Here is a 57,671-nt window from a genome sequence, read left to right on the forward strand (position 1 = left end):
AATTTTCCGATGTCAATGCCAATAAAATTTTGATAAGATGTAACCATAATAAACCTCGATAGTTTTAGTTAATTTAAGATTGTAAACGGGTGCATATATATGTCCCAAGCAACTGTTCAAACGTATCGAGAGATGGGCTAGTGTACCTTTATTTAAACGGTTGTAGTACCAATATTCTTCCGGTCGCACACGCCCATGATAGTCCTATTCCTATAGTGAGTAGGGCTATCTTTCCCTCTTATCCTCTTTTATATCACATTTTCAACTTACAATATTCTTTGCGTTTTTGTGACATCAGCATACTTAACTTCATTAACCTTTAATCTTGATTGTATATTAAATAATATATTAATTTAGTTAGAAAGTCAACTAAATGTGATTAGCTATAAATCATCATTTTGTTTTGTAGCAGGTTTTTAAGATAAGCCTTGTCATTCATAGTGTACTCTGTATTAATATTTAAACATTAATATAAAGAGAGTGATATAGTAGTTATGGTCTGCAGTGAGGTGATGAAGAAAATAGTATTTCTGAAATACAGATCTGGCCTGAGATTTAGCAGCTAAACTTTTCTTTTTATTGAATAAGTTGCAATTGTAGTTTGCTCTGATAAAACCTTAAAGCTACTATATTGTATATCTATATTCTATGCCCATTTTTTATTATCTCCAATTTAGTTATTGAACATTTTATAATTAGCTCTTAGTATCACGCATGTTAGTAATTGAGGAGTTTATATGTTTGATATTTTAAAAGATTCTAATGGCAGATTTAATAAAAAGAATATTTTACCTCTTGTAGGTACCACTGTCGCTATTATTCTAACAGCATTAAGTGCAGTAGTAGCAATTCCCAGATTTTCCTCTCACCCCTCTCTATCTAGTCCTCTCGGTTGGAAAGATCCAAGTTATAGTGAATTTCTTGCTATTCACATACCAGCTACCATAGTTACTTTCTCAATACTTGGTTTATGCATTTACCTTCCGATTGATAGCATTAGAAAAAATAAACAAATAGAGAATCTTAAAGCTACCTCTGAACCTCATTCATGGATTTATAATGATATTTTAGAAAAACAAACGCAGACCATCAATTATAGATCAGGGCTTTAGGCGGTCCTAATCTTTTAGGTGCTTGTGATTAGCAACTATTCGGTCTACAATGCACTAATATAGTTTAAATTTATGCCAAACAAGATAATAGTTAAATCTCTTTCAGTGTTACTAATTTTTTTGCTGTCCTTATATATAATACTGCCAAATTTTATTGATAATAAGTTCTTTACCTCAAAAAAGAGAATAAATTTAGGGCTTGACCTGAAAGGTGGATCATCTCTGCTTCTAAATGTAGACTTAGATTTTTACTTCAAAGAGAAACTAAGCATGCTAACCGATGAAATAAAAGAAGGTCTGTTAACACAAAAGATTGAATTTAGCGCAAAAAATGATAAACAAGTGGTTGTAACTTTAAATAATATTGATGATTACAAAAAAGTTTCAACGTTAATACATAAAATAAACCCAAATTTAGAATTGAGTAGAAAAAATACTGCAATTTTCATTTCATATAAATCTAACTATAAAAATTCTCTAATCAATGAGGTAGTTTCTGAATCGATAATTAATGTTCAAAGGCGCTTGGATAAGCTTGGTACTAAGGAAGTAAGTGTGCAAAAACAAGGACAAAATAAGATATTAGTCCAAGTTCCAGGAGTAGAAGACACTCAGCAGATAAAATCTCTGCTTGGCAAAACAGCCAAGCTGGCCTTCCATTTGGCAAACACCAATGTAGCTAAAATGCAAGATATCGATCATGACACTACGATTATGCTCAAGGATTCTTTGGGTAATTCCTACCCGATATTCCGCAAAACTGAAATAGGCGGTGATTCACTAGTTAATGCATCAGTCAGATTTGGCAATTTAGGTAAACCGACAGTACACTTTAAATTTGATAGCGTAGCAAGCAAAAGATTTGCAAAAATCACTAAAGAAAATGTAGGAAAGCCCTTTGCAATTGTTCTAGATAACACAGTCTTAACTGTGCCAACAATACGTGAACCAATCCTAAATGGAGAAGGAGAAATTAGTGGTAGCTTCACCACTGAAAAACAGGCAAGTGAACTTGCAATACTTTTAAAATCCGGTGCACTACCTGCACCACTTAAAATAATTGAAGAAAAAAACATTGGTCCAAGCCTTGGAGAAGAATCAATAAAAGCAGGAGAAATTGCAGCAATAATATCTATCATAGCCGTTGGTCTATCTATAATCATTATTACTTACGGCAAATTAGGCTTGTTAGCATCTGTTGCACTCGTTTTTAATGTAATCTCTATACTACTCATTCTTACCTTACTTGAAGCAACTCTTACTCTCCCTGGAATTGCTGGCATTGCTCTAACTGTTGGCATGTCGGTAGATGCAAATGTTTTAATATTTGAACGCATTCGCGAAGAAATAAGAGCAGGAAAAAGAACAGCTCGTGCAATTGAAGAAGGATTTAAAAACGCAATAAAAACAATCCTTGATTCAAACCTCACTACACTAATTGCTTCAGGAATAATGTTCATTATTGGTAGCGGAGCAATTAGAGGATTTTCTATCACTTTATCGATAGGAGTTTTATGCTCGATGTTTTCTGCAATTATAGTCACAAAACTTCTGATAGAATTGTGCATCAACCCACAAAAGCTAGTACTTTAGTATCTGTTCAGCAGAGTGACAAAATAAGATAGACGAGAAAAGACAGCTAAATGGTTGTCATGCAAGTAGCTATCCAGTCTTTTCATCGTCAAAAACGTTGTAACATGCTCACCAATTTAGTGAGCATAAAACCAATATATTTGTGGAGGAAAAGGAAAAAAGAAACAGAAACCATATTCAGGCTATCACAAAGGATATTGCCATAAGATTAAAGATATGGATAGATTTGCCAAATTTCTAAATGAGAATTTGGATATTACAATTGAAAAGATAGTAGAAGCATTTGGTAATATGTGTAAAAACACAGTATAAAATTACCTTAGCAAAGTAAACTATACATATAAAAAAACTTTTCTTTATTGGGAAAGAGATAAAGAGAAACGCAAAGAGTTCATAAAAAAAGAAAGAAATAAATAAAGAAAACTTGATATACATAGATGAGTCTGGAATAGAGGACAATGAATTTTATGAATATGGGTGGTCTCAAAGAGGCAAGAGGTTATTTGCCCAGGGTTTAAAAGAAAGAGGGTAAGCATGATTGGAGCACTAAATGAAGGAAAAGTTAAAGCATCCTGAAGGCTACTGCAACAACGAGATTTTTGATGCTTATGTAGTTGTTCCTGTATTTAAACCTGGACAGACTATTGTTCTCGACAATGCGAGCTTTTATAAATCTGCAAGGACGAAAAATTTGATAGAAAATATTGGGTGTAAAATTTTGTTCTTACCTCCATACTTGCCAGATTTAAATCCGATTCTGATCAAGCACGCCATAAGAAAGGCTCTACAAACCCCAGTTATGGATTATCCGAGTCAATAAAGCTTAGAAATAGAGGGCTTTTTCGACTGCATGGAATACGAAACTTCGGTTAGCTATATTACTAAAATCTCGTATTCTACATTTGACTTTAATAGCTCTTTATCTTCCTGAAATCTGAATGTTTTATCAATGCATCTTCTATTCAGCCGTTAGCAATACTTTCACTTATTCCATAGCTTTGCGCTATATGGAAATATGTACGGTATTTACGCAAATATTCTAGTGCTATTAACAAACATGCATTGTTTATTTGGTTTTCCTCCTCTTGCATTTTTCTTGCCTCTTCCTCTATTAAAATTTCTATTATTTTTCCAATGTTTTTCTTTTTACTCCTCTTAGTCTTCGAAGCTTCTCTTCATCAAGTTTACTTACCTGCTCACAATTTATACCTTCCCTAATATTGTTTCTACTACTTGTTTCTTAAGTTATCCAAGAAGTCTAATGGCAAGAAAAGAAGCACTGACCACTTTTGCTTCAGATACCCTTGAACAGATATTATTACTAGAAATTAAAAATCAAACCAACTTCAATATTATGAGTGGATATATCGTCTGCAATAGGTATCGGAATGCTAAAATAACGATAGCCGAGAAAGGTTTTAACTTCTGGGATTATTGAATAGTCAACACCAAGCTTTATTTGATAAGCAAACCAAGGAACATTCAGTGGCATTGAATTTTCTGGTGATCCATTAATCTTTTTTAATCTAAAAACCGTTGGCCCTATACCAAGGCCAATATACGGAGCAAATTGTGTATCTCGAATGCTGGAGTTATAATAGAAGTTTAATAAAAATGCAAACACGCTTGCTGATTTCTCAAATACCGGAGGAGAATTACTATCTTCAATATTGGCTGTAGAATACATAGCTTCAAAATCAACTCGGCCATTTTCCCCAGCATAGTAACCTAAAGATACGCTCCTAAGCCACTGGAAATCAATTTTACCGTTAAATTTCTCTATACTCTGAATTTCATCTACTAATCCCGCTTTGATAAACAATGATCCTAATCTTTCTTGCAAAGAAAGATTAGGATTAGCTGTATTGATTAAACTAATAAACCTTTCTCCTATTGCCTTTATACCCTTTACAAATGTTTCTGAATTATCATGGTATATCTTACCACCGTTAGCACTAACATAGAAATCAAGTTTTTTTGATTTTTCCTTTGTAGGCTCAGCTTGATCTGCAATACTTGGCCACATATTTTTCTGATTAGCTACTTGGAAAACAGAAGGTGAACTACTTTTAAGTTCTTGATATTTTATTGGTATTTCTTTTTCAGCAACCTCTTCAGAACGTATTACACTTTCATTATTGTCTGTTTCTAATTTTAATGGTTGCACTTGCTCAATGTGTGTATTGTTACTGATATAAGTAATAAAAAAATAGACACATGGAACGAAAGTCAAAAATAAAGTAATAGATATTCTATTCATCACCAATGAATTATCATTTATAGTATAACTACTATATCATATATTCCTTTAATGTACAAAAATTAAGAAATAATATTTCCAATTAAACAATTATTTTCTATTCCTTTAACATGAGCTTTCACAATACTTTTAGCTTGAACTCTTGATGTAAGTTTTATTAATGCAAAATTTTTTTCTGCTCTACCAGTATGATTTTGCTCAACCAGAACGTTTTGCTCAGTGCCGAGCAAAGATTGATAAAAATTGCTCATCATTTCTTTATTTATTTCTCTTAGATGCTTTACTCGTTCTTTACGTACATTCTCTGGTATTTGTGGCATCCGTGCAGCAGGTGTGTTTTTCCGCTCTGAATATGGAAAAGCATGCAGGTAAACTATATTTGTTTTTTTCAGTAAATCAACTGTATCCTGAAACATTTCATCAGTTTCTGTTGGAAATCCAGCAATAATATCAGCGCCAAATGCTATATTAGGTCTTAAGCTCTTCATTTTATGATAAAATTCTATCACTTGTTCTCTATTGTGACGACGTTTCATTCTCTTTAGTATTAAATTATTACCAGACTGTAGACTCAAGTGTAAGTGAGGCATAAGTCTTGACTCATTAGCTATTAAATCCATTAGTTCATCATCGACTTCAGCAACATCAATAGAGGAAAGTCTTAGTCTCTTTAACTGTGGTATATCCTTTAAAACTCTTCTAATCATTGAACCAAGTGATTGCTTACCAAACAAATCTGTACCAAAATCAGTAATATCAACACCTGTAAACACCACTTCTTGATACCCATTTTCTATAAAAATCTTAATTTGCTCTATAATATTGTTTACTGGCGCAGATCGATTATTCCCTCTTGCCTCAGTAATTGAGCAAAATGTGCAGCTATGATTACAACCATTTTGAATTTCAATAAATGCCCTTGATTTATCTTCAAATCCATTAATGAGAATAGGTTCTACTTGGTTATCGCTGACTAAGATTTCATCATTATTTAGTAGATAATTTTCAGCTCTTAGCTTGTCTTGATTACCTAGCACTTTACTTACACCAGGAATATCACTATATGATTTAGGATCTAATTGAACAGCGCAGCCAACTACGATAATTTCTTTACTTGGGTCATTCTTATAGATCTTACGTATTTTTTGCTTTACTTGACGTTCTGCTTCATTTGTCACTGCACAGCTATGCACCACAACAACATTTTCTCTCTTCGCTTTTTTTAATGCTTCTTTGATTAACTCACTCTCGTAGAAATTTAGACGACAACCAAATGTTATTACTTCATTCATGCTTTTGCTTTAATAGATCTAAATTATATCAAATATCTAAGCAAAATGACTATTTTTTTGGTAGATATTATAATTTAAACATAACCTCTAGAGTTGAAAATCACAGGAAGAATTTGTAGATATACAGTAAGATCTTATCGCGCATTTTGACTGATATGGGCTATGATAAACCAGAAAATCACAGCTATATTTAGGAATTGAGACAAGGCCTCATTTAGGTAAATATTGCTATGCAGACTTTTCTTGATAGCAAGCATATTGCTTTTTAGAAAAATATTAGTAGCATCAAACATAGAGATTGACATTAGTTTTTCTGTCAGATTAAGTTGCGTCTAGTACATATTATCAAGGTGAAATTTCACGTTTTTTATTAAGAGGATCCACATCTGGATCTTCTATATAGTTTTGAGGTTGTTCTTGAAACACAAGACGTGCTCCCTCAAAGTTATACTCCTCACCTTCATATAAAGAATCTTCTTCTTCAAAATTGTGTTCTATTTCTACTTCAAACTTGAATCCTAACTTCTCGCAGAATTTGTAGAAATATTCTTTAATGGTATCAAATAAACTTCTGCCATCAATTTTGTAATCTCTCAATTTTCTAGGCACAGTAAGTGACAATTTGCCATCTTTATATATCACATCATCTTTCCCATCTTGAGATTCAAGTGTAAATTCTAGTGAGCTGGATAGATCGCATACCTTGTCACCTAATTGAACATCACTCTCTTGGGAGAGTATTGGTAATGTCATATCAGATCTAACACTCACATTATTTTGGTCAACATAATAGATATTTATAACTTTTTTAGGTGAGAGTATTTTCAATGAATGTTGGCTAAGTGCAAATTGAGATTCTATAAATACACCAGCTTCATACCCTGCCTGATTACAATTGGTAACCAATTCCTCTAAGATAGAGTCACTTGGAACCTGAGCGTTGGCATATTCAAATATTTCCTTAAAAACTTCTTTTGCAAATGCACGATAACTCTTGTTTTTATCTCCTTCTTTCGGTAATAGATGCGTGTGTTCTTTACCTAAATCGTAAAATCTTTTAATCTCTTCTTTATATTGATCAGTTTTTTTATCACTAGGGATTTCTGGATCTTCACAATATTCTTCCCAAATCTTATCAAATCCTTCCTTATTTCTGTTTACCAGCGCTTTAATTAAGATTTTGTCTATATTTCTGTCTTTAATAACAAAGTCCATTCTATCAAAATCTTTATATATAGCTTCACCAGAATTTGCTGCTTTATTATCTCTTGAAGCTCTTAACTTACTGAAATCAAACTTTTCTGCCTGAGCTTTTAGTGTAACGACTGGATTTTCATTTTTTTCCTGTGTAGAGTTGTTCATTGTTAATACTTTGATATGAATTGCTGATAGTATAATAATACATAAAAATAGTTAATATGTCAATAATATACTTAACATAGACAGTCATAATAGGGTGACAGGATTTTAGTAAGGCTCTATTATGAATAAACGGTTTTACACAGTATGAATGTTGATGAGCAGTCAAGTGTGCTGACTTTTCTAAATAGTAAAATTGAGAATATACCAAAGTTTCATTCCGCAATATTGCCTAAACTTTGCGGTGGAGACAGAGTAATGGACTTGCTGTTTTATAGGCCGCTCAGTTATGTGGATAGAAGTAAATCACTACCTGATGCTCAAGTAGGAGAATTTACAACTTTTATGGCAAAAGTGTATGAGCACCAGCGCCCCACTGTTAGAGGTAGGCCATATAAAATAATCGTTGAAAGTGAAAGTCAGTATTTATTTATAGTTTTTTTTAATTACTCAGTTAAATATTTGTATAAATTATTTCCAGTTGGAACAGATATAGTAATCAGTGGTAAACTTGAAAAGTTTGCCGAACATTGGCAAATTACTCACCCAGATTATATGTTATCTGATATCAATCAATTTAAAGAAATAGCCTGCATAGAGCCAGTTTACCAATTATGTCGCGGTATTACTAACAAGAGCATTAGAAACATAATAAGTTCTAATCTAAAAGATTTGCCTGATTTGCCAGAGTGGATAGATGAAACATTAATCAAGCAAAAGAAATGGCTGAATTGGAAAGAAAGCATCATAAGATTGCACAGACCGAGCTCACTCGCAGAAGCAGAAGTTTGCAGAGAAAGACTTGCTTATGATGAGCTATTTGCGTACCAGTTGGCACTAAAGCTTGCAAGGGAAAATCATGTAAAAAAAGAGGAAGGGAATTTGTAATATTGAGTAAATACAAAGAGCAGGTCTTAAATGAATTACCGTTCCAATTAACAAATGATCAAATTCGAGCGATAGATGAAATCTCAGAAAGACAAAAATCCAGATACCGTATGGTAAGTCTGCTACAAGGTGACGTTGGGAGTGGCAAAACTGTAGTTGCACTCTTTACGATGCTGAATGTGGTAGAAAATAACATGCAAGCAGCTTTAATGGCACCAACCACTATCTTAGCGGAGCAACATTATAATTGGATCGAAGAAGCTCTATCTTGTACTGATATAAAAGTTGCTTTGCTTACCGGTAAAACTGCGAGCAAGGAAAGAAAGATTATTATGAACGAACTTGCAAGTGGTATTTTAAATATAGTAATTGGTACTCATGCATTATTTCAAGCTAACGTTACATTTAAAAATTTAGGACTCGCAGTCATAGACGAACAACAGCGATTTGGAGTGATACAGAGGAATCGGTTGGTAGGAAAAGGAGAAAATACCGATATACTTTTTGTTACTGCAACTCCCATTCCAAGAACCTTGCAGCAAGCTATGTATGGTGATGTTGAATGTTCTATTTTAAGGGAAAAACCAAAATCTAGATTGCCAATAAAAACCGTTATTATGAACGTTAAAAAAGTATCAGATATTATTCAAAGACTGAAAAATGCTATAAATAGAGGCGAAAAAGCATATTGGATTTGTCCATACATAGAAGAAAACGAAGAACTCAATATTGCCGCAGCAGAAATGCGCTTTCAGGAACTACAAAAGACATTTTTTGATAGAGTCGGAATAATACACGGAAAACTAACTCAAGAGCAGAAAGATCAAGTGATGTTTTCCTTCAAGAGAAATGAATTTTCTCTGCTTGTTGCAACCACTGTGATAGAAGTTGGCATAGATGTACCAGATGCAACTATTATGATTATAGAGAATGCAGAGCAGTTCGGGTTATCGCAATTACATCAGTTAAGAGGTAGAGTAGGACGAGGAAATAAACCGTCTTTTTGTGTACTGTTATATGACAATCTCAGTAAAAGTTCGTATTCAAAGTTAAAGATTATGTGTGAGTCACAAGATGGATTTTATATTGCTGAAAAGGATATGATGCTGAGGGGTAGCGGAGATATTCTAGGCACAAAACAATCAGGGTGCATGGAGTTTAAATTTGCTGATTTATATGAGGACAGAGAATTGCTCAACCTTGCATATAATAGTGCAAAAGGTACAATAGCTAATTTTGAATTACTGCTTGATATATTTGAATATAGAAGTAGACTACATTTTTCAAAATTTCAGTAATCTTCCAAGCCATAACCTTCATGAGTAGAAATTCCTTGACAGACGGGAGTATTTAACAAACCATATGCGTCAAGTTAAGGAAAAATAAGAGTGAAGAAGAAGTTTTTACCATAAGAATAAATTGTGCAGAGTTAATAGCAGGCCCTGTAAACAAAATGTTAGCAGGTCAAATTAATCAAGGGCAGGAAGTATAAAAATGGAAAAAAAGCGGTAACTTAGCCTAATGACAATAAATATATATATACATATAGAGAAGGTACCGTTTTAAAGAGCACAAAAGGAATACACAGTAAAAGCGAGAAGAAGTTGAGAATATGTATGGAAGCAGTGTGGAGAAGTGGCTGCCAATGATCAAAAATTTACCACAATTACAGAAGTATACACAAGAGGTTTAAAAGGTGATGCAAAAAGGGAATTTTGGCAAAATGACTTAAGTATGCACAACAAGATTTGCATAATTGATGATCAGATGTCATTCATGCTCAGCCTATATATAGAAAAAATTCTCAAGCTCAAGAGGGCTTAGGGTGGAACTAAAATTCATGGACTTGTTGACGCACGTAATTAATTTCTTTTTTTTAAGTTAATTAATGTTAACAAGCCACGTCTGCCTGTAATCATGTTAATACCAAAATATAATGTAAGAGAAGAAATGGGCAGTGCTATGCAACAGTTTTTGTTTCTTTCTAACCATGCTTCCATATGAAAAACATATGACATAAAAAGGAAAACAAAAAGCTAAGAACCTTGACGCGCTTTACATCTTGGCTTTACCTTATTTATAATATAAACCTTACCACCCCTTTTCACAACTTTACAATTTTTATCTCTGTTACGATGAGATTTTAGTGACCCTTTAACTTTCATATCTACAGTAAGAATAGAATTACCTTACATTATGATCACTGACAGAGAGTTAGTCAATTGATAAATTTTTCACATTTTATTAAAATACTGTATAATTGTTGCTGATACTTCTTCGATTGACCTTTGCGTGACATCAATAATTGGCCAGTTATTTTGCTTAAAGAACTCCTCTGCTTCTTTAATTTCCTTTTCTACTTTTCTAGGGTCAGCATATATATTATTACCTTCATTATTAATTGAAGTCAGTCTATTTTTGCGTATTTCTATTAGCCTTCTTACGTCTATTGTTACTCCTATAGTCAGTTTATTTTTTAATTTTGCTAAGTCGACGTAAAAGGGTATCTCGCTAACAAAAGGAACATTTGCAACTTTATAGCCTCGGTAAGCTAAATACATACTGGTGGGAGATTTTGATGTGCGTGAAACTCCAACCAAAATTATATCGGCTTTATCAATATCTTGAATATTTTGTCCATCATCATGATTAATGGTATAGTTTATTGCCTCAATGCGCTGAAAATACTCGTTATTTATTTCAGTATACAGGTCAAGTTTTTCATCCTTTTCAATTTCAAGATAGGATGAGATTTCTCTAATAATATGTGATAATATTGCTCGATATGGAATTTTTAACTTGATACAATTATCTTTTAGATATTTTCTTAGCTCATCATTAGTAATAGTGCATATAACAAAATTATGCTCATCACTTTTTCTATTAATTTCCTCTAAAATTTTGTCAATCTGCTCTTCTCCTTTTACGAAAGACCAAACATATTCGATCGTTTCTACAGAACGAAAGTGTTTCAGAGCTGATTTTGCAACTGATATAACAGTTTCACCACTTGAATCTGACACTAAGTGTAGGTTAAGCTTTTTAAGGGTCATCAACGTTATACTAAAAATAATAGCAAGCAATCTGCTACTGAAATTGTGCTAATTTATTATACTACGTAAATATAGAAAAACTATCTTGTTGATAAAACTCAAACTAATTGATAAATTCTTAACACAATTATTCTCAAAACGAATGTTTTTATTAAAGCCTACAAATTTCACTTCTTTTGCTAAAAAAGCTCTACCTTGGCTTGGGGTTATTTGTTTCGCATGTTTTTTAATTGGAATGTTCTTGGCATTATTCTTCTCCCCAGGAGATTATAAACAAGGAGAAATTGTACGAATTATGTATCTTCATGTGCCTTCTGCATGGCTTGCTCTTGGAATATACGGACTCATTGCATCACTCAGTTTCATTTCGTTGGTGTGGAACAATAGCGTTGCTAGTGTTTTGGCACATGCTGCTGCTCCTGCAGGGACAGTCTTTTCGGCAATATGCTTAATCACAGGTAGCATCTGGGGAAAAGGAACATGGGGTACTTGGTGGGTATGGGATGCAAGGCTTACTTCAATGCTGATTTTGTTTTTTCTGTATGTTGGTTATCTTTCATTGTGGAGCGCTTTTGATAATCAAGCAAGAGCAGAGAAATCATCAGCAGTATTTGCCATTTTTAGTGCTATAAATATTCCCATAGTAAAATTTTCTGTGAATTTATGGTCTACTCTTCATCAGCCAGCAAGTATTTTTAGAAAAGGTGGAGTAGCAATAGAAGGTTCTTTAATGCTGCCACTCATTGCAATGTTTATATTTTGTACCACACTTTTTTTAGTAGTGTGGATACTTAATGCCCTTCATTTAATTAATTTGCAGAAGATAAAGAGAGAAATTAGCATGCGATATTAGGTATATAGTTCCAGAGTGTAATGTTGTGAACAGCGACAGAGATTAAAATGTAGAGCAATCATCCATTAGCAAGTTCCAGAACTAATTACGTACAAACCACACTTCAAGATTATAGTGATTAATCACATGCAAGGAGAAGAATCATGATTCTCTAGTGAATAAAGATGTGCTCTATGTAAAGCTGGTGAAGATAAGATAGAAATTGAAAGAAAATCTAATTATTGGTTATTATGCTATATTTATAATGCAAGTTATTAAATTTTTAATTACTTTAGCTTATAATAATTTCTGAGTTAACCTGAGATTTCTTGAACTGTGGTTTCTTTATATTCAGGTAGATACTTATACTTTTATGTAATTCCAGTTTTGACTGTAGAGGAGGTTCCTATGTCAAAAAACACCTATAGTGATCAAGTTAATAGTAGTTATTTATATAACAACAAACTTTTTTATGGTAAAGAGGATATAGATGAGATGACTGAGGATGAAACTACGACTGAGAAGCGATTTACAAATCCAGTTCCGATAGTAAAAGAGGTTTTTGAACTAGTAGAAAAGAAGCTTACGAAATGTGAAGAGGAGGTTAAGCGAGCAAAAGCAGAGACTGAGTGGTATAAAAAAGTAGCTGAAGAATGTAAAAAAGGAAATGGTATAGATAAACCTGTTACTGATGAAGGAGGGAATGAAAATGGAGAAATTACATCTCGAAAAGTAACCTCAGATTGTTCCAAGTATGAAAATTGTGGGCCATATTCTCATTTTTATAAAGTTGATAATAAGATAGGTTGTCAAGGTTTTAGTTCATCTGATTTACTAAAGGAATTATATCCCGAGATGTACAGCAATTCTAAAATTGCAAAATATATAGAAGAGGGAGCAAATGGTAATTATGGTGCAGTAAATTTTAAATTTGCCTTTACAGAGGATCTTAATTCAATATCCTGGCTTGGTAATATAGAATGTGAAAAATGTGTGGATGATCAAAGAGAGTTAGCGTGTCAAGAAGAAGAGATTAAGAGTTTCTGTTACCCGAACGTTTACCGTAGTAATCCAGAATTCAACAAGAGCTTTTTTTCCAGAGGAGCATGTCCTAATCTTTTTAGAGAGTCCAGTGAAACAAGTGTTGTAAAAGCAAAACAAGTTGCACCATTGATACTTGTTAATACCTTAGGACAAATGATAGATAAAGAGGGTAATAACACTAAAGTATACTATGATGCATTGAAGCGTTATCTAAATGATAATGGTAAAATCAAGGATTGTGAAGATAATCAAAAGTGTAAGGATTATATTCCAATTATGGAGAAAGTTGCATGGAATAATGATAAGGAAGTACTATTAAAAACTGCTGTTAATAATACGCAAGAAGCAAATCCTTACTATTATGGAAATGAGGATAATTTTACTTCCGTTGAATTTGGTTCTATATAAGGCTGAATTTGTCTAATTTTTTCTACACTAGACACAATTTAGTCGTATCTGAACAAATACATAATCTATATAAAGAGGACGTAGGTACCATCTGTCCTTTTAAGGCATTTATGTCAATGATATGCGTAATCCATGATTTTAAACATGATGATCCTCCTAAGTAATACAAAAAAACTCAGAAAAATGTATATAGCTATGATAGAAGTTATCTATACATAAGTACAATATACTTTAACTAGAGATTGTAAATTAATGAAGTTGAAAAGTCTGCAGACGAAGATAGATTTCGAGCGCTAGAATATCTTCACTATCAAAATAACAAAGCTGGGGAATGTTAAATAAACTGTGTCAAACTACATTTTAATTCAACTCAATTTTGGACAAATTTAAAATGCTGTAAAATGGTGTCTGTTCAGACGCATGTGAAACCAGTGCTTCTTTTCATCCCACTTCCATGCAGCTAAACCCTTTTCATAATCTCCTATCCATCATTTCTTAAACCACTCCCCTGAACGGATACAATTAAATACATTTTTAACATTTTTATAGAAAACTATTAGTATAGATTTGTATGCTGCCCTCATGGCTATTTTAAAATGTTTAATACTCCTTTTCATTATTTCTTGTACACATCTACCTAAGAAGCAACATTCTGTTAATATAGACAATTATAAGCACGATTATTCGTTGCAACAATATAATACTCCTTTGAAGAATAACGAACCAGCAATACCAGAAATGATACCTTTACCGGTAGAGTTTCCCGATCTTACAACCAGTAATCAGTTTCTTTCGATTAATGTTGATGAAAAAGTACCAGTAAAGGATTTACTGATTGAGATAGGAAAACTTTCTGACATTAACTTAGACATAGACCCCGAAATATCAGGTAATATTACTTTAAAACTAAAAGATAAGAACATAAACGAAGTAATTCAGAATATAGCCAACAGCGCCAAATTGCGTTACTCAATGAATAATGGTGTAATTAGAATTGAACAAGATTTGCCATATGCACAAAATTATTACGTAGACTTCATCAATATTCAACACTCTGCGCAAAGGAGTTTTATCATTGGTAACAATATTATCGACAGTGATGGTGATAGAAACTATATGAAATCTCAATATAGTAGTGATTTATGGAATTCATTAGAAAAAGGCTTAAATGCAATAATGGATGTTAACGGAGTAGATGATGGTGAGTTTCTTTCATCCAACAGAGAAGCTGGTGTCATTATTCTAAATGCTAGAAAAGATATTCACAAAGCTGTTGAAGAATATATTAATAAAGTTAAGAAATTGGCGTCTTCTCAAGTAATGATCGAGGCCAAAATAGTTGAAGTTTTATTAGACGATAAATACCTTTCTGGTATCAACTTAAATGATTTGCATAATGAAACCAAATCTATAACAAATCAAGGTAACTCTATTATTGACCTAGCAATTAACTCTAGTGTGAGTGATTTAGGAAACTTAGTAAAAAATTTAGGCAAATTTGGCACTTCAACCGTAATTTCAAGCCCTAGAGTACATGCTATAAATAATCAGCAAGCAATGATTTCATTTACTAAAAACCATATCTATTTTACTTCCGATATACAGAAAAATACCAAAAATTCCAATCATGCATTAATTACCAAGATGAATAGCACTCCAATAGGTGTGGTGTTAATAATCCATCCAAGCATTAACATTGATACTAATGAAATATTCATGGATATACACCCAACCTTATCAAGAATTAACGATTACACTAAAGACCCAAATATAGAATATGTCGCACAACAGAATAAAATGAAATTAAATAGTGAGATTCCAATTATTGAAACCAGAGAAATGCACTCTACGTTAAAAATTAAGAGCGGCGAAGTTATGGTAATTGGTGGGCTTATAGAGCATAGAAAAGATAACCAAAACTTATTGCATCAAAAGTCAAAAAAACTGGCTAAGACAGTAGAAACCGTCATCTTCCTGAAAGCAACAATCGTACCAACACTTGGTTTATTAGATATAAAAGATAGGAATTTATATATATATTAAACGTATCCGTTCAGGCAATGGCATCAACTTAAGGAAAGATATTGGGGTTGCTATTATGATAAGAAGAGAATATCAGAATGATAATTAAGACAGCTTAATCACAAATCTGTTGGGTAAATTTAAGTTACTTTAGTCATATATTAAAGTTTTTAAACAGGTCTTAGTTTACTTACTTTATTGTTTTCTTTATTATCAAATATTGCTTTAAATAATATGGAGGAGCACATTGTCAGCAATTGCCGTTATTGATTTTGGTTCACAGTTTACACAGCTTATTGCAAGACAAATCAGGGAAATAGGCGTTTACTGTGAAATATTTCCAAGCAATATCGATTTTGAAACAGTATCAAAATTCAATGGATTTATTTTTTCTGGAGGACCGCAATCTGTAAATGACAATTGCTCTGAAGTAAGTGAAGTAGCACATAAAATTATAAAACTTAACGAAACAATAAACACTCCTATACTTGGAATATGTTATGGACAGCAACTCATTTGTCATTATTTCGGGGCGAAGGTAAGAAAAGAATTCAATCAGGAATTTGGCAAAACTAAAATCAAGATACTAAAAGAATCCCCAATTATAAAGGATACTTGGGACGTTAATTCCGAAGTCGATGTTCTAATGAACCATGCAGACAGTGTCGAAACTATACCGCAAGGATTTACTGCTATTGCCTCAGGTATAATAAATCAAACAATCGCAATAATTGCCAACGAACAGCGGAAGATTTACTGTACTCAGTTCCATCCTGAAGTTAAGCCTACGACAAATGGTAGTAAACTTCTCTCTAATTTCTTAGATATTGCAAATTGTGTGAGAGATTGGACAATGAAGTCATTCATTGAAAAACAGAAGGAAAAAATTCAAAACTTAGTAAGGGAGAAAAAAGTAATTGCTGCAGTAAGTGGAGGGGTTGATTCAAGTGTTGCAGCAGTTCTTACACACAAAGCTATAGGAAAACAATTAAACTGTATTTTTATCGATACTGGGTTATTGCGTAAGAGCCAGACCACTGCTATGTTAAAAGAAATTCCAATAAATTACATTGATAAATCAAACTTGTTTTTAAGTAGGTTAAGGGGAATAACTGATCCGGAAGAAAAGCGAAAAATTATCGGCAATACTTTTATCGAAATATTTGAAAAAGAGGCAAAAAAAATAGGTGATGTGGATTTTTTAATGCAAGGCACCATTTACTCTGATGTAGTTGAATCAGGGCACGCTTCAGGAAACACTAGTACAATTAAATCTCATCACAATGTTGGTGGGCTGCCAGAAAAAATGAATCTGAAACTAGTAGAACCTTTACGCTATCTCTTTAAAGATGAAGTAAGGCTACTTGGCAAAGAAATTGGGCTTTCAGATGGGATAATATTTCAACATCCATTTCCTGGACCTGGACTTGCAGTGAGGATCATAGGTGAGGTTGATGAAGAAAAGGTACGAATATTGCAAGAAGTAGATGAAATATATATCAACACAATGAAAAATTATGATCTGTATGATAAAATATGGCAGGCTTTTGCTGTACTGTTACCAGTAAAAACTGTGGGAGTTATGGGAGATAATCGTACATACGGATATGTTTGCGCTTTAAGGGCTGTGACTTCATCTGATGGCATGACAGCTGATGCATTTCCATTTGAAAATAAAGATCAACATTCGTTAGTATTTTGGAGGTTTTTGCAAGACGTCAGTAGTGTAATTGTTAACAAAGTTTCCGGAGTAAATCGAGTTGTGTATGATTTAACTTCCAAGCCACCAGCAACTATTGAGTGGGAGTAGCAATAATTTCATTCCAGTTTCAGCTACTCGAATCACACCAAAGAGGCTGCTTGCATAACTCAAATTTTAAGGAAAACTATTTAATGTCATTCCAGCGCGTGACGCTGGAATCCAGAAAAAAAGAACCAGTGTCAGCTACTCGGATGACATCGAAATGTTCGTACAGATATTCGTCACACACCGGAATAAAAATTAGACTTTTGCTTTGTGCAAAATAATTTCAAGGCCGCATTTTCTTTATTTTGCTTATAACTTCCACAAGCAGTGCAAACATAAATGAAGAATACAAATATGCTTTTGGTAGCTCTATGTGAAGTCCTTCAAGTATTAAATATATACCGATGAGTAAAATAAATAGAATGGCAATTACTTTTAAGCTTGGGCTGGATTTTATTAACTTAGCGGTATAACTTGATGAAAATAGCATTGCTAATATGGAAAATGTAAATGCTATAGCAATGATTATCATATTATGAGTTAATGCTATAGCAGTTAATATTGAATCAACAGAAAAAACTAAATCTATTAATATAATTTGTAGCACAACTAAAAAAAATTGTGATTTAACGTTTGCCTTTGTTTTGTTCTCCTTATGTACAAAAATTTCGCTCCATAACTCCATAGAACTTTTAACAATAAGAAATAACCCTCCTGCAATCATAAGCAAATCTTTTACTGAAATATCTAGTGATACAGAGTGAAATATAGGCTTTTGCATTGATAATATATGCGATGTAAAAAATAGTATTACAAAACGCATCAATAGCGCCAAGCCAAAACCTATCAGGCGGGCTCTTTCTCTCAGCAGATTTGGCACCTTATCTATTGCTAGAGAAATAAAGATTAAATTGTCTATACCAAGTATAGTTTCAAGTAGCGTAATTATCAATAAAGTCCAAGCATCAGCTAGCATTTTCATTCCAAAGTCAGATTTTGTACTTTACAATAGATGTGTAAAAATTAAGTAACTTCGACTAGGTAATTAAAAAATCAGCCTTACCCGGAAAAGAAAGAGGCAAAAGGGCATTTTTATAATAAAAGTACTTTTGTAAGAGAAATAATGAAATTAAAAATCTAACTCTCTTTACGAAAATTTTAAATAGATTGTAAAATAGTTGTACCATGAAAATATATGCCTTCTTTATAGACTAAGATTTTTCTTTAAATTAAGATAGATACACGATAAAAGGAACATATGACAAAAGAATCATTAGCAAAAACTGATATAGTAAAAGTTGAAGATAAGAAAGCAACAAAGGGATTTTTTAAAATATTAGGTGAAGTAGCAGATGCTGTAAGGTCATGGGTTGCAATATTGGCCCTGATTTAAGTAGTAGTCGCGATGTCGATAGTTTAGTCTTGAAGATGAACGAATGCTTAAACCCAAAGGGGGGTGAAGTCTCAGCACGTAAGAACACCGTATCTCTTGGTAATTTGTACTTGAGTTTATCAGAGGCAGGTCAAATAAAATTTTTACAAACCCTGGCAGAAAAGTTCAATCCGGATAAAACGAAAATAGATGAAGAAATGAAAGTATATAAGAAAAATCAAGATTCTGAGTCGAGCTATAAGTTTGAACAAGACTTAATAAAAGTCCTTGAATCACCACGCTCTAAAATATTGAAGCAGTTTATCTCCTTACCGGAGGGCCTTAAGTTTATTGTTGATATGCGTTCTGATGTACTCAAGCTGAAGAATCAATATAAAAGTCTAAGTCCACTAGAAAACGAATTAAAAAGTATACTTTGTACTTTGGTTGATGTTGATCTACTTGATCTTCATCAAATCACCTGGGATTCACCTGCATCATTGTTGGAAAAACTTATAAAATATGAAGCTGTACATAAAATTTCCTCTTGGGGTGACTTAAAAAACAGACTAGATTCTGATCATCTCTGTTTTGCTTTCTTTCATTACAAAATACCAAATGAACCTTTAATTTTTGTAGAGGTTGCACTGATGAATGAGATTGCAGATAGTATTCAACACGTTTTGGACGAGTCAGTTCCTTCAAGTGACCCAAGCAGTGCAAGTACTGCTATATTCTATTCAATATCAAACACTCAAACTGGTTTATCTGGAATTAGCCTCGGTAACTTTTTAATAAAGAGAGTCGTAGAAAAACTATCGCAAGAATTTAAAAGCGTAAAAGTGTATGCAACTCTTTCTCCAGTTCCTGGATTTACAAAATGGCTAAAAAATCAAGACGTAGCTTTATTAGGTAAGCTTAATATAAAACAATCAGGTACAGAAATTTTAGAAAGCATAAAAACTAACATTGAATGCGAAAAACAGTCCCTACTGAAACTTTGTGCACATTATTTGCTAAAGGTTAAAAGCAGTGGTGGAGGTGCTTATGATCCAGTAGCACACTTTCATTTAAGCAATGGTGCATCAATCAAACAAATCAACTGGATGGCTGATACTTCTGAAAAAGGCATTAGTCAGTCAACCGGAATAATGGTGAATTATCTGTATGAGCTGCCTAAAATAGATAACAATCATGAGAATTATATGATTAATAAAGCGATTTCTCATTCAAAAAAAGTGTCAGCTATGTTAAAGGAATAATAGGAAGTGCGCAAGCATATAGAAAGTGCTAATATTCCCTAATGTTTATGTATATAATATTAAATAGTTTTATGAGGTAAAATGTATGAATAGTGATAAATTAGAAGAATTAAAGAAACTAGAACAAAAGATACAAGATGCAGTAGCACATAAAAAATTGTATGGTGTATTATTTGCAGATTCTAAAGAGATAGAGTTATTCAATAATTGTATTAGCAGTATTAAAAGTAATGGAATAGGCAAAGAGGAATCAAATGAATTGATAACCATTTATGAAGGACTTAATTCAATATTTGATAACATTAGTTCTGACTGGGATGGCAATAAGGGTAGCCTAAATGCTCAAAAAATTATTGTACATTATCAAAACTTAGAGTCTATCTTAAAGATAGTAAACATAATTAAAGAATTGAAGACAAGATTGGGCCAAGCATTCGTGATCTTCGACTTTGATGAATCCGGGTTAATCCAGGATATCGAATCACTCCAAAAAAAAATGAAAGAAGTGCTAGAAAACATGCAACAACAAGAACAAAGTGCAGCAAGGAAAAAAGAGTTAGAAGAGAAAGCTAAAGCAGAGTTTAGCAAGTATATAGAAAACGGCACTATTGATGCGATGTCAATCAAAAGGGATAGTAATTCAGATCTTCTTTATACAATAATTAAGCTAAAAGAAGACAATAAAAGCACAGATATTAAAGTAAGCGAATTTTTAAATAGTGATTTTTGTAAAGAAAACAATATTGCCGGTTTTCTTCTTTCAAGTGGAGATCAAAAAGAATTTATCAGTGGTAAAATACATGAGGGGATTAGATATTATCATATAGGTACCACAGTTCAATATGGAATAAAGTTTAACTGGTATGTAGACGGAAAGGAATGTAGCATTACATTAGGTGCTAACAGTGATGATAGTATTAGAATAATAAGTGATAGACCAACTGATGCGGATTTAGAAAAAAATAAAGATGTAAAAATTAAAGTTCCTGTCCTTGGTTACCTAAGACTTGCTGGTGCAGTAAAAACGTGTAGACAGCAAGAAGATCCAAGTAGCACAGTGAAGCAAGCATCAGCTAATGAGCATTGCCGCCCATTGGCAAGGACTTCAGATAAATGTTTTCAGCAATAAAGAGATATAAGTAATTGCTCTTGTAATACTTAAAATGTAAAATAGATCTACTTAAATAAGTAGATCTATGAACAATATAAGAAATTTTGCAATAATAGCACATATAGATCATGGGAAGTCAACTCTTGCTGATCGTTTGATAGAAGAATGTAACGGTCTTGAGACAAGGGAAATGACCAATCAGGTACTTGACTCAATGGATATAGAGCGTGAACGTGGAATTACAATCAAAGCACAAACGGTAAAACTCAATTACACTGCAAATAATGGTAATAAATATTGCCTCAACCTCATGGACACACCAGGTCATGTTGATGACTTTTCATATGAAGTTAGCAGAAGCTTGGCCGCATGTGAAGGTTCACTTTTGGTAGTAGATAGTAGTCAGGGAGTTGAAGCTCAGACTCTGGCAAATGTGTACAAGGCAATTGACAATAATCATGAGATAATAGTTGTACTCAATAAAGTCGATCTTCCTGCTGCAGATCCAGAAAGGATAAAGCTTCAGATTGAAGAGGTAATCGGAATTGATGCAACTGAGTCAATTTTGATATCGGCAAAAACTGGTCTTGGGATAAAGGATGTACTTGAAGCTATAGTGACAAAACTTCCCGCTCCTCAAGGTGATACAAATGCTCCACTGCAAGCAATTTTAGTTGATAGTTGGTATGATCCTTACCTAGGAGTAGTAATTTTAGTGCGAGTTAAAAATGGAGTACTAAAAAAAGGCATGAGAATCGTTATGATGTCTAATAATGCTACATATCAGGTCGATAATATCGGTATTTTCACTCCTAAAAAAGTTATGACTGGTGAACTTTCAGCAGGTGAAGTTGGTTTTATAACTGCTTCAATGAAAGAAGTAGCAGACTGCAAAGTAGGAGACACTATTACTGAAGAGAAAAGGCCGTGCAGCAAGGCATTACCTGGCTTTAAAGAAGTACATCCTGTAGTATTTTGCAGTATTTTTCCCAATAACACAGATGATTTTAAATATTTAAGGGAAGCACTAGAAAAATTACATTTAAATGATGCTAGTTTTACATTTGATGCTGAAACGTCAAATGCGCTAGGTTATGGATTTCGTTGTGGTTTTTTAGGAATGCTACATCTTGAAGTCATTCAAGAAAGACTCGAAAGAGAATTTGATTTAGATCTAACAGCAACTGCACCGAGTGTTATATATAAAGTTGCAACACAAAATGGTAAAGTTTTAAATATCCATAACCCAAGCGATATGCCAGACCCTACAAAAATTGAAATAGTGGAAGAACCATGGATCACTGCAACTATAATGGTACCTGATCAATATTTAGGAGAGATTCTATCTCTGTGTGAAGAGAGGAGAGGAGAACAGCAGGATTTATCTTATGTTGGTAATACGACAACAGCACTACTGAAGTATAAATTACCGCTGTCTGAGGTTGTTTTTGATTTTTACGATAGACTAAAATCAATTTCCAAGGGATATGCAAGTTTAGATTGGGAAATATCCGATTATCAGGAAAGTCAGATAGATAAATTAAGTTTTTTAGTTAATGGAGAACCTGTGGATGCGTTAGCCTGCATTGTTCATAAAAGCAGGGCAGAAAAAAGAGGCCGTGAAATATGTGCACGTTTGAAAGACTTGATACCACGCCAGCAATATAAAATCGCGATTCAAGCGGCAGTAGGCGGAAAAATTATTGCTAGAGAAACGATTAACCCGTATAGAAAAGATGTAACAGCCAAGCTCTATGGTGGAGACGTTACACGAAGGATGAAGCTGCTTGAAAAGCAGAAGAAAGGTAAGAAAAGATTGCATTCTGTGGGAAACATAAACATCCCACAAAATGCTTTTATTGAGGCTTTGAAAATAAATGATTAATGTATGTCCAAAAACATAAATTTAAAGAACTAAGTAATATTTTCTCAATAAGTTCACTGATATTGATATGGATAAATTTGAAATAGCTATTTGAATTTGTAAAACACTATACAAGATACCATACAACGAAATCATCCCAGTGTTAAACGCTGGGATGACAGAGAGCAGCTCAATTGCTCCACTCAATCAGTAAAAATCAGATATATGTAGACATTGGCTAAAACCATTCCAACAACATTTTAGTGAAGCTTAACAAGCTTGTCTATAGTTTTAGTGATGATTCTTGGAGTATTTGGAGAGACTTCTGAGCCTAGTCTATTTAACCGCTCTATAGCAAACCCGCTGTTCTCATTTATTATGAAATCACATAAAATATTTTCTATATCTTTAATAACACTTTCATGCTTTCTCAGAGGATGGTTATTCGGATATCTATGAATGGTTTTGATGCTAGAATACTCAACGAAAGCTTGATCTTTAAAAGCAAGTTGTCTCAATTTCTCTTTGAATTTTTCTTCTTCATCTCTTGCTAAAAGGCAAGACTTTATCAGTGATTTTATAATCGAGTTTATAGCCTGATGTATTTCAGAATGCACTATAACTTTGATGATATTTTCTTCCACTATGCAATCATAAGTGCTTTTTTCGCTCTTTAATGACTCTATAAGCATTTTGCTATTTTGCGAATTCAATTCCAGATTCTCTTCACTTATAGGAGTCATTATAAAGGTATTCTTATTTACCCTGATGTAAAATTGTGGCAACCCTTTAGAACAGGCAAATGCTACATCCTTAGACTCAAGTGCGTGATTGTATGAAGAAGAAAGGGTGCTTGCTATAACGCTACTTGGTACTTTCATTCCATGATTACTTAGGTGATTTAACACATTCTCAACATCATGATATGTAAAACCTGTATCTTTTATCAATTCAACAACTTCTATGCAATTGTGTTGTTTATACTCTATTGTCACTTCTTCTGTAAAAAGAGTTTTAGCTGCTATATGCTTATCAAGCACTGTGAAAATCTTGATGAAACTCTCTAAATCTTGTTTGTTAATTAATTCAATACTAATTAAGTTTTTGCTAACAATTATAATATTTTTTATCATTTTTTCCCACTAAAAAAACTCACTAGATGAATTGTATTTTTAATTCATTAAAAATTGTTTAAAGTGGGTATGCCAGCAACAGTAAGAAAAAAAAATCACATAAAATCTTCATTATGTATTATATTACATCCCTCGTGTTCATCACTGCCGCTTGTGTAAGCTGTTGCATTAATGATATCTTCATTGTTATTTAACATACTATCCAACTTTCCTTCTTTTTCAAGATCCATCAATTTGTCACATCCAGCAATATGATGTACATAATCACCATTTTCATCAGTAATAAAAATTTGTGGAACTGTACTGACGTTATATTTTGATTTTATACCGTCAAACAAATCCGAGTTTCTAAGTACATCAATTTCTTCGTATTTCACACCTTTTTCATCCAATAACTCTTTTGCTTTCTTGCAGAATGGGCAGTACTTCTTCACATATATTACAACTTTTCCTTTAGTGTTTTTCACGATTTATCTCCATAGTTTATAAAATACAACTATTATATATAAAAAATATATATAAAATATCAAATTGTATGAAAATTATTTACAACTGTGAGCAAGGGATAAAAGATAATGTGGCACTAACTTTCGGAAATTTCGATGGCGTTCATTTAGGACATAAGTTTGCAATTTCCAATCTAAAGAAGGTAGCACAAGAAAGAGGATTACCCTCTGCAGTTTTAACTTTTGAGCCTCACCCATCAACTGTTTTATTTAGTAGGAACAATTTTAGGTTAATAGACCAAGAACAAAAAAAGGAACTAATCAGCAGCTATGGTATAGATTACTTGTATATTATTAATTTTAGTAGAGGTTTTTCTGAGGTTAGCTGCGATGACTTTATTGGTAAGATTTTGGTAAAGAAGTATGGTGCTAAACATATAACTGTTGGAGAAAGTTGTACTTTTGGTCACAAACGATTGGGTAACATATTAACTCTAGAAAAATATTCTCAGATGTATGAATATTCTTTAACTAAATTAGAGCCATTGATAATCGATAGAAAAATTTGCTCTTCTTCCTCAATCAGGGAGTGTTTACAAAAAGGCGAAATAGAAATTGCTAATAAATTGCTTGGTAGGTCTTATCAAGTTTCTGGTATTGTAACAAAAGGTGCATGTAGAGGTAGAGAAATAGGGTTTCCAACCATAAACATTCCGATAGAAGATTACATGATAAAACCTAAGCTTGGTACATATTACGCCAAAGTTGCATTTTCTGAAAATAGTTCAAGTTGGCTATATGGAGTAGTCAACATTGGTATGAGACCTACATTTAAGGACTTAAAAAAACCTATAGTAGAAATGCATATATTTGACTTCAACGAAAATGTATACAATTTTAAGGTTGATATACAACTTTTAAAATTTATTAGGGCAGAAAAAAAATTCCATAGTATTAACGAGTTAACAAAACAGATAGATCGTGATATAATGAAGGCTTACCAGTTAAAGATAAATTTATGAAAAGGATATGTTTAGTTATTATATTGATTATAGTATCATTCGATCAAACAAGTAAATTGTATATAAACTCTTTGATTGATGAGGGGGAGTCAATCGAGATTACTAGTTTTATGAAATTAGTTGAAGTTTGGAATTCAGGAATTAGCTTTGGAATGTGTAGTACTCTGCCGCATGGCAGCTTCTTTTTTTCAGCATGTTCAATATTAATAATTGGTATACTTGCATACTTGATATATAAATCTAATGATAAGTCAATTTACCTTAGTTTTTCTCTGATGATTGGTGGAGCGATCGGAAATGTAATTGACAGAATCTATTGGGGAGCTGTATATGACTTCATATATTTTCATATCAATGATTGGTATTGGCCAGCCTTTAATTTAGCAGATCTATCTATAGTTTGTGGAATGTGTACATTGTTATATAAGTGGTATATATATGATAGGTCTATCTCTAAGCAAAATGAGGAATGAAATAATGCTTCGCAAATTCTTTAGTTTTTTTATACTATCTGTGTTTTTTTTCATTTGTCCGATTTCTTTGGAAGCTGAAATCATAAAGCATGCTAAGCTCAGTAACGGATTGGATGTTTATGTAGTACCTAATCACCGAATTCCAGCTGTTTTTCATGCAATAATATATAAAGTTGGGGGAATGGATGACCCAATTGGCAAAGCAGGATTGGCTCACTACTTTGAACACTTAATGTTTGAAACTACAGGAAAATTTAAACGCATAGAATCTACTTTGGGCAGCATTGGGGCCCAATTTAATGCTTTTACCACTAAAGAATACACCTGCTACTACGAATTAGTTCTCAAAAAAGATTTACCACTAGCAATGGAAATTGAAGCAGATAGAATGGGCAATTTTGATGTTACTCAAGACAAAATAGATAGAGAAAAAAATATCGTATTAGAAGAAAGAAAGATGAGATTTGATAATAATCCTGAAGCTTTACTATGGGAGGAAATGAACAGTGCATTTTATCGTAATGGTTATGGTAGGTCTGTTATTGGTTGGGAGAGCGATATTAAAACTTACAATCAAGATGACATAACAAGGTTTCATGATAACTATTATCATCCAGGTAATGCTATACTGCTCGTTGTTGGTGATGTAGAATTTGAAGAAGTAGTAGGATTAGCAAAGGAAAAATATGGTGCAATTAAAGCTGAGCCTTTAGTGAAGCATTATCCGAACCAAGATTCAATACATAATGCAGATATATCGGTCATTTTAGAAAGCACTGAAGTAAAAGAGCCAGTTTTATACTTTCGCTATAGTGTTCCTTTATTTGAGCAAATAAGTGAAACTTTTCCTGTTAATTTGGCAGTTGATGTTTTGGGGAATGGCAAGTCTAGTAAGCTATATAAAGATTTAGTTTTAGATAAGAATTTAGCAGTAGAAGTGTTTGCTTATTATAATAGCTTAGCTTTTAGTAATGGTTACATTGAGATTCGGGTAACTCCAAAAAGCGGGGTAAATTTGGATGCTATTGCAAGAGAGTTAGAAAATTCTATTAACCACTTTACCTCTGAAGGAATAACAAGTGAAGAATTGCAAAGCACAAAGTCTAAATACAAAGCAGCACAGTTTGATAATCTATCTGATTTAATTAGTGTAGCAATATTTTATATACCACGTTTAGCACTAGGTATTCCACTTGATGAAATAGACATTTCATATAGCAAAATTAATGATGTCAATCTGAAAGATGTAAATCACAAAATTCGTACTATTTTTTCTACTAGTAAATTAGTCGGCCGTTTGCTACCAAAAGGAGGTAATAATGATGAGAGTAAGTAAACTTTTATTTCTACTTTTTTTCTGTCTGGGCTTTAATTTGCAAGCGAGCAGTCACCTAAATATAGAGGAGGTTACTACTAATAAAGGGCTTAAGTTTCTGTTTGTTGAAAACCGTGATTTACCAAAAGTTTCACTCAATATATCATTCAAAGATGCAGGTTGTGTGTATGAAAATATAAAAAAGCAGGGGCTTGCTTGGTTTACTTCTCTTGTAATTCAAGAAGGAGCAGGAAAAAATGATGCCAAAGATTTTGTAAAAAAGCTTCAGGATAAAGGAATTAATTTAAATTTTATTGCTGGTTTAGAAGCATTTAGGATTTCATTAAATACTTTATCTGAGAATCTAGAGGATGCAATTTCACTATTGAGTGATGCTATAATGCGTCCTAAAGTTGATCCTGAAGGATTGAATAGAGTTTTTGAAAAAGCCAAAGTAAACTTTAATAATTTTGAAAAAGATCCTTATTTTATTGCTGCAAAAGAGTTGGATACGTTGTTGTTCAAAAAACATCCTTACTCAAGAAATCCATATGGAACTCTAGACACTATAATGAGCATTACTAGAGACGATGTTTTAACATACATAAAGCGTAGTTTTACTAAGGATAATATCGTTATTAGTTTTGTTGGTTGTGCAACAAAAGAAGAAGTTAGTACGCTGCTTGATAAATATTTATCTAAGTTACCATCAAAAAGATCGAAAGTTAGGAAGATATCTGTAAAAAATGAATTTGGGCCTGCAGAAAGTAAGAGCGTTTTTATGGATATACCACAGAGTGTAATACTCTTTGCTCAAAAAGGCATAGCATATGAAGACCCTAATTACTATAATGCTAGTGTTTTGATTAATGCGCTTGGTGGTATGGGGCTGAATTCAATATTAATGAAGGAATTGAGACAAAATCTAGGTATTACTTATGGTATTAGTGCAAGTAATATTACAAATAAACATGGGAATGTTATATCTGGATTTATAAGTACTGACAGTTCCACTGCTGATAAAGCTATATTAGCATTAAAAGATACCTTTAGCAGAATAAAAAATGAAGGAATGGACGAGCAATTGTTCAAGGATACAAAAATCAGTTTAGTAAATAACTTTACCTTCTCTTTTCTATCCAATAATGTAAGTATAGCAATGCTATTGGATAATATGCAGATAAATGATCGTGATGTTAACAATATAAATAATTATAGGAATATCATTAATGATGTTCAATTGGAGGAAGTAAATAAGCTGGCAAATTCTTTGCTTGATCCCGAAAATTTATTTTTTGTTGAAGTTGGAAGAAAGTAAATCATTACTACAGCATAGTTGAAATTTTAATCATATTTCTTTATAATTTAGATATATGATTGACTTTTATGTTCAGGTGAAAAACGATACTGCAAGAGAAAGCAAAAAAACTCCAATTGCTTTGTTAAATCCTTTAATAACGATATTTTCTGTTATCAACACAGGTGTGTTGATAATCATCAAGTTGATACATATTACAAGTCAACAGATAGGTATGGCGGGCATAACGCTTGGTAATATTGGCACAGGTGTTTTTTTTAGCTCAGTATCCTTAATTTCAAGCATGTACTCTTTTTTTGACTGTTTTAGAGAAAAAAGCTTATATAAAAAATGTAATTACAAGAGAACATTAGAACAAAAAAGAAGGGATAAATATAGAATTCAAGGTATTTGTTGGGATATTCTGTGCGATATATTATTTTTAACAGGCGCTGCAGTTTCTATTGCTTTATTTAGTAGTCCTATAGTTCTTTTTGTTACTGCACCTCTTGTTACATTGGGCTGTATAGTAATGACTGGTAACATAACTAACTCTATTTATCATCAAGTTAAAAACTTTAAAATTCATCTTTCACAATTTTCAAAAGAGGAGCAGAAAGAGCTGTATATAGAGATGAAAAAAGAAATAAATTTATCACGCCTTCATAGAATTATAGCAAAAGTACTACCTGATGTATTAGTATTAGCAAAATTGCACGCTAATCATGAGAATAAAGAAAGGCGAAAAGAGGTTCAGCATCTAAAAGAAATGCTGAAAGAAGGCAATCGAAAACCAATCGACGATGATACATCTGGTAAGGTTATTGAAATGAAAAAAGAAAAACATATCGAGCAAAAAAGCTCCAACCTTAAAGTTCCAACACACCTTTCTCTGGATCAAGATGTAACAAAAAGAAAAAGCAGTATCACACGATCTTTCTAATTTAATATCACTTAGCGTTACTTTCTGCTATTGATCTTACTGCTTTTACATAACACTTATGCTCTTCAGCTAGAATGCGCTCTGAGAGACTGTGAACATCATCATTTGGTAACACTGGAACAGTAGCTTGAGCGATTATGGCTCCAGCATCAATTTCATGAGTAACATAATGCACAGTACATCCTGTAATTTTTACACCCGCTTTCAGAGCTTGCTCCTGAGCATTTAGGCCCTTAAATGACGGAAGTAAAGAGGGATGAATATTTATAACTTTGTTATGCCATTTATTCAGGAAATTGGCCTTTATAATTCTCATAAACCCTGCAAGGCAAATTAAATCAACCTTATGTTGAACAAGTATTTCATGAATTTTATCAGTATCAAGTGGCTTATCTTCAACAACAAACGCTGAAACTCCTGCTTGCTTTGCTATTTTAAGGCCTCCAGCTTCACTATTATTTGCGATAACACACACAGTTTCAGCAGGGAAATTCTGATCTTGACATGCTTCTATTAAAGCCTGCATGTTTGATCCTCTACCTGAAATTAGTATTCCGAGTTTTATCTTTTTCATTTTAGTGCAGCCGTAAGAATGGATATTAATAAAATAGCTCAAAAGGCAAGTTTATTTTAGAATAAATACTATTGTGTAGCAATATTTTACACTGCTGGATAACATGGAATTAAAGAAATCATTCAGTTTGAAGTAACTTTAACATTTAATTTTAGGAATATTATACAATTTATGGTAAATAAATGCATATTTTTATGGCTGCGTTATTATTTATTTAACAAAGTATTAGTATAATTTACTACACTGAATTAAATGGAGAAAATTCAATGAATAAATTACCAAGCAATGCAAAAACAAGCAAGTCTCAGGTTACTCAGTGGGAGGTAATAAAAAATTGTGAATATTCTGATAACTGTTTATCAAAAGTAGTAACTTTATACGTCATTAAAATGGCAGAATTATCAGATATTTATACGAGTAATGAACCTGAAATTAATACTATACTTACAAGAATAAGCATAACAAGTGAAAATGCATTTTTAAATAAGGTTGTTGATATTGAAATTATGGAGGGCATTTTTCCGTACAAATTCAACAGCAAGAAGAAAAATAACATATCAAGGCTAGAAGATTTGTACAATTATTTATGTTCTACTGTTATTGATAGCCTTCCAAAAGAAATGCTTGAAAGCCTAAGAAGAGAATACAGAGACGCTGTTAACTTATTTAAAGCAATTACTTAACTAGGTGTAGCATTTTTAAGACTTTACCTTCTATTTCAGAAATGCCACTTTCAAGATCTTTATCTATCAAACATATGATAGATAAATATGTTTTCTGCTTCTTTTCAACATTGATAGTTAAAGTTCCAGGAGTAATCGTAACCGAGTTAGCAAATAATGCAATGGTCTTATCATTATGTCCTATGCATTCCCTTACAATAACAATTGGCTCAACTGTAGATTTGAATCGTAGCACCTTTTTTGTTACATAAATACTTGAAAAAATAATTTGGTAAATTAGCCAAGGTATATAACTTATAAGCTGATAAAGTGACAGCCTACCACTATCATTTAGAATTTGACTAAGGGCACTTTCAGCATCAATTAACCTTTTAAAGATAATCAATGTGAACACAGAAGAAAATACTCCACAGAGAATAAAAAAAGGCTCGAAATAACCAGACAATGTAATCCATAGAGAAGACAAAATCACAAATGATAGAGAAAAAAACTTAATATTTTGCCTGACTTTCATGATTTGGAGTATAACTTAAATGATTTTTTAGGAAAATGAAAAGTTCTTGATTTTTGTGTCAAAGAACATAATAACCAAGTTATTTTAATAAGTAATAGAGATTATGACGCTTGATGATTTTCTAAAAATGCTTGAAGAAATAAATGATACTTCAGGTTTAAGCAAGAACAACATAGTTGAACGAATAAAAATAAAATTAGAAAGAATTGATTTACGGAGGTGGGAAGATAGTGGATTTAATATCAATCATATATTCACTACACATAGTGATCTAGATCCTGTAGAAACTACATTGTTGCATTTTGCTGCTAAGAGTGGCTATGAAAACATAGTAATAGCTCTAATTGAATATGGAGCATATGTTGATGCAATAACCAAGTTATTTTAATAAGTAATAGAGATTATGACGCTTGATGATTTTCTAAAAATGCTTGAAGAAATAAATGATACTTCAGGTTTAAGCAAGAACAACATAGTTGAACGAATAAAAATAAAATTAGAAAGAATTGATTTACGGAGGTGGGAAGATAGTGGATTTAATATCAATCATATATTCACTACACATAGTGATCTAGATCCTGTAGAAACTACATTGTTGCATTTTGCTGCTAAGAGTGGCTATGAAAACATAGTAATAGCTCTAATTGAACACGGAGCATATGTCGATGCGTGGGATAATTATAGAAGCACTCCCTTGCATTTTGCTGCTGAAAGTGATAATGAAAACATAGTAAGAACTCTGATTGAACATGGAGCATGTGTTAATGTGTGGGATAATTGTGGACGCACTCCTTTGCATTTTGCTAGCGATCATGAAAGTATAAGAGATATTTTAATTGAAAGTGGGGCATATGTTAGTAAACAGAACAATAATAGATATGCTCCTTTACACTCTGCTATTGAATGGGGCTGCAAAGATGTAATAAGTTCTTTGTCAGGTAATGCTAGTCTTAGGACTGAAATGGCAGTAGGAAGAGTGGAACAAATTACACTTGCAGGAAGATTGGAGCTTTTTTAACCAAACTTGCATTTACTGAGATAATTGTTTTGTTATGAATTAAACCAAAAGTTCTTTAATATATTGAAGCTTAAAGATATCTTTAGATATGGAAATTATTGCAGAAAATAGAAAAGCAAGGTTTGAATACTTTATCTTAGAAGAATTTGAAGCAGGTATGATACTCTTAAGTAGTGAAGTGAAATCACTAAGGGAAAGAAAAGCAAACATTTCTGATGCTTACGTTACTGAAAAAAAAGGTGAAATATGGCTAAACAATATGCATATCGCAGAGTATAAAGCTGCAAACCAAAAAAATCACAAGCCAAAAAGAGAACGTAAATTGCTTTTGCATAAAAAAGAGATAAATAAGCTAATTGGTCAAATCAAAACCTCTGGAATAACTGTTGTGCCACTTTCTATCTATTTTAATGATAAAGGGTTGGCAAAAACTAAAATTGCCATTGTGAAAGGAAAAAAACTCTATGATAAGAGAGCAACCATAAAGCAGAGAGAGTGGGAACGTGAGAAAAGTAGATTATCTAAGAATAATTTGTAGTAAAATATGTCTTTAAGTCCAGTTATTTTTAGCATCGGTCCTGTTTCTATATATTGGTACTCTTTAGCATATGTTTTGGGTATAGTTTTTGCATATTGGTATTTACATAAGATAGACAATCAAAAAATATTTACTAAGAATTTTTACGATTCGTTATTAACAGCCGTTATTATAGGCATTATCCTTGGAGGTAGGATTGGGTACGTATTGATATATGATCCAGTTCTCTATATAAGCAATCCTATCGAAATACTAAAGACCTGGGAAGGAGGTATGTCATTTCATGGCGGTGCTATAGGAGTTTTGCTTGGAGTAATAATCTCCTGTAGAAGACATAACATTCCTATATTTTACACACTGGATCTAATTTCTTGTGGAGTTCCGATAGGTTTACTTCTAGGCCGCATAGGTAATTTTATAAATGGAGAGTTATTTGGCAGGGTTACAACTATGCCGTGGGGTATGGTATTTCCAGAAAGTGGTGATAATTTATTGCGCCATCCAAGCCAACTTTATGAAGCATTTTTAGAAGGAGCGCTACTTTTCGTAGTTGTAAATTCACTATTTTTCTTGAACAAAATGAGATTGTATTACGGTGCAACAACTGGTATTGCAGTTATGTGGTATGGAATAGCACGTTTTGTGGTTGAATTTTTCCGCGAGCCAGACTATCAAATTGGCTATTTATGGTTCAATTTAACTATGGGACAGTTGCTTTCTATACCTATGATTTTGTTGGGAATGCTTATATATTTAGGTGCGTTGATGAACTTAAGATTTAATACGAAATCTGTTCAATAGAGAAAAGGTAAGTTTAATCGAAAAATATAGTGGAAGTTTATTTATTCCATACTATGTACAATTATGTGAATTTTTTGTCTTGCAGAGAATAAATGCAAGACCAGCAAACCTTCGTTGTATAGCTATAAGAAAAACTTAGTAGCTACTGACCAAATTCATTACTAAGTAGATATTCATTTTCCACCAGAATATTCCTGATTGAGAAGCTACTTTATTAAAACATATTTTTAAATTTTTGCCAAAACCCTGGTTGATTATCATTAACCTTTGTGAAGGCTATGTTTAAACTGTATCTCAGATCATTTGGCACATCATATCTAATATTCAGTATTGAAACTTCGTTTTTATTATGAACAGAAACATCGTCATATGATAACTTTGTCGTGTAGCACTTTATATGCTTTTGCTTATCATATACTATATCACCTGATTCCCCTTCTAGTTTTACAAATTTAGTTTTTTTCTGACATTCTTTTATTTTTATTAGATCCTTGTCTAGTGATATTGAAACCGGTAGTGTATTACCAGCATACTCTTTAGCTAAAAGCTCACTTTGAGGATACATTTTTATTTCCCTTCCAAAATGTGAGTCTATAAAATTATTGATCCAAAATTTGTCTCCAAAATTTGTCTCCAGAATGTACATATTCGTCAGTAGCATACGGTACACCACCATAATTGCATTGAACTTTGTAATCTCCAACACCATTATTTTGAAAAAAATCATGAATGGCAGCGTAACTATCAGCAGCATCATTTATGTAATCCATTACCTACCCCTTAAAACCTCTTAATTTATTATATCACAAGAAATTAAATCTATCAATAAAAAGACTTTTTTTGATATCAAGTATCTAGGGAGCATATTGATAGGATTGTGACATTCGTATTTCCCAGTTCTTCACATACTGCTGGACTAATTCAGGATAATTTTCAATAATTAATAAATTTTCAGCGTTTCCCTTTTCAGCTGTCTTACTGAGGTTAAACGATCCTGTGATGACTTTTTGATTATCAACAATTATTACCTTATTATGAGCAATTTTTGGCTTATTATCGATCCAAATCGGTATTCCATTTGAAAACAATTCGCTTATGACACTATATTTTGAATGGAGTTGTGATTTATCTAAGACGACTTTAACATCAACACCACGCTCTTTGGCGTTAATCAAAGATTTTGCAACTGTTCCAAGAGTAAATGTATATTCTTGAACTAAGATAGATTCTTTAGATTGGTCTATCTCGCTGATTATCGGTACAGCACAGTCTTCTTCAGGTGAGAAGCAAACTGTTGCTTTTGGGCAAGGCGAGAATGTAGGACCCACATAGTAATACAGAGAAAAACATGCCGATAAAAATAAAAGATATAAAAGCCTCACAAACCACACCTAAATACACGGCGGTAGTCTACATCATAGTTTAATCATCTGTCAACCCATATTCCTTCCACTTCTCTGTAACTTTCTTTATTATTTCCTCGCTCATTTCAATTTTTCTTCCCCATTCTCGTTTGGTTTCAGGTGGAAGTTTGTTTGTTGCATCAAACCCTATTTTACCTCCGAGACCACTTTCAGGAGAAGCGAAGTCTAAATAATCAATTGGAGCATTCTCTATCATGATTGTATCACGTACAGGGTCCATTCTTGTTGAAACTGCCCACATTACTTCCTTCCAATCACGTATATTTATATCATAATCAACAACTATAATAAATTTGGTGTATAAGAACTGTTTGAGAAAAGAGAGTATGCCCATAATAATTCTTTTTGCATGCCCTGGATAAGCCTTTTTTATCGATACTACCGCTATTCTATATGAGCAACCTTCTGGAGGCAGATAAAAATCTACTATCTCCGGAAACTGATTGATGAGAATCGGCACAAAAATTTCGTTGAGTGCTTCACCAAGAATTGATGGTTCATCTGGTGGCTTGCTAGTGAAAGTGCTGAGATAAATTGGATCTTTGCGCATTGTAATTGCAGTAATGTTAAACTCAGGAAACTGTTCAACAGCATTATAGTAACCGGTATGGTCTCCGTATGGCCCTTCATCTCTATACTTATCCAAACTTACATATCCTTCCAGAACGATCTCAGCATGAGCTGGAACCTGAAGAGGAATAGTTTTACAATTTACAAGCTCAAGTGGTTTTTTTCGCAGCAGACCGGCAAATTGGTATTCTGATAAAGTCTCCGGCACCGGAGTCACTGCAGCAATAATCGTTGCAGGATCGCTACCAATCACAGCAGCCGCAGGAAACTTCATATTTTGCCTCCTCTCCTTCCACCGTTTATGGTGACCTGCACCACCACGATGTGCAAGCCAGCGCATGAGAGTCGTTTTTTTATTCACAACCTGCATACGATATATTCCAAGATTAAAATTATCTTGCTTGTCTGCTGTTGGTCCTTTTGTTACCACAAGTGGCCAAGTGATAATCGGTGCAGGCTCGTTTGGCCAGCATGTCTGAATAGGTAGCAAACTAAGATCCACCTTATTCCCAGTTAGCACCACCTCTTGACATGGAGCTTTGCTTACAACTTTGCTCCGCATCGATAATACAACTTTTAGTAGAGGAAACATTTTCACAGCATCTTTGAAGGTTTTTGGCGGCTCAGGTGATCGCAAAAATGCTAGAAGTTTACCCAGATCCCTTAATTCATCAGAATTTATACCAAGTCCGAATGCAATTCTCTCAATAGTACCAAATAAATTCACTAAAACGGGAATTGAATTTTTGCCATTTTCTGTGACAACATTTTCAAAGATGATAGCTGGTCCCTTGTTTGACAAAACCCTACGATGAATTTCTGTCATTTCAAGAATAGTTGAAACTTCTTTTTTAATTCTAATTAGATCTTTTTTTTCTTCTAATGCTCTGATGAAGTCGCGTAAGTTATTGTACATATTTTAAAAATTTTAAGCCTTTTAAGAAGTGCTTTTTCCAGCACAACTCATTCACTTATTATTATAGAGGCTCTAGAAAAATTATTCTCCAATTCGCTTTTTAAGTTTTTATATTCAGCAGTCTTTAATTCTTCATTGGTAATAAAGCTTTTCTTTATGGTTATTAAATTGCTAAATTCGGTTTCATCATTTTTATATTTACAGAACCTATTTACATATAACCAAGGAGAATCTATTTCAAAATTCAAATTTTCACAGTTTTTAATTTTGATATCTTTTATTATCATATGGCTTTCCTTAGTTTTAGGAACACCAATAAAGAGGTCTGACACTTGGTCAGAAGCTGTATTGATAACATCATTAAGCCAATTATCTCCTAAATTCAAAGCTGGTCCTAAATTTGTCTTAAAAATCTTATTTTTTTGCTGAAACTCATATTTGATCTTAAGATCCTCTACATTACGCAAGGTAAGGTCAGGCAATTCTAAGAACTTCTTTTCTTCTTCATCAAGATATACTCCACTAATCATACGAAAAACAGAATCTCTTAACTGCTCATCTGAATAATATAATCCAACACCTGTTAAGCCTAAGGCTGCTTCCCCTTGCACGTTAAGCTGGCCATATTCATTTACAACGTTATCTTCTATAGTTAATTCACTATGGGATATCACTTTTGAATTTTCACCTTGTACAGCAGGAATCTTTATGTAATCTGCTTCCTCAGAATTGAGTACTAGAGCGTTCCTATCAGCAATGTCTGGGAAAATACCCTGTGCCATACTGACGGTATTAGTTGGATCAATCCAATATATTTTTCCATCTTTATTTGTTACTCTGAGCATCACATGATTAAAATTACCCATATTAGGTAATGCTTTAGGATTAGAAGTGCTAGTAGTTCCTCTCATAACTAAAATAGGTTGAACTTTATAACCAAGTTCTTGTAAAATAGCAGCCGTGCTAGCAGAAAAGTCTTTGCAATCCCCAACTTGAGAATCAGCAATTTTCTCCAAATCTCTCGGAAAAAATTTTCCTGACACTGTACGCCAGTCTCCCATGTACTGAACTTTTTCATTCAATAAAGAAGTAACTGCATTAATTTTCTCCTCATCGGTACTCTCATTGTCAGCAAATTCTGCTATAGCTTCAAAAGTTGCAGGAAGCGGCTGATTGATAACGCTATGATATCCAGGAGCTAATTTTTTAGCTAAATCCTCCCATTCAGATAAGCTTGAAAGTGATACCCAAGTGTTGTGTTTTATGTTCAATATTCCATTATGTGGTTCATTTGTTGTGTTTTCATAAACTGCTTTCTTTAAAGCAATGCTTATAGAGTGTATATCATCATTTTTTTCCTCAGCGATTTCTAATACTTCTCTTGGATCATTAACTTTAATCTCCAGGGGTAATTCAGAATTGATTTTAGTATTTTCTGCTTGTAAATAATCTCCATAATAAGAAAAGCTCAAGCCATAAAAATTATCAACAGGAACCTTTTTGTTAACTTGTTTATACCTTAAATATACTTCTGTACCAATTTCTATTTTAGGAAACGATATAGTTACTTGCCTTAGCTGATCGAAGCCTTTACTAGGACTAGCTAGCGGTTTATCCTCTATCATGTCTTCAGTGACTATATATTCCTCTCCGTTATAAGCTGTTTTAGCTTCTAAAACAGTCAAATCTGCACTATCATCATTGTAGATTAAACTATACAGAGAAAATCTATCACGCCCAGACTCCTTGAGTATTTTTGCTTGAAGCTCTACTTCCGTTTCGTAGGTACCATCTCTATTAACATTAATGTTAACATTAGAAAACTTAACCTCGACAGAAGCGTCTTCGTACTTACTCCACCTTGCTTCAGCTGTCGAAGCTACAAAAAATGCTAACATTGCTAAGTTAAAGACAGCTTTTAAAAACCTCATTTTTTACTTACATTTATTGAAAAATCATTCTATTATATCCGAACAACACTATCGGAAATGTAAGACTTAGTGTGTTCATATTACTTAGCGACGCGCTTACCGATATTATATGCAGCGATTACAAGATAATCAACTTTTTTGCTTACAATTTGCTAGAAATAGCGGTAAAGACTATCTAAATCTTTATAAATGCCTTACTCTGCAAAATTTTTCATCACCAAATCTTATGATGAACTTTACAAAAATATCTTAAATTTCATTTTATAAAGTTTGCATTTCTTGATAAAAATGTTTTAACATTAAGCATTTCTTTAATATTTGTATTCTTTAAGTAAGTATATGTCTAAGATACCATTTTTATTGATTTTTATACTTGCAGTAGCAAGTTTACCAGTAATAAACAATTGGCTTTCACACCGCAGTCAGAACTTAAATGATGATTATATAGGTGAGAGATTGGATAATTACATCAGTAAAAATTTTGATAGAGTTCTAAAAACTCTCCAGGAAGAGTCAGCTAAAAATAGTTATGCTCATACAACTAAAAATAAAATTTCTCAGCATAAAAATGAAATATTCGACTCTACTTATCCTTACTCAGGAAATGAAAATAGCAATATCATAGCTGTAGGTTTTTTTGACTATTCTTGTGGATATTGCAAAGCTATAAAGAACGATGTAAAACAATTGATCAATGATGGCAAAGTTAAGTATATCTTTAGGGATGCTCCAATACTTGGTAACAATTCTTTAAAGGCAGCAAAAGGTGCTTTAGCAACTTATTTTATCGATAAAGAAAAGTACTTAGATTTTCACTACGCTGCACTAGATCACAGAGGAGAATTTTCAGATGAAACTATATTAGGTATAGTGAAAAATATAGGGGTTAACGAGAACGATTTTAACAACTCTATGAAAAATAATGCAGACAAAATTGAGCAAATGATAAACAACAGCAAACTTTTAGTAAGGGATTTGGGAGTAGGCGGTACACCTTTTTTGATAATAGGAGATAGTCTTTTTGTAGGAAAAACTGATTTGAATATATTACGTAAAAAAGTGAATGAGTTAAAAGATTAATAAATTTCCTGCTTGACAGCACAAGAGAGTTTAAGTATAGTTAAGATATAGTAAGTAACAATATGTATAGGCTACATATTATTTCAAGAAAAGTAGGTGATGTTTGCTTTCAACACAGCACGACCTTAAGTAATTAGCCTTCCTAGGCTGGTTAATCTATTAAAATACAATTATTATTTTGGAGTTATAACATGAGAGATTCTAACTATGTAAGAGAGCCAATTGCTCTTTTTCAAAAAATCAAAGAAAATAAAAAATCAAGTGATTTATTGCATAATCTAAAGAGCGCTTATCCTGAAAAGCTAAAAATCGGGGCTGCTATAAAGACAGGGGATTGCTTTTTTGACTCCGTTGCTCAAGAATTGAATGAGTTAAATATAAAACCAGATCATTATTTTACTGCAAAATCATTAAGAAAAGACTGCGCAGATTATGTTGAGCAACATGGTAAACAAGATAGTTGGGCCTATAAAGCAGTAATAAAAGACGCTGCTATTGGTGGCTACTTTGTTGAGCTAGAAGGTCCGTATGGTCCTATACAAGATCCAAAAACTAAAATAAATATGATAGATGAGAAAAAGACTTTTCATCAATACTTAAAAAATATTAAGAATATGGCCACAGGAGCTGGTTCTACACCTATATGGGGTCGTCCAAACATTGAAGGTAGAATGATATGCGACAAGTACAAAGTGGAGCTTTATATTTATTCAATAGAGGAAGACAGTCAAAAAGTTACGGTAACTAAAATTACAGCACATGATGATGATCCAGCAGTTTTTATACAAGATATAGATCTCAATCAACTAGAGATAGATAGTAGCAAAAAAACTGTAGGAGTATTACATGAGGCATTTTGTGCCACTTCTTAGCAAAATCCCTTCTGATATAACAGAAAATCAATCAGTTTCTAATGAAGAAATCTTTGGTGAGGTTACAGAAGCTTCTGCTTCTGAGCAATCAGTACGACAAAAAAGCAGCACTAGTGAGACGATTTTTTCGAATAAAAGCACTCCTATTTCTAATCAATCAGAGCAGAAACCACTAAAAGAAAGAGCTGCTGATAGAAGTATTGATGAAAGGAATTCACAAAATCATGAAGCAATGTTAGAAAAAACACACAATAAAACTTGTGAAAATACAGCAAAGATCTTGAGTGAAACTTCTAAGGATGTGAAAAAAAATTCCAGTGAAGAAATTCTTGAAATAGGTAAACAAAAGCTGCTTTAGCAACTTATTTTATCGATAAAGAAAAGTACTTAGATTTTCACTACGCTGCACTAGATCACAGAGGAGAATTTTCAGATGAAACTATATTAGGTATAGTGAAAAATATAGGGGTTAACGAGAACGATTTTAACAACTCTATGAAAAATAATGCAGACAAAATTGAGCAAATGATAAACAACAGCAAACTTTTAGTAAGGGATTTGGGAGTAGGCGGTACACCTTTTTTGATAATAGGAGATAGTCTTTTTGTAGGAAAAACTGATTTGAATATATTACGCAAAAAAGTAGATGGGTTAAAAGATTAATAAATTCCCTGCTTGACAGCATAAGAGAGTTTAAGTATAGTTAAGATATAGTAAGTAACAATATGTATAGGCTACATATTATTTCAAGAAAAGTAGGTGATGTTTGCTTTCAACACAGCACGACCTTAAGTAATTAGCCTTCCTAGGCTGGTTAATCTATTAAAATACAATCATTATTTTGGAGTTATAACATGAGAGATTCTAACTATGTAAGAGAGCCAATTGCTCTTTTTCAAAAAATCAAAGAAAATAAAAAATCAAGTGATTTATTGCATAATCTAAAGAGCGCTTATCCTGAAAAGCTAAAAATCGGGGCTGCTATAAAGACAGGGGATTGCTTTTTTGACTCTGTAGCTCAAGAATTGAATGAGTTAAATATAAAACCAGATCATTATTTTACTGCAAAATCATTAAGAAAAGACTGCGCAGATTATGTTGAGCAACATGGTAAACAAGATAGTTGGGCCTATAAAGCAGTAATAAAAGACGCTGCTATTGGTGGCTACTTTGTTGAGCTAGAAGGTCCGTATGGTCCTATACAAGATCCAAAAACTAAAATAAATATGATAGATGAGAAAAAGACTTTTCATCAATACTTAAAAAATATTAAGAATATGGCCACAGGAGCTGGTTATCCACCTATATGGGGTCGTCCAAACATTGAAGGTAGAATGATATGCGACAAGTACAAAGTGGAGCTTTATATTTATTCAATAGAGGAAGACAGTCAAAAAGTTACGGTAACTAAAATTACAGCACATGATGATGATCCAGCAGTTTTTATACAAGATATAGATCTCAATCAACTAGAGATAGATAGTAGCAAAAAAACTGTAGTAGTATTACATGAGGCATTTTGTGCCACTTCTTAGCAAAATCCATTCTGATATAACAGAAAATCAATCAGTTTCTAATGAAGAAATCTTTGGTGAGGTTACAGAAGCTTCTGCTTCTGAGCAATCAGTACGACAAAAAAGCAGCACTAGTGAGACGATTTTTTCGAATAAAAGCACTCCTATTTCTAATCAATCAGAGCAGAAACCACTAAAAGAAAGAGCTGCTGATAGAAGTATTGATGAAAGGAATTCACAAAATCATGAAGCAATGTTAGAAAAAACACACAATAAAACTTGTGAAAATACAGCAAAGATCTTGAGTGAAACTTCTAAGGATGTGAAAAAAAATTCCAGTGAAGAAATTCTTGAAATAGGTAAAAGAGTTCCTGCTTCTGATCAATCAGAGCAAGAAGAACAATATAATATCAGAACTAGCAAAGCAGCAATTGCGCAAGATCATAAAGAACAAAAAACACAAAAAGAGAGAATTGATACCAGCGCTAGTGAGCCAATTCATACAGATACAGCAATTACTATTTCTCATCAACAAGGGCAAGAAACACAACAAGAGGCAATAGAAAAGAAATTAATCAATAGTTACAGAAGAGAAGCTATTTATAGCATATCTGCTGTAATAACAGCTATAGCATTCACAGCATCTGCTATAGCTACTGTTTTTACTCAACCAATTCCTTTAGCATCTCTTGCTGGAGTTGCTTTAGTTGTTTCGTGTGTTTGTGTATATCAGTTAATGCAAAGTCATCAAGACATTAACGAACTGAAAGGTAAGGTAGGAGAAAACAACACCTTTACTTTTCTAGAAGAAACGGGATTTAAAATTTATAGCCTGATTGATAAAGCAGCTTCAAAAATTTAAGATCTTTCCTACTTCATCTATATCAACTCAATTTTATTTTTACAGGAGGGCATATGTCATTCACAGAAATTAGATTTCCAGAAAATATATCTTATGGTTCCACTGGAGGACCAGAATTTTCCACTGACATTGTAACAACTCATAATGGTTGTGAGCAGCGCAATATTAATTGGTCTCGTGCACGTGCCAGGTATAACATAGCTTATGGAGTTAGGTCAAACGAGCAGCTAACAGAACTCATAACATTTTTTCAGGCACGAAAAGGTAAAGCAATAGGGTTTCGCTTTAAGGATTGGTCAGACTTTACAGTTATCAATCAAGAAATTGTTGGCATAGGAGACGATAAAAAAACAACTTTTCAACTGATGAAAACTTACATAAGTGGAAAAGACAAACATACACGTATGATTAAAAAGCCAGTGCATGATACAATAAAAATTTACCTAGATGGTGAAAAGACAGAAAAATATTCAGTGAATTATTCAACTGGAGAAATAGCATTTATGAAACCACCAGCAAAAGGCACAATAATCACCGCAAGCTTCGAATTTGATGTACCAGTACGATTTGATACAGATTACCTAAACGCTTCTATTGATAACTATGGCAGCAATAGCTGGAACAATATTCCCTTGGTGGAAGTGAAATAAAGTTAAAGTATGCTCCATAAAAGTTAAGCGATACTGAGGCTCATATTTAAATGAAACTCAGCATATTTTAAAGCCTATCGCCCATTAAAATGTTGGTGAGTCTTCACACTTGAAATTTCAGGAGATTCTAATTTAGTGCTTTCTTTTTCCTGTAAAACAGAAAGTTTTAATAACTCCTTTAGAGCTAATTTTTCAAGCGTTGTATAATCTTGATTTAAGATTTTATCTAGCATGTTTTTTTCCTGTAAGCGATTAACATAATTTCTAGCTTCCTCATTCAGACCCCCTATTGTGTTGACACAAGATAATACTAAATCTGAATTCTTCATTGCTAAAATTCCATTTAGGAAAATATCTAATTTTGCTTTATCCTTAGTTAAATCTTTAACTAATTTCTTTCTGATATTATCATTACTCATAACAAGTGTGGGATAAGAACGAGATTGATTAGTAAGTATAGAATCCTCCAAAGGTACTCCCTTCATGCCAGGTTGAGAATAGTGAATTATATTACACACAATAACTTCTGAAAAATTATCTATAGTATGATAACCAAAACCCTTGTAACAGCTTGCTAGCAAAGAAAAAAGACGTATTATACTTGTACCTCTATCTTTCATTTCCTCAAAAAGCTTCCCATCTTTTATTAGTTTATGCAAAATGTAATACATAGCTTGACAACCTGAATCGTAAAGACAAAACATACTACTTTTTTCAAAAATAGCCTTAGCTAATTCAATAGATTTTTTATCCTCATCTATAAAAGCTTTTTTATTTCTATTTAACTGTATGATTTCCTCTCTTCTCTCGCTATCTAACTTTATTATTTTCTTTATTAACATTTCAAATGTTTCTGTGTTCATATATATCTTGTATCAATTAATATTAATACTTAATATATCAACTATTTTAAGAAAAAAATGAAAATCTTAATAAAGATTATATTTTTTTAATACTGAAGCTCTATACTTAAATGAGCCTCAGTATATTTTAAAGCCTATCGTCCATTACAATGTTCCACACTCGAAATTTGAGGAAATTCTAAAGTAGTGCTTTCTTTTTCCTGTAAAATAGAAAGTTTTAACAACTCCTTTATAGCTATTTTTGCAAGTGTTTTATCATCTTTATTTAAGATTTTATCTAGCATGTTTTTTTTCTGTAAGCGACTAACATAATTTCTAGCTTCCTCATTCAGACCTTGTATTTTTTTAATACAAGACAATACTAAATCCGAATTCTTCATTACTAAAATCCCATCGAGGAAAATATCTAATTTTGTTTTATCTTTAGTTAAGTCTTTAACTAATTTATTTATGATATCATCATTGTCAAACAAAATGTACTCTAGATACGAGGCAGACTCAATAAGTATAAAGTCTTCTAAAGGTAATGATTCTAAACATTCGTCAACATCAGTAAGTATTCCAAACTCAGTAATGCACCCTTCTTTTCTCACAACATAGCACACGATACATTGATAACAAAGAAAAAAGACGTATTATACTTGTACCTCTATCTTTCATTTCCTCGAGAAGCTTTCTATCATTTATTAATTTGTGCAAAATGTAATCCGTAGCAGCACCTGGTTTGCGAAAACGAAACATATTATTTTCTGCAAAAATAGCCTCAGCTAATTCTATAGACTTTTTATCCTCATCTATAAAAGCCTTTTTGTCTCTATTTAACCGTATGATTTTAGCCTTGCTATTGCTGCGTAGTCTAGTTTGCCCTATTAGCCTCTCAAATATTTCTGTCTTCATATATATCTGATATTAATTAATATTAATATTAATATTAACTATATTAACTACTTTGAGAAAAATAAATGAAAATCTTAATAAATATTATACTTTTATAAAAAAATAAAAGTCTTTTTATATTTGTATGAGTATATAAGAGGTTTGATTGTTGTAAGTTATCTAGGTACCAGCGTCTAATTAATGAGCCTACTTGAAGCCGTTCGGTGTTTGCACTTTTACGATTTCTGCTTGATGCATCACTACTTCTGAAATAGCTGCAAGAAATTCCAAAATTGGAACTTACCATACCGAAGTAAAAAAAAATCAATCACATGTTTTCATAAAACGCTAAGAGTGAGAGTTTTAATAGAATCATAGGAATATAAGATTTCGTTTTTCCCATTTACTCGCCTGATCTCAATTCCACTGAACGCTATTGGTTTCAGATTAAGCACAATATTCGAAAATATATTCGCTGATTTTTCTGACTCCATTTATTTTATTCTTAAAAGTGCCTCTCTACCTTTACGTCTTAAGATTCAAGCCAGATGACCTCCATTATAGCAGCATTCATTGCATCCATACAAGCTTGGCATTCACTATCATTACATTCTCCTTTAAGCCTATCGTATTGGTTAAGTGTAATATTATCTTTATTATTTAGCATAACTGGGGTTTATGGTACCAGCAACAGAAGCACCTACAAGAGGTAAAATATTCTTTTTATTAAACTTGCCGTTACAATCTTTTAAAATATCAAACATAAACACTTCTCAATATGTATGATACTATATGCTTATTGCAGAATGTTCAATAACTAAATTGGAGATAATAAAAAATGGGCATAGAATATAACATGAAGTAAAATATATATATGTATGCTATAGTTTTGCTCGCCACAATCTTTTTTGTAATATGGGAAATTTTTTATTGCTATGAGTTATCTAGGTGCCAGCATCTAATTATATGAGCCTGCTTGAAGCTGTTTAGTATTTGCACAATTGTGCTAGATCTCATGCGCAACTTGCTTCAAAATTTCTGCTTGTTGTTGAGCATGGACATTAGCATAACCACATGCAGGAGATGCAGCAGCGGGTCTTGCAACACATTTAGGCCTTTTTGCTTGAGTGTCTAGATTAGATAGAACCTCTTCTATTAACGGATTAACAAAAAACCATCCTCCCATATTTTTTGGTTCCTCTTGACACCATATAATTTCAGCGTTCTTATATTTTTCGAGTTCTTTGTTTAGTTTATCGGCCGGGAATGGATAAAATTGTTCTAAACGCACTACTGCCATATCGTTTATTTTTTGTGCTTCAAGCATTTCAATTATGTCGTAATAAACTTTACCACTACATATTACAACTTTACGTATTTTATCACTTGCAACTAAACCTGTTCTACACTCTGGAATTACCGTAAGAAATTTTCCTTCAAAGTCAGAAAGGTTAGAAACTGCGCTTTTATGACGCAATAGTGATTTAGGTGTAAACACCACTAAAGGCTTACGAAAATCTCGATTAATTTGTCGGCGTAAAGCATGAAAATAATTCGCAGGAGTAGAGCAATTAACCACCTGCATATTATCCTCTGCACAGAGCTGCAAAAACCTCTCTATACGAGCAGAACTATGCTCAGGCCCCTGCCCTTCATAACCATGAGGCAAAAGTAGAACTAGACCACTTGACCGCAACCACTTTGTTTCTGCAGATGAGATAAATTGGTCGATCATAATTTGCGCGCCATTTGCAAAATCACCGAACTGCCCTTCCCAGAGCACAAGTGAATAAGGAGAATCAAGGCTATATCCATATTCAAAACCCATCACAGCATACTCAGATAGTGCGCTATCTATAACTTCAAAGTGAGCTTGCTTCTCACTTATGTTGTTTAGTGGAATAAACTCTTCCTCCGTTGCTTGATTGATAAGTCTTGAATGACGGTGCGAGAAGGTGCCGCGACCAGAATCTTGTCCTGACAAGCGCACTCCTATTCCTTCTGTAAGCAATGATGCGAATGCAAGACTTTCAGCAGTTGCCCAGTCTATGTTGCTACCGGAATTTATACTGTCTATTCTGCCATCAAGTATCCTTCTGACTTTATTATTGAGATTAAAACTACTTGGAATATTGCTATTTATGTGTACACCTAATTTTTTTAGCTCATCTGGTGAAACACCAGAGTCCGTATAATATTCACTCAAATCGTTCAACTTTGCTCTCCTGAGTTTTAACCACACTCCATCAAACCAGTCAGCTTTCTTCGGAGTATAAGTCGTTGACTCAGTAAGGCTTTTATCCAATCTTGTTCTAAATTCGCTGCGTAATTTACTTACTTCATCGCTACCTAGCACTTTCTCTGCAGTCAGCTTCTCTTCGTACAGCGTGCCTGGAGTTTTATGCCTTGATATTTCTTTATACATAAGTGGCTGAGTAAAATTTGGTTCATCACCTTCATTATGGCCATATTTGCGGTAGCATATTATGTCAATCACCATATCCTTTTTAAATTTCTGAACATACTCCATTGCCAAACTCGCGGCAAAACTCACGGCTTCTGGATTATCTCCATTAACATGAAATATTGGAGCTTCTATTGATTTTGCTACATCAGTACAATAAAAAGAAGAACGTGCACAACGAGGATTCGCAGTAAAACCAACTTGGTTATTGATGACAATATGCATGATACCACCAACTTTATAACCTTCAATGTTGCTCAAAGTCAGGGTTTCAGCAACCACTCCCTGCCCGATAAAAGCTGCATCACCATGAATTGATATTCCAAGCACAGATCTCGTATTTTGTTTTGCCCTTACTCTTCCAGCTAGAACAGGATTTATCGCCTCAAGGTGAGATGGGTTAGGACATAAACTTAAGTGTATTTTTTTACCACCAGCAAGTGCTCGATCAGAAGAGTAACCAAGGTGATATTTGACATCACCAGATACCTCAAGACCACTTGGGTATGCAAGATTGCCTTGAAATTCAGACAGCATTGCCGCATATTCTTTCCCCATAACTTTGGTTAGAACATTAAGCCGTCCTCGATGGGCCATACCAAGAACTATTTCTTCAATACCAAAAGCTGCAGAATCACTAATAACTCTTTCAATTGCAACAATAGCTGAATCCCCACCTTCGATAGAAAAACGCTTATATCCAGGAAATTTCATATGGAGAAATTGCTCGAACATCTCAGATTCAATCAAGTGCCTTAGTATTTCTTTTTTATCCTGAGGGCTTAGCGTATAGACCTGATTTTCAATTTTCTCCTGCAGCCACACTCTTTCCTCATAAGAGGAAATATGCATAAATTCAAACCCGATGTTCTTGCAGTAAATATCTCTATATATTTCAGCATCATGCGCTGGAGAGATATTCAAATATTTCTGATAATCTATTTCTTTATTTATATGCGGTGATAATGGATTTAAGTCCGCAAAAAAATGACCGTAAGATCTGAAGAAATTTGCTAAGCTAGAAATTGAATCATCCGACTTGACTGCGTGCTGTGCATTGCAGGCTTCCATTTTATTCATTTCTAAATTGCTTGAAAAAATCCTATTCCAACCCTCCCCGATTGATTTATCGCCCTGCAGATAACGGCTATACATTTCTTCTACAAATTCTGCATTATCACCATAAAGGCAGCTTAGACTTAGCATAATCACTACAAAAGATATCAAATACTTATAAGTATAACTTAAGTTTTTTAAAAAAGAACTTTTTTGATCTTTGTAGATTAAGCTAATGCATTACCGCTTTTTCAAGAATTGCCTTCAGCATTTAGCTCAACATTAGTTACTACTTTTTCAGTACTAACTTCATCAAAATTAGGAGAGGGCCATTTTGTTTGTGTATAGAACACATCATGTATAGACTTTGCAACAAGAAGAACTCCAATAAGCGCAACTGCTGCCACTCCTGCATAACATAAGAAAGAGGCATCACATGAAGAGTGAATCGCAAAAGCAATATAACCTGCTAGAACTGCAAGTGCGAACTGACCAAGTACACTGGATTTATCAATTCTTCCATACTCAACTAATAATTTTTCAATCTTACTCTTCGGTAAGAAGGTTGTTTCAATTTTAGCATGATGTTTATCAGGGTGATATTTGAGGGCTAATTTTCTATATTCTATTGTTATTTGCCTTTTATTAGGATTAGCACTATCACTAAAACCTAATATTTTTAAAGCTTCATTTTTATTCATATAACTACTCTCCCACTAAAATATTTTAAATTAAGTGTAATCAAAATTTTAAAAAAGTAAAGTTTTTATGCTGGACTGGACCTGTTGCACAACAAATAGGGCCGTTTAAAAGTCTGATTCGCACATTAAGGAACGCAAGCGTTTATGAGTCAGAGGATAAGTCATATAACATTTACTCGGTCTTAATACTTTGAATTTATATTTGAGTAAACGATAAACAGTAATTGGTATGAGTGATCTATTTAAAAGTGACAATTATGATAAAAATCTCAATTCTTTGATAAGAGTCATAAAGCTGAAGGATACAAAAAAAATTAATGAACAATATGATGAAACACTGAAAGATTTATCTCAAGCTCTGAAGAATTTTACAAACAATGCAAAAGATGTAGCCAAATTTGTTATATATAGCGACTTGAATAATTATGTAGAACCTTTGAGCACAAAGCCACTCGGTTTTATTGGAACATTAAAAGGGATATTAGATAGAGTCTTGGGAAAAGATATTCCAGCTAATGATAATGACATAAAAAATTTTGTTGGTGATGAATTATCAGGTTTCACTATAGAAAAAGCAGCCGAATACACAAATATTTTAAGTACAATTAATCTATTCAAGAAAGGACTTAAAGAAATTTTAGATTCGAAGCAGAGTGGAAAAGACAATAAAGAACATAAATCATACGAAGTAAGCACGGAAAATAAAACGACATCAAAGCAGAAGGAAGATACTCCTAAGCTGCAAGAAGGAAAACAGCCGGTAGGAAAATTAGTTATGAAGAGAATAAAACGGCCAACAACAGCACCTCCGCCACCTCCTATTGTTCCGAATGAGCTTAAACCTGAGCCTCAAGAAAAGGTTTCTACTACTGAGAAGAAGAAGGTACGCTTTAAATCAGAACCAGAAATTATATCTTTTGATGATTCAGGATATGAAAGTTCATTAAGTGAAGAGTCTGGACATGAGGAAATATCAAATTATCAAGAGAAAAAGAGTAAAGCGTCAACGAAAGATTCGCGGCACTCAAAGTTGCCTAAAGAGGAGCCAATTCACAAAACGAAACCTAAGAAAAATTCAGGAACAAGAAGAGGATACAAAAAGAGACAGGCTCCAGAGCCACCAGCGCTAAACGCTACCAATCAAGAAATTAGGCAAGAAACTAAAGAAGATAAATCTGAAATACTGTCAAATCCTAAAAGGCTAGATATTGTTGATCAACAAGTGAGTACGAAACCAATAATAGTAGAAGTGACTTTGCAAAAATCAGCTGAAAGTAAACCAATCCTGAAAAAATCTGCTGATAAAGCAGCATCAGAAGTAAAAGTGGTTATTATAAAAGAAAAAGTAAATAGCAAGAAGGACGGTAGAGTAAAGTCAATAGTAGGAAAATTTGAGCAAAATCAAGTTGCTAAGAGCAAAGCCACCCCTGCAACACAAGCAGATATCGGTATGAAGAAAGATCCTGCACCATCGCAAAAAACTGCCTCCCAATCTCACTCATTTCCGGTAGGAAATAAAAGATCTAAAATGAACCCCATAACAGCAAAGTCCGATTCTAAACTTCCGGTTAGTAAAAAACCTCTTCTCACTCATGTTAGTGTAAAGAAAATAGCTGCACGATTTGAAAGCCATGGGAAGAAATAGCTGTAACCTATTGAACAAACCCTATAATATCCTTGATCTTTTTTATATTGTTATTTGCAATCTCTGCTGCTTTTTCTGTACCTTGTTTTAATATTTTATGTAAATGATGGAGCTGGTCCTTTAAAAGATCGTTCATCCTCTCACGTATAGGTGATACAACACTGATGATTAAATCAGCCAACTCTTTTTTAAAGTGTTTCATATCATGTTTATTCACTTCTTCACACACTTTTTCCACATTTAAATCACTAAGCACTGAATAAATGTTTACCAAATTGTTTACTTCTGGACGGCACTTTAAAGTAGCAAAATCAAAACCTAGCATTGAGTCTGTTTTTGCTTTCCCTATTTTTTTAACGATTAAATCATCTGTGTCGTCAAGGTTAATGCACGAATATTCTGAAGGGTCAGATTTACTCATTTTGCTTGTACCATCTCTTAAGCTCATTATTCTTGATGTGCAATCCAAAGTTAAGATTTCAGGTATGATGAAATGACTACATTTATAATGATTGTTAAAAGCTGATGCAATATCACGTGCAAGTTCTAAATGCTGTTTTTGATCATCGCCGACAGGAACATATTTAGTTTGATACAGTAATATATCCGCAGCCATAAGTACTGGGTAGCTATATAACCCAAGAGAAGCTTTTTGTTTATCGCTTCCAGCCTTATCTTTAAATTGAGTCATACGATTAAGCCAACCAATTGGTGTATAGCACCCTAGAAGGCAGCCCAATTCTGCATGACCACTAACTGCGGATTGATTGAAAATAATCGACTTTTCCGGATCTATTCCACATGCAATATAAGTTGCTGCTGCTTTAAAAATATTATTTTTTAATTCATTTGCGGGAAGCTTATTTGCTGTGATTGCATGCAGATCAACAACACAAAAAAGAGATTTATATTTATCCTGCAAGCCTATCCACTGCTTAATTGCACCAAGATAATTGCCCAAGTGTAATACTCCGCTTGGCTGAATACCTGAGAAGACAACTTCTTCCATACCTTGAGTGTTTTATTAGTTACTTTCGCAATCAGCAGATTTTTTAGAAAGAATAACCATTGCAGGACGAAGCAACCTATTTTTAATTGTATAACCAGTTTGTAGTACTTCTACAATAGTGCCAGGCTCTTTTTCATTATCTTCTCTTTCCACAACAGCTTGATGTAAATTGCTGTCAAAAGAGTTACCTATTGGATCTATTTCTTCTATTCCATGTTTTTTTAGATCACTCACAATCTTTTGGTGCGCCACTTTTATTCCTTCATGAATAGGATCATCATCTTTCAAGTTTTCCATTGCTTTTTTTAAATTGTCACAAGAGTCGATCATATCACGTGCAAATTTTGTGACTGCATAATCACTTGCATCGCTAATTTGCTTTTGCATTATACGTTTAACGTTTTCATTATCCGCAACAGCACGACGTAAATGATCTTTAAGCTGAACTGCACGTTCTTTTAATATATTAAGCTCTTCACTTAAATCACCTGTTTGCTGATCTTCTTGATCATCCCCTTTTCGTTTACTGACCATATCTGCAAATTTCTTTTTTTTCCCTTTATTACTATCTGACATATCATTCACCCTTACAAACTTAATAAATATATAACAATCAATCTAAAAATATCAAGTGTTAGCTATCCTTGTCTTTCTATGCTTGCATTTAAAAAGTCAATCAAAGCAGTTTTATAAAGAGAATCAGAAAAAGTATCAATATTACTTTGCGCCATATTAATATAGTGTTTAGCTTCTTCCATAGAAACATGAATGGCATTATGATGATTAATATATTGTAATGCTTGGTCAAAATTGTGTCTAGCTGAAGAGAAAGATTTCTCCCAGAATTTTTGTTCTGATGGGCTGCCTTTTTCATATGCTATAATAGAAGGTAAAGTAACTTTACCTTCAAAGAAATCTTTTCCAAGTTGCTTTCCTAAAGTGCCTTGATTAGCAGTATAATCTAGCACGTCATCAATTATTTGGAATGCCATACCAAAATTAAACCCGAAATTCCTTAGCCTCTCTGTTTCTTCACTTGTGGCTCCAGATACTACTGATGCAGCCTCGCAGCATGCAGAAAATAAAGATGCTGTCTTTTCTCCAATGATATTAAAATAATTTTTCCTAATTGTGTTAGGGTCAAAACGCGTTGTCATCTGCTTTATCTCACCCTTGACAAGCAAATTAGATGCCTTAGATAAAATAGAGAGAACACTTAAATTCCCACAGTCTATAAGCCATCTAAATGCTAAGGTCAATAATAGATCACCAACTAAAATACTTGATTTATTCCCCCAAATTTTATTTGCTGTTGCAACTCCATGGCGTGCCTTACTTTCATCAAGCACATCATCATGAAGTAAAGTAGCGTTGTGTATAAATTCTACCGATGCAGCAATGTTGACCTTACTCTCTCCAGAGTAATTCAGCATTTTACAAATAATAAAAATGAGCTTAGGCCTTATCTTTTTTCCTCCTGAATTAATAAGATGAGATGTAATATCGGTAGCAAGCTTAGTACCTTCATCATTGACATTTTTGAAGATAAAGCCATTCATAGCCAATAAATCAGAAGATACAATATCATCTAATTTACTACTTTTTGTTAAATCAATGTTTAGCATTTAAGAGGACTTATGCTTCTTGCCCTTGTACTTTCTCAACTTTTTTCTTTTCTATTTTTTTCGATTCTGTTTCTAAATCTACTATGCTTTTAATGAACCACAGTACCCTTTCAGTTGCCTGCGCCCCCACACTTAGCCAATGTTTTAACCTATCAGCTTTTACCACAACACGATTTTTATTGTCTTTTGGCAACATTGGATCATATTGTCCTATTCTCTCAATAAAGCGCCCATCTCTTGGTGCTCGTGAGTCGGCTATAACTATCCTATAAAAAGGACGCTTCTTTGCCCCAAACCTTGCTAACCTTATTTTAACTGCCATGTCAACCTTTATTCATATATTAATTACAATTTAAATACAATAAACAGCTCAAGTCAAACTAATTGTACCTCTTTTACCTAAAAATACAATATAGCCCCCTCCAATCACTCATAAAAGGAAGATAATAAACTTTTTTATATATCATCAATCATAGCATGATTAACTTCTACTCTATACTTTGATTTTAGATAGCTAATTAACTGTTCCTTTAGCGATATCATCACACGTTTTCCGGTGTCAAGCATGTTTAATTTACCATTTGATGAATGCATTTGTTTTAGAACGCCTATTATAATTTCATTATTGTATTGAATAGGATCTGTTACCGAATTAGTTGTTTTCATATTGAAAATCTCTTCTATGAAAGAAAAAGGGTAGTTTTGTTCATTGCGTTGTATTTGCTGGCCTTTAACCAATTTTATACCTTGCATTTCTTCCAAATCTGTCTTTTCTCTTAGTTGAACTGCTACTTCTTGTCCCATTTTAAACATTCTTTCTTTTATAAATTCACTACGCCAAAGCTTTATGGCTGATTCCCTACTTTCTTCAAAATTTTGTAATTTAAGAGGAACGATATCACTGATTTTTACACCAACAATAGTATCTCCAACACCCTTAAAATAATTCTTCTGATCTTTCTCGCGTGAAAAAATGAAAGAAATGAAATCACTGGAATTTCCTACTTCATTACCACTTTGGTCTTTTCCACTAGCATCTACTGGACCAATGGTTTGTATAGGTAAATTGTAATTATTGGAGATTTCTTCAATCGTTGCACCATTGTATATCTTATAATTCACTTGATTTATGAAATCATTGACTTTTTCAAAAGACTTTTGATTGGTTAAAACTGACCTTATGTCTTTTTTTAAATCAACCAAGTCTTCATCAGAGATTTGATGTATGCTTTCTACCTTTATTACGTGCCATCCAAAATTGCTTGTTAAAACTTCACTTACTTCACCTGTTTTGAGAGCAAATACCTTTTCTCTCATATTTTCAGGTAAGAAATCCTTAGTTATATTATTTACTCTGGTTTCATCGAGTTTCACTTTATTAAACTCTTCTATTATTTGTTCAAAGCTTGCTTTACTTTCTTCAAGTTCTCTTCTTGCTATTTCAGCTTTTTCTTTGGTAGGAAATATCACATTGAATATGTCTCTTTGATTTTTAAGTTCCTGATGTTCTATTATACTATCAACCTCTTCATCTGAAATTCTGATTTGATCTTCAAAATATTTTTGATCCAGAGAAATGTATTGCGCAGTTCGATACTCAGGGTAATAAAAATTGGACTTATTTCTTTCATACAAATCAAGTAAGGCTTGATCATCTGGTTCAGGAACGTCTGTAATTGCATCCTCAGTTATTTTAACAATATCAATCACTCTAGTTTGGTAGCGATTTTTGTATATCTGCTCATCAACACTCTCACCAAAAGTTACCGGATAATTATCTTTAAATAACGAAGTCATGAACATCATTGCAGGCAGGATTTTCTCTAGCTTTTCTATATATTCCTTTTCTGTTATATACAGGCTATTTAGAGTTTGATGAAACTTATTATGGTCAAATTCTCCTTTATCGTCCTGAAAGTACTTGGTATTTTTTATATGGCTTTTGATAGATTCTTCTCCAACTTTTAATCCAAGTTCGCTAATTAGGTTAAACAATAGTTTTTGCTCTATAAGTGCGTTAAGTAAATCATATTTCAGCTTTTTTACTTGTTCTTTACTTACATCAGATCCAGAAATTTGCTTTTCATAATTTTGATATAGTAATTTATATTCATCTGATGTTATAACTTCCTTTCCTACTTTAGCTAATTCTTTCCTTTCATCACCATTTGATAAAAGATTGCCAATCCCCATAAAGATTAATAAGCAAACTAAAAGGAGAACGATTGCCTTGGTAAAAAAATTTCTAATACTCATTGTAAACTCAGTTAACTAACACTTAAATTTAGAATAGCAATAATTTAATCTTTGTAAATCTATTAACAAATTAGCTAATATATGTAATATTGTAATGTATTAAATTGAATGGAAGCTTATATTAACCTAAGAGCCTGTAAGTGATCTCTGAATATGGTAAGATGAGGTATAGTTGACATGAGGTAAAGTATGAGGAATACATATCCAAGTGACATAAGTTGTGAAAAATTCGAAAAGATTAGACTAATTTTAGAAAGCGTGCGAAAGAAAACAAAGCCAAGAAGATTAGGTTTGTATGAGTTATTTTGTGATGTGCTTTATGTACTAAAAAGTGGCTGTCAATGGCGAATGCTTCCAAAAGAGTTTCCAAGATGGCGAAATTGTTACGATTACTTTAAGAAATGGAGTAAAAAAACGAATGAAGATAGGGAAAGTGTTCTAGAAATTGTCTTAAAAAAATTGGTTGGAGAGAACAGTGGTCGGAATACCAAAACAAGCTTCTGCATCATTGATGCCCAAAGTGTAAAAAATACCGATACTGCTGAAGAAAAAGGTTATGATGCTGGCAAGAAAATTTCAGTAATAAAGTGTCATATCGCAGTTGATACACAAGGTTTGACACACGCAATTCATATAACAACGGCAGAAATAACTGATCGTAGCAGTGCTTTGACAATGGTTAAAAATGCTAAAGAAAGTCTCTCTGAAGTTAAAAACATACTGGTTGATGCAGGCTACACTGGAGAAAATTTTGCAACACAGATGAAAGTAACTATTGGTGCAACTGTTTAGGTGAAGCGAATTACACACCTTTGCTGTATTGCCAAAAAGATGGGTTGTTGAGAGATCTTTTGCCTAGTTGGAAAAATGTAGGCAACTTTGGAAAAATTGCGAGCGTAAACTTAATACTAGCCTACAAATGGTTGTTCTTGCTTTTACTTCTTTTCTTCTCAAAAGATTATGAACAGGTTCTAAGAGATAAGAAATATAAACCAAAAAGCCATTGGATGACAAAGTTAATGCTTTTTTAGTTTTAATGGTTTATATTTTATTTCTATAACAGTAAAGGAATATTAAAATGGGAGATGGTTTTTCAATGTTAATGGAATCTTCTAAAGACAATAAAGATAGAAATGAACAATTTCTCATGCAAGTAGCTGCTTGGTTGGTTGATAACACTAGCTTAACTTTTGATCAAATAGCACAATGTTGCAAGTTATCCCTTGAAAAAGTACAAGACATAGCTGATGAGGAAATAGAAGTTGAAAAGTATGACCCTATTATTTCTGAAATAATTACTGAAAAAGAAATCGATAATTGCAAAAGAAATCCAAATCGTGTACCAAATTTGATTATAAAAAATATAAAAAAAAGGGCAAAG

53 protein-coding genes and 5 pseudogenes (1 of these 58 running past the window's edge) are annotated in these 57,671 nt (G+C 33.0%); 31 read left to right on the forward strand and 27 right to left on the reverse strand.

The window, feature by feature from the left end; translation table 11 throughout:
• The first annotated feature begins 737 nt into the window (after positions 1-737).
• The 3 genes from BBB02_RS00735 to BBB02_RS00750 all read left to right on the forward strand — a co-directional run bounded on the left by BBB02_RS00735 (position 738) and on the right by BBB02_RS00750 (position 3,525).
• Positions 738-1,112 carry a hypothetical protein gene (locus BBB02_RS00735; RefSeq protein ID WP_127463638.1) on the forward strand — a complete coding sequence of 125 codons (375 nt, stop codon included), beginning with the start codon at positions 738-740 and terminating at the stop codon, positions 1,110-1,112.
• Between the two features lie 72 nt (positions 1,113-1,184).
• The gene (gene secD / locus BBB02_RS00740) at positions 1,185-2,705 is read left to right on the forward strand and encodes a protein translocase subunit SecD (protein WP_127463639.1); all 1,521 of its coding nucleotides are present in this window, start codon (positions 1,185-1,187) and stop codon (positions 2,703-2,705) included.
• A 550-nt stretch (positions 2,706-3,255) separates the two neighbouring features.
• Entirely contained in the window at positions 3,256-3,525 is a 270-nt protein-coding gene (locus BBB02_RS00750; protein WP_127463640.1) for a transposase, read from the forward strand.
• 151 nt (positions 3,526-3,676) lie between these two features.
• Here BBB02_RS00750 and BBB02_RS06760 read toward each other — a convergent pair.
• From BBB02_RS06760 to BBB02_RS00770, 4 genes and pseudogenes are all read right to left on the reverse strand, one after another.
• Positions 3,677-3,912: pseudogene (locus BBB02_RS06760) on the reverse strand (transposase family protein); the annotation flags it as partial.
• A gap of 114 nt (positions 3,913-4,026) precedes the next feature.
• Positions 4,027-4,968 (reverse strand): outer membrane protein, encoded by a 942-nt coding sequence (locus BBB02_RS00760; RefSeq protein ID WP_127463641.1) that lies wholly within the window; start codon positions 4,966-4,968, stop codon positions 4,027-4,029.
• 59 nt (positions 4,969-5,027) lie between these two features.
• Positions 5,028-6,257, reverse strand: coding sequence for a tRNA (N(6)-L-threonylcarbamoyladenosine(37)-C(2))-methylthiotransferase MtaB (gene mtaB, locus BBB02_RS00765; protein ID WP_127463642.1), 1,230 nt, complete (start codon positions 6,255-6,257; stop codon positions 5,028-5,030).
• A gap of 345 nt (positions 6,258-6,602) precedes the next feature.
• On the reverse strand, positions 6,603-7,619 hold the full coding sequence (locus BBB02_RS00770) for a hypothetical protein (RefSeq protein WP_245970139.1): 1,017 nt from the start codon (positions 7,617-7,619) through the stop codon (positions 6,603-6,605).
• Between the two features lie 144 nt (positions 7,620-7,763).
• Here BBB02_RS00770 and recG point away from each other — a divergent pair.
• Positions 7,764-9,802, forward strand: a pseudogene (recG, locus tag BBB02_RS06695) (ATP-dependent DNA helicase RecG).
• A gap of 738 nt (positions 9,803-10,540) precedes the next feature.
• On the opposite strand, the gene ykgO reads toward recG, so the two are convergent.
• Both ykgO and BBB02_RS00790 read right to left on the reverse strand, forming a co-directional pair.
• Positions 10,541-10,669: a type B 50S ribosomal protein L36 gene (gene ykgO, locus BBB02_RS00785; protein ID WP_006015378.1), complete on the reverse strand. Its 129-nt coding sequence runs from the start codon at positions 10,667-10,669 to the stop codon at positions 10,541-10,543.
• A gap of 69 nt (positions 10,670-10,738) precedes the next feature.
• Positions 10,739-11,557, reverse strand: coding sequence for a pyruvate, water dikinase regulatory protein (locus BBB02_RS00790; protein ID WP_127463643.1), 819 nt, complete (start codon positions 11,555-11,557; stop codon positions 10,739-10,741).
• Between the two features lie 142 nt (positions 11,558-11,699).
• Here BBB02_RS00790 and ccmC point away from each other — a divergent pair, with 142 nt between their 5' ends.
• The 4 genes from ccmC (at position 11,700) to guaA (ending at position 17,673) form a co-directional block, all read left to right on the forward strand.
• Positions 11,700-12,410: a heme ABC transporter permease CcmC gene (gene ccmC / locus BBB02_RS00795; protein ID WP_127463644.1), complete on the forward strand. Its 711-nt coding sequence runs from the start codon at positions 11,700-11,702 to the stop codon at positions 12,408-12,410.
• A 387-nt stretch (positions 12,411-12,797) separates the two neighbouring features.
• Positions 12,798-13,841, forward strand: coding sequence for a hypothetical protein (locus BBB02_RS00800; protein WP_127463645.1), 1,044 nt, complete (start codon positions 12,798-12,800; stop codon positions 13,839-13,841).
• A gap of 582 nt (positions 13,842-14,423) precedes the next feature.
• Positions 14,424-15,884 carry a type II secretion system protein GspD gene (locus BBB02_RS00805; RefSeq protein ID WP_127463646.1) on the forward strand — a complete coding sequence of 487 codons (1,461 nt, stop codon included), beginning with the start codon at positions 14,424-14,426 and terminating at the stop codon, positions 15,882-15,884.
• A 226-nt stretch (positions 15,885-16,110) separates the two neighbouring features.
• On the forward strand, positions 16,111-17,673 hold the full coding sequence (gene guaA / locus BBB02_RS00810) for a glutamine-hydrolyzing GMP synthase (RefSeq protein WP_127463647.1): 1,563 nt from the start codon (positions 16,111-16,113) through the stop codon (positions 17,671-17,673).
• 220 nt (positions 17,674-17,893) lie between these two features.
• Here guaA and BBB02_RS00815 read toward each other — a convergent pair whose 3' ends face one another.
• A complete protein-coding gene (locus tag BBB02_RS00815; RefSeq protein WP_127463648.1) occupies positions 17,894-18,586 on the reverse strand; it encodes a TerC family protein in 693 nt (230 codons plus the stop codon).
• A 282-nt stretch (positions 18,587-18,868) separates the two neighbouring features.
• Between BBB02_RS00815 and BBB02_RS00820 the strand changes: the two are divergent.
• From BBB02_RS00820 to lepA, 3 genes and pseudogenes are all read left to right on the forward strand, one after another.
• Positions 18,869-20,244: pseudogene (locus tag BBB02_RS00820) on the forward strand (malonyl-CoA decarboxylase).
• 85 nt (positions 20,245-20,329) lie between these two features.
• The gene (locus BBB02_RS00825) at positions 20,330-21,373 is read left to right on the forward strand and encodes a hypothetical protein (RefSeq protein ID WP_127463649.1); all 1,044 of its coding nucleotides are present in this window, start codon (positions 20,330-20,332) and stop codon (positions 21,371-21,373) included.
• Between the two features lie 67 nt (positions 21,374-21,440).
• Positions 21,441-23,240, forward strand: a complete 1,800-nt coding sequence (lepA, locus tag BBB02_RS00830) for a translation elongation factor 4 (RefSeq protein WP_127463650.1) — start codon at positions 21,441-21,443, stop codon at positions 23,238-23,240.
• Between the two features lie 239 nt (positions 23,241-23,479).
• Here lepA and BBB02_RS00835 read toward each other — a convergent pair whose 3' ends face one another.
• Positions 23,480-24,352, reverse strand: a complete 873-nt coding sequence (locus BBB02_RS00835; protein ID WP_006015439.1) for a hypothetical protein — start codon at positions 24,350-24,352, stop codon at positions 23,480-23,482.
• A 95-nt stretch (positions 24,353-24,447) separates the two neighbouring features.
• On the reverse strand, positions 24,448-24,819 hold the full coding sequence (locus BBB02_RS00840) for a glutaredoxin domain-containing protein (RefSeq protein ID WP_127463651.1): 372 nt from the start codon (positions 24,817-24,819) through the stop codon (positions 24,448-24,450).
• Positions 24,820-24,887: 68 nt separating this feature from the next.
• On the opposite strand from BBB02_RS00840, the gene ribF reads away from it, so the two are divergent.
• Genes ribF through BBB02_RS00865 form a run of 5 tightly spaced genes read left to right on the forward strand, consistent with a single transcriptional unit; the run spans position 24,888 to position 29,848 of the window.
• Positions 24,888-25,820, forward strand: coding sequence for a riboflavin biosynthesis protein RibF (ribF, locus tag BBB02_RS00845; protein ID WP_063630547.1), 933 nt, complete (start codon positions 24,888-24,890; stop codon positions 25,818-25,820).
• Positions 25,817-26,293, forward strand: coding sequence for a signal peptidase II (gene lspA / locus BBB02_RS00850; protein WP_007301940.1), 477 nt, complete (start codon positions 25,817-25,819; stop codon positions 26,291-26,293). Before ribF ends, lspA begins: the two co-directional genes overlap by 4 nt.
• A gap of 4 nt (positions 26,294-26,297) precedes the next feature.
• Positions 26,298-27,629: a M16 family metallopeptidase gene (locus tag BBB02_RS00855; RefSeq protein WP_127464284.1), complete on the forward strand. Its 1,332-nt coding sequence runs from the start codon at positions 26,298-26,300 to the stop codon at positions 27,627-27,629.
• Positions 27,616-28,926: a M16 family metallopeptidase gene (locus BBB02_RS00860; RefSeq protein WP_127464285.1), complete on the forward strand. Its 1,311-nt coding sequence runs from the start codon at positions 27,616-27,618 to the stop codon at positions 28,924-28,926. The genes BBB02_RS00855 and BBB02_RS00860 overlap by 14 nt, the downstream gene beginning before the upstream one ends.
• A gap of 55 nt (positions 28,927-28,981) precedes the next feature.
• Positions 28,982-29,848 (forward strand): DUF2207 domain-containing protein, encoded by an 867-nt coding sequence (locus BBB02_RS00865; protein ID WP_127463652.1) that lies wholly within the window; start codon positions 28,982-28,984, stop codon positions 29,846-29,848.
• A gap of 7 nt (positions 29,849-29,855) precedes the next feature.
• Here BBB02_RS00865 and purN read toward each other — a convergent pair whose 3' ends face one another.
• On the reverse strand, positions 29,856-30,422 hold the full coding sequence (purN, locus tag BBB02_RS00870) for a phosphoribosylglycinamide formyltransferase (RefSeq protein WP_127463653.1): 567 nt from the start codon (positions 30,420-30,422) through the stop codon (positions 29,856-29,858).
• Positions 30,423-30,688: 266 nt separating this feature from the next.
• Between purN and BBB02_RS00875 the strand changes: the two genes are divergently transcribed.
• Positions 30,689-31,105 (forward strand): hypothetical protein, encoded by a 417-nt coding sequence (locus BBB02_RS00875; RefSeq protein ID WP_007301944.1) that lies wholly within the window; start codon positions 30,689-30,691, stop codon positions 31,103-31,105.
• Here the strand turns inward: BBB02_RS00875 and BBB02_RS00880 are convergent.
• Positions 31,098-31,619, reverse strand: coding sequence for a Na+/H+ antiporter subunit E (locus tag BBB02_RS00880; protein ID WP_127463654.1), 522 nt, complete (start codon positions 31,617-31,619; stop codon positions 31,098-31,100). The genes BBB02_RS00875 and BBB02_RS00880 overlap by 8 nt on opposite strands.
• Before the next feature lie 103 nt (positions 31,620-31,722).
• Here BBB02_RS00880 and BBB02_RS06290 point away from each other — a divergent pair, with 103 nt between their 5' ends.
• From BBB02_RS06290 to lgt, 4 genes are all read left to right on the forward strand, one after another.
• Positions 31,723-32,007, forward strand: coding sequence for an ankyrin repeat domain-containing protein (locus BBB02_RS06290; protein ID WP_245970142.1), 285 nt, complete (start codon positions 31,723-31,725; stop codon positions 32,005-32,007).
• Positions 32,008-32,022: 15 nt separating this feature from the next.
• Positions 32,023-32,637: an ankyrin repeat domain-containing protein gene (locus BBB02_RS00885; RefSeq protein ID WP_245970143.1), complete on the forward strand. Its 615-nt coding sequence runs from the start codon at positions 32,023-32,025 to the stop codon at positions 32,635-32,637.
• Positions 32,638-32,725: 88 nt separating this feature from the next.
• Positions 32,726-33,175, forward strand: coding sequence for an SsrA-binding protein SmpB (smpB, locus tag BBB02_RS00890; RefSeq protein ID WP_127463655.1), 450 nt, complete (start codon positions 32,726-32,728; stop codon positions 33,173-33,175).
• Between the two features lie 6 nt (positions 33,176-33,181).
• A complete protein-coding gene (gene lgt, locus BBB02_RS00895) occupies positions 33,182-33,976 on the forward strand; it encodes a prolipoprotein diacylglyceryl transferase (RefSeq protein WP_127463656.1) in 795 nt (264 codons plus the stop codon).
• Between the two features lie 214 nt (positions 33,977-34,190).
• On the opposite strand, the gene BBB02_RS06295 is transcribed toward lgt, so the two are convergent.
• The 5 genes from BBB02_RS06295 to BBB02_RS00915 form a co-directional block, all read right to left on the reverse strand.
• Complete coding sequence (locus BBB02_RS06295; protein WP_245970144.1) at positions 34,191-34,541, reverse strand: hypothetical protein; 351 nt, start codon at positions 34,539-34,541, stop codon at positions 34,191-34,193.
• A 34-nt stretch (positions 34,542-34,575) separates the two neighbouring features.
• Positions 34,576-34,746, reverse strand: a complete 171-nt coding sequence (locus BBB02_RS06300) for a hypothetical protein (protein WP_245970145.1) — start codon at positions 34,744-34,746, stop codon at positions 34,576-34,578.
• 84 nt (positions 34,747-34,830) lie between these two features.
• Entirely contained in the window at positions 34,831-35,358 is a 528-nt protein-coding gene (locus tag BBB02_RS00905) for a phospholipase D family nuclease (protein ID WP_007301949.1), read from the reverse strand.
• Positions 35,359-35,398: 40 nt separating this feature from the next.
• Entirely contained in the window at positions 35,399-36,886 is a 1,488-nt protein-coding gene (locus tag BBB02_RS00910) for a UbiD family decarboxylase (RefSeq protein WP_127463657.1), read from the reverse strand.
• A 47-nt stretch (positions 36,887-36,933) separates the two neighbouring features.
• Positions 36,934-38,817 carry a DUF3857 domain-containing protein gene (locus BBB02_RS00915; RefSeq protein ID WP_127463658.1) on the reverse strand — a complete coding sequence of 628 codons (1,884 nt, stop codon included), beginning with the start codon at positions 38,815-38,817 and terminating at the stop codon, positions 36,934-36,936.
• Positions 38,818-39,156: 339 nt separating this feature from the next.
• Here BBB02_RS00915 and BBB02_RS00920 point away from each other — a divergent pair, with 339 nt between their 5' ends.
• From BBB02_RS00920 to BBB02_RS00945, 7 genes and pseudogenes are all read left to right on the forward strand, one after another.
• Positions 39,157-39,897, forward strand: coding sequence for a DsbA family protein (locus tag BBB02_RS00920; protein WP_127463659.1), 741 nt, complete (start codon positions 39,157-39,159; stop codon positions 39,895-39,897).
• Positions 39,898-40,088: 191 nt separating this feature from the next.
• Positions 40,089-40,769, forward strand: coding sequence for an OTU domain-containing protein (locus BBB02_RS00925; RefSeq protein WP_245970146.1), 681 nt, complete (start codon positions 40,089-40,091; stop codon positions 40,767-40,769).
• On the forward strand, positions 40,756-41,127 hold the full coding sequence (locus BBB02_RS06305; protein WP_245970147.1) for a hypothetical protein: 372 nt from the start codon (positions 40,756-40,758) through the stop codon (positions 41,125-41,127). Before BBB02_RS00925 ends, BBB02_RS06305 begins: the two co-directional genes overlap by 14 nt.
• A pseudogene (locus BBB02_RS00930) lies at positions 41,115-41,432 on the forward strand (DsbA family protein); the annotation flags it as partial. The gene BBB02_RS06305 and the pseudogene BBB02_RS00930, both read left to right, overlap by 13 nt.
• Before the next feature lie 191 nt (positions 41,433-41,623).
• Positions 41,624-42,304 carry an OTU domain-containing protein gene (locus tag BBB02_RS00935; protein ID WP_127463660.1) on the forward strand — a complete coding sequence of 227 codons (681 nt, stop codon included), beginning with the start codon at positions 41,624-41,626 and terminating at the stop codon, positions 42,302-42,304.
• On the forward strand, positions 42,291-43,145 hold the full coding sequence (locus BBB02_RS00940) for a hypothetical protein (RefSeq protein WP_245970148.1): 855 nt from the start codon (positions 42,291-42,293) through the stop codon (positions 43,143-43,145). The genes BBB02_RS00935 and BBB02_RS00940 overlap by 14 nt, the downstream gene beginning before the upstream one ends.
• 53 nt (positions 43,146-43,198) lie before the next feature.
• Positions 43,199-43,795: a TIGR02217 family protein gene (locus BBB02_RS00945; RefSeq protein WP_127463661.1), complete on the forward strand. Its 597-nt coding sequence runs from the start codon at positions 43,199-43,201 to the stop codon at positions 43,793-43,795.
• A 74-nt stretch (positions 43,796-43,869) separates the two neighbouring features.
• Here BBB02_RS00945 and BBB02_RS00950 read toward each other — a convergent pair whose 3' ends face one another.
• The 6 genes from BBB02_RS00950 to BBB02_RS00965 all read right to left on the reverse strand — a co-directional run bounded on the left by BBB02_RS00950 (position 43,870) and on the right by BBB02_RS00965 (position 49,755).
• A complete protein-coding gene (locus tag BBB02_RS00950; protein WP_127463662.1) occupies positions 43,870-44,658 on the reverse strand; it encodes a hypothetical protein in 789 nt (262 codons plus the stop codon).
• A gap of 134 nt (positions 44,659-44,792) precedes the next feature.
• On the reverse strand, positions 44,793-45,251 hold the full coding sequence (locus BBB02_RS06310) for a hypothetical protein (protein ID WP_245970149.1): 459 nt from the start codon (positions 45,249-45,251) through the stop codon (positions 44,793-44,795).
• A complete protein-coding gene (locus BBB02_RS06315; protein ID WP_245970150.1) occupies positions 45,226-45,555 on the reverse strand; it encodes a hypothetical protein in 330 nt (109 codons plus the stop codon). The genes BBB02_RS06310 and BBB02_RS06315 overlap by 26 nt, the downstream gene beginning before the upstream one ends.
• Positions 45,556-46,066: 511 nt before the next feature.
• Positions 46,067-46,201: a hypothetical protein gene (locus BBB02_RS06630; protein ID WP_256359535.1), complete on the reverse strand. Its 135-nt coding sequence runs from the start codon at positions 46,199-46,201 to the stop codon at positions 46,067-46,069.
• A 339-nt stretch (positions 46,202-46,540) separates the two neighbouring features.
• Complete coding sequence (locus tag BBB02_RS00960) at positions 46,541-49,204, reverse strand: 2-oxoglutarate dehydrogenase E1 component (RefSeq protein WP_127463663.1); 2,664 nt, start codon at positions 49,202-49,204, stop codon at positions 46,541-46,543.
• Positions 49,205-49,305: 101 nt separating this feature from the next.
• On the reverse strand, positions 49,306-49,755 hold the full coding sequence (locus tag BBB02_RS00965; RefSeq protein ID WP_127463664.1) for a DnaJ domain-containing protein: 450 nt from the start codon (positions 49,753-49,755) through the stop codon (positions 49,306-49,308).
• A 229-nt stretch (positions 49,756-49,984) separates the two neighbouring features.
• Between BBB02_RS00965 and BBB02_RS00970 the strand changes: the two genes are divergently transcribed.
• On the forward strand, positions 49,985-51,400 hold the full coding sequence (locus BBB02_RS00970) for a hypothetical protein (protein WP_127463665.1): 1,416 nt from the start codon (positions 49,985-49,987) through the stop codon (positions 51,398-51,400).
• 7 nt (positions 51,401-51,407) lie between these two features.
• Here the strand turns inward: BBB02_RS00970 and trpS are convergent, their stop codons facing one another.
• The 5 genes from trpS to BBB02_RS00995 all read right to left on the reverse strand — a co-directional run bounded on the left by trpS (position 51,408) and on the right by BBB02_RS00995 (position 56,290).
• The gene (gene trpS / locus BBB02_RS00975; protein WP_127463666.1) at positions 51,408-52,409 is read right to left on the reverse strand and encodes a tryptophan--tRNA ligase; all 1,002 of its coding nucleotides are present in this window, start codon (positions 52,407-52,409) and stop codon (positions 51,408-51,410) included.
• A gap of 15 nt (positions 52,410-52,424) precedes the next feature.
• The gene (locus BBB02_RS00980) at positions 52,425-52,985 is read right to left on the reverse strand and encodes a nucleotide exchange factor GrpE (protein WP_127463667.1); all 561 of its coding nucleotides are present in this window, start codon (positions 52,983-52,985) and stop codon (positions 52,425-52,427) included.
• 62 nt (positions 52,986-53,047) lie between these two features.
• Positions 53,048-54,034, reverse strand: coding sequence for a polyprenyl synthetase family protein (locus BBB02_RS00985; protein WP_127463668.1), 987 nt, complete (start codon positions 54,032-54,034; stop codon positions 53,048-53,050).
• Positions 54,035-54,044: 10 nt separating this feature from the next.
• A complete protein-coding gene (rpsP, locus tag BBB02_RS00990) occupies positions 54,045-54,356 on the reverse strand; it encodes a 30S ribosomal protein S16 (RefSeq protein ID WP_127463669.1) in 312 nt (103 codons plus the stop codon).
• Positions 54,357-54,490: 134 nt separating this feature from the next.
• Positions 54,491-56,290: a peptidylprolyl isomerase gene (locus BBB02_RS00995; RefSeq protein ID WP_127463670.1), complete on the reverse strand. Its 1,800-nt coding sequence runs from the start codon at positions 56,288-56,290 to the stop codon at positions 54,491-54,493.
• Positions 56,291-56,479: 189 nt separating this feature from the next.
• Here BBB02_RS00995 and BBB02_RS01000 point away from each other — a divergent pair.
• Positions 56,480-57,254: pseudogene (locus tag BBB02_RS01000) on the forward strand (IS5 family transposase).
• A gap of 114 nt (positions 57,255-57,368) precedes the next feature.
• Positions 57,369-57,671, forward strand: partial view of a cell cycle transcriptional regulator TrcR gene (locus BBB02_RS01005; RefSeq protein WP_127463671.1) — the 5' portion only. Its footprint extends 303 nt past the window's final position; the window shows 303 of its 606 coding nt (coding positions 1-303); it begins with the start codon at positions 57,369-57,371; its stop codon lies off the right edge, out of view.

The sequence above is a fragment of the Wolbachia endosymbiont of Bemisia tabaci genome, from assembly GCF_003999585.1.
GTDB lineage: Bacteria > Pseudomonadota > Alphaproteobacteria > Rickettsiales > Anaplasmataceae > Wolbachia.

Coding starts and splice junctions, on each gene's coding strand:
- BBB02_RS00915 (WP_127463658.1), bottom strand. CDS start 38,817: ATGAGGTTTTTAAAAGCTGTCTTTAACTTAGCAATGTTAGCATTTTTT.
- BBB02_RS00970 (WP_127463665.1), top strand. CDS start 49,985: ATGAGTGATCTATTTAAAAGTGACAATTATGATAAAAATCTCAATTCT.
- BBB02_RS00805 (WP_127463646.1), top strand. CDS start 14,424: ATGGCTATTTTAAAATGTTTAATACTCCTTTTCATTATTTCTTGTACA.
- BBB02_RS06300 (WP_245970145.1), bottom strand. CDS start 34,746: ATGGATTACATAAATGATGCTGCTGATAGTTACGCTGCCATTCATGAT.
- trpS (WP_127463666.1), bottom strand. CDS start 52,409: ATGGAAGAAGTTGTCTTCTCAGGTATTCAGCCAAGCGGAGTATTACAC.
- BBB02_RS00875 (WP_007301944.1), top strand. CDS start 30,689: ATGAATAAATTACCAAGCAATGCAAAAACAAGCAAGTCTCAGGTTACT.
- purN (WP_127463653.1), bottom strand. CDS start 30,422: ATGAAAAAGATAAAACTCGGAATACTAATTTCAGGTAGAGGATCAAAC.
- ribF (WP_063630547.1), top strand. CDS start 24,888: ATGAAAATTATTTACAACTGTGAGCAAGGGATAAAAGATAATGTGGCA.
- BBB02_RS00995 (WP_127463670.1), bottom strand. CDS start 56,290: ATGAGTATTAGAAATTTTTTTACCAAGGCAATCGTTCTCCTTTTAGTT.
- BBB02_RS00880 (WP_127463654.1), bottom strand. CDS start 31,619: ATGAAAGTCAGGCAAAATATTAAGTTTTTTTCTCTATCATTTGTGATT.
- BBB02_RS00835 (WP_006015439.1), bottom strand. CDS start 24,352: ATGATAAAAAATATTATAATTGTTAGCAAAAACTTAATTAGTATTGAA.
- lgt (WP_127463656.1), top strand. CDS start 33,182: ATGTCTTTAAGTCCAGTTATTTTTAGCATCGGTCCTGTTTCTATATAT.
- BBB02_RS00815 (WP_127463648.1), bottom strand. CDS start 18,586: ATGCTAGCTGATGCTTGGACTTTATTGATAATTACGCTACTTGAAACT.
- ccmC (WP_127463644.1), top strand. CDS start 11,700: ATGTTTTTATTAAAGCCTACAAATTTCACTTCTTTTGCTAAAAAAGCT.
- BBB02_RS00945 (WP_127463661.1), top strand. CDS start 43,199: ATGTCATTCACAGAAATTAGATTTCCAGAAAATATATCTTATGGTTCC.
- lepA (WP_127463650.1), top strand. CDS start 21,441: ATGAACAATATAAGAAATTTTGCAATAATAGCACATATAGATCATGGG.
- BBB02_RS00980 (WP_127463667.1), bottom strand. CDS start 52,985: ATGTCAGATAGTAATAAAGGGAAAAAAAAGAAATTTGCAGATATGGTC.
- BBB02_RS00965 (WP_127463664.1), bottom strand. CDS start 49,755: ATGAATAAAAATGAAGCTTTAAAAATATTAGGTTTTAGTGATAGTGCT.
- BBB02_RS00735 (WP_127463638.1), top strand. CDS start 738: ATGTTTGATATTTTAAAAGATTCTAATGGCAGATTTAATAAAAAGAAT.
- mtaB (WP_127463642.1), bottom strand. CDS start 6,257: ATGAATGAAGTAATAACATTTGGTTGTCGTCTAAATTTCTACGAGAGT.
- BBB02_RS00960 (WP_127463663.1), bottom strand. CDS start 49,204: ATGCTAAGTCTAAGCTGCCTTTATGGTGATAATGCAGAATTTGTAGAA.
- BBB02_RS00800 (WP_127463645.1), top strand. CDS start 12,798: ATGTCAAAAAACACCTATAGTGATCAAGTTAATAGTAGTTATTTATAT.
- BBB02_RS00860 (WP_127464285.1), top strand. CDS start 27,616: ATGAGAGTAAGTAAACTTTTATTTCTACTTTTTTTCTGTCTGGGCTTT.
- BBB02_RS00825 (WP_127463649.1), top strand. CDS start 20,330: ATGAATAGTGATAAATTAGAAGAATTAAAGAAACTAGAACAAAAGATA.
- ykgO (WP_006015378.1), bottom strand. CDS start 10,669: ATGAAAGTTAAAGGGTCACTAAAATCTCATCGTAACAGAGATAAAAAT.
- BBB02_RS00790 (WP_127463643.1), bottom strand. CDS start 11,557: ATGACCCTTAAAAAGCTTAACCTACACTTAGTGTCAGATTCAAGTGGT.
- BBB02_RS00885 (WP_245970143.1), top strand. CDS start 32,023: ATGACGCTTGATGATTTTCTAAAAATGCTTGAAGAAATAAATGATACT.
- BBB02_RS00865 (WP_127463652.1), top strand. CDS start 28,982: ATGATTGACTTTTATGTTCAGGTGAAAAACGATACTGCAAGAGAAAGC.
- BBB02_RS00925 (WP_245970146.1), top strand. CDS start 40,089: ATGAGAGATTCTAACTATGTAAGAGAGCCAATTGCTCTTTTTCAAAAA.
- BBB02_RS00750 (WP_127463640.1), top strand. CDS start 3,256: ATGAAGGAAAAGTTAAAGCATCCTGAAGGCTACTGCAACAACGAGATT.
- lspA (WP_007301940.1), top strand. CDS start 25,817: ATGAAAAGGATATGTTTAGTTATTATATTGATTATAGTATCATTCGAT.
- BBB02_RS00855 (WP_127464284.1), top strand. CDS start 26,298: ATGCTTCGCAAATTCTTTAGTTTTTTTATACTATCTGTGTTTTTTTTC.
- BBB02_RS00920 (WP_127463659.1), top strand. CDS start 39,157: ATGTCTAAGATACCATTTTTATTGATTTTTATACTTGCAGTAGCAAGT.
- smpB (WP_127463655.1), top strand. CDS start 32,726: ATGGAAATTATTGCAGAAAATAGAAAAGCAAGGTTTGAATACTTTATC.
- BBB02_RS00935 (WP_127463660.1), top strand. CDS start 41,624: ATGAGAGATTCTAACTATGTAAGAGAGCCAATTGCTCTTTTTCAAAAA.
- rpsP (WP_127463669.1), bottom strand. CDS start 54,356: ATGGCAGTTAAAATAAGGTTAGCAAGGTTTGGGGCAAAGAAGCGTCCT.
- BBB02_RS06290 (WP_245970142.1), top strand. CDS start 31,723: ATGACGCTTGATGATTTTCTAAAAATGCTTGAAGAAATAAATGATACT.
- BBB02_RS00910 (WP_127463657.1), bottom strand. CDS start 36,886: ATGTACAATAACTTACGCGACTTCATCAGAGCATTAGAAGAAAAAAAA.
- BBB02_RS00950 (WP_127463662.1), bottom strand. CDS start 44,658: ATGAACACAGAAACATTTGAAATGTTAATAAAGAAAATAATAAAGTTA.
- BBB02_RS06315 (WP_245970150.1), bottom strand. CDS start 45,555: ATGAAGACAGAAATATTTGAGAGGCTAATAGGGCAAACTAGACTACGC.
- BBB02_RS00770 (WP_245970139.1), bottom strand. CDS start 7,619: ATGAACAACTCTACACAGGAAAAAAATGAAAATCCAGTCGTTACACTA.
- BBB02_RS00985 (WP_127463668.1), bottom strand. CDS start 54,034: ATGCTAAACATTGATTTAACAAAAAGTAGTAAATTAGATGATATTGTA.
- BBB02_RS06630 (WP_256359535.1), bottom strand. CDS start 46,201: ATGCTAAATAATAAAGATAATATTACACTTAACCAATACGATAGGCTT.
- BBB02_RS06295 (WP_245970144.1), bottom strand. CDS start 34,541: ATGTATCCTCAAAGTGAGCTTTTAGCTAAAGAGTATGCTGGTAATACA.
- secD (WP_127463639.1), top strand. CDS start 1,185: ATGCCAAACAAGATAATAGTTAAATCTCTTTCAGTGTTACTAATTTTT.